Genomic DNA, 57,671 nt, shown 5'->3' on the forward strand with positions numbered 1-57,671 from the left:
TGTGACCGTCAAGTAGAAATGAACACTTTTCGCTGATTTATTTTGAACATTTCATCCCTTAAAAATGGAAGTTCGGTGTTTCATTCGATAACTATCATCGGTGAACTGGATTATTTCGGCACGATGAATAATTCTATCCAATATTGCAGTTGTAATTGCCGGATCACCGAGAAGTTCTCCCCATTCACTTGGGCCCTTATTTGAAGTCAAAATGATAGAGGAGGAATTATATAAATCGTTAATTAAATGAAAGAATAAATTTGCTTCTCGTTGATCCATTGCCATAAACATTAAGTCATCAATTATCACTAAATTTGAGGTTCGTAATCTCTTTAGTCGCACCTGAGATTTCCTAGATATCTCTTCGGTTTTCAACGTATGAATAAGTTCTCCCATAGTGATAAATGTGACCTTATAACCTCTTTGAATTGCTTCAATACCTAGACCTATTGATAAAAAAGTCTTTCCAGTACCTGTCGGTCCCAATAGTAAAATGTTATAAAGTTGATCAATCCAAGTTAGTTCTCTTAGTTGGTTGAATTGCCGTTGACTTAATGAATTTTGTTCATTTAAGTTAAACTCATCTAAACCTTTAACATAAGGGAAAGCTGCCCATTTCAAGCGTTTTTCAAACATTTTTTCTTCTCTGCGCTTTTGTTCGTACCCCATAACTTCAAATAAAAACTTTTGATAAGATAACTCTTTGGTTTCAGCCTTTTTGATTAGTTCGGGAAGGCATGCTGCGGTTTCTGCTAATCTTAAGGTTCGAAATAAATCTTGCAATCCTTTTAATTCAGTCATCTTTAGTTCCCCTCCATAATTGAGATGTAGTCGTCAATATTCCGGAGAACTGGCTTAACATGAATAGTAGCACTTCCTTGTACATGTAATGGTTGAACAACCTTATCATTGGCGGTTGATACTGTATTGTTTACTTGTCGTTGGCGTTTGACGTGTTCTAGCATATCAGCGAATTCAGAACCGCTTAACAATTTCAAGTTCATACACTTATGTAAAGCTTCATTTTTCTCTTCTGCCGATGCCTGATCAATATATTTAGAGATTAACTGAAGTTGATCACGAATATACCTAGGATTTTTTTTTCGAACTCTACCAATATACTTAGCGGCTAGTTTTTTATCCTCAAATTGATTAGCTACTAAATCAATGAATTCAGCTATTCCTTTATTTCGATCCCGGGTATGCTTTCGGTCTTGTATAAGCTTCCCAACCTCCAGGGAGATTTCATGTTCCCCGATCATTTCGCCTGTTTCTTGATCTATAATTTTTAGCGTCTGTTCTTCTACTAATAATGTAACAACTGTTCCAAATGGAGAATATGTTCCGAGAGGAACACTATAGCGATTTGATTTAAATAGAATAGTATTGTCCTTACGAACAGTCCTTGTTATACTTGAATTAAGGTTTGTATATTTTTGCTTATTGTTGTTGGTCGCATCAATAAGCGGAAGGGCTGGTCGTAAATGTTTCTTTTCTTCTTGAAACACTTCGACTGGTCTTTTTTTCGTTATATTATGGACCTTACCATTCCCAGTTCTCTCTAACCAACGAAGGCACTGCTCGTTCCAACTATCACAATTAGTAAAAATGCGAAACTTTGCGAAGTTTTTCTTTACAAAACCTACTACATTTTCAATTCTACCTTTACTTTGAGGATCAAACGCCCTACACATATATATTTTCAGTTGATGCGAGTGACGAAAGACTTCAAACTCTTTTGTCATGATAAGATCACCATAGTTTTCACTAACAATAATAATTCGATCTTGATCGTACACGATTTCATAAGGTATTCCACCAAAGTATTGAAAAGCGTTTTCATGAGCCATAATTAAATCCTTTGTAGTAAAAGGACGATTTAACCACTCAACATATTTGTACCTAGAGTTAGATAAAACAAATGCTACAAAGTATAGTTTCACCATCTTTCCTTCCATAGTTTTTACCTTTATTTGTCCAAAATCTACTTGTGCCTGTTGCCCCATTGGCGTATCTTCAATCGCCTGAAATTGCCTTTCTTCCTTAGTTCTAGGGAGATCATACTCTTTCCTCAAATTGCGAACATAACTCCTAACGCTACTTTCCCCGACTTTAAACTCTGGGAAGCGATCTTGAATCCAATCAAAAATCTGTGCAGCACTGACATCCGGAAACTCTCTAAGCCAATTAAGGATCATCCCTTTAAACACATCTAACTTTTTTCTCCTCGTCTTACAAGAAGCTAACCAAATGCTCATTTCATCAGGAGACATGTTTAAGTACTTATACAATGTTCCTCTTGAAATATTAAACTTTTCTGCAACCTTTGCTTTTGAGTACCCTTGTTCTAACATTCGTTTAATTTCCACATACTTCAACCACTTTTCCACCTTTCAAAGCCCCCCGACAGTTAAATAATATAAAACTATCATACTGTTAGAGGATATTTTGGTAAATAAGTGTTCAAATTTATTTGTCGGAAACTGTCTATTTTAGTTTAGCAGTTACACATCAGGAGACATGTTTAAGTACTTATACAATGTTCCTCTTGAAATATTAAACTTTTCTGCAACCTTTGCTTTTGAGTACCCTTGTTCTAACATTCGTTTAATTTCCACATACTTCAACCACTTTTCCACCTTTCAAAGCCCCCCGACAGTTAAATAATATAAAACTATCATACTGTTAGAGGATATTTTGGTAAATAAGTGTTCAAATTTATTTGTCGGAAACTGTCTATTTTAGTTTAGCAGTTACACTTAGTCGATCTTGAACTTTATTTCGTAAATGAAGGTTTAGAAAACGACTTGTTTTTACATACCCTCTGAAGTAGCAGTGAAATTCTGTAAAGGTACCATCATTGTTACCGAATTCAATTTTAATATTCCTTTTATGCAGTTGTTGCTTAATTTCAAATAATTCTTTACTGATAGAGCCAATAGAAGAATGGATAAGTTGAATGTAAGGTTCTTTTAGTTTTAAAAAAGATTTTTCAACAATGAGTAGGTCATTTTGCAAAACTTTACGAGCAAATGACAGGATAATATAGGCTTCAAAAAGAATTTCTTCTTGTTGAGATAAGCAATTCACTATTCATTCCCCTTTCGATAGAACTTACGTTCGTATATATTTTAATTGATTAAACATTTTTTTGCAACATAAAGAAATGAAAAAATGAACGAATGTTTGTTTTGACGCGTATCATAAATTGTGCAAGGGAATGAGGCTTTTATCTTTGTTCATAACTCCTTGTTATGATCGACTTCCACCGCAGCCAAAATTGATTTTATATGACTTTAATACTTTGTTTGATTGTGGTATTTTAATAACAATGTCACTTATTTTTGTTGAAAGATTCTCCATTTGTATGAACCTAAGATCTAGCGGTTGACAACATTGGAGGTGTAAAACATGTCGGTGATTAAAGTCATCGGTGTCTTTTAAGAAAATAATAAAATGATAAAGGAGTAGTTATATCATGCGTTTTGTTAATTATTTATTATTAGGGATTTTCATGCTTGTTCTTATTTCTGGATGTGGACAAGCAGCTCCGGACGTACAGCAGGAAGAAGTAATTGCAGATGAATATCCTCAACTTATTACGGAAGTTCAATCGGATGAGAAGCTTGTTAAAATGGTAACGAGTAAAGGTAATATTACAATTAAATTATTTCCGAAATATGCCCCATTAGCTGTTGAAAATTTCTTAACTCATAGTGAGAATGGCTATTATGACGGTGTTATTTTTCACCGTGTCATAGAAGGGTTTATGGTGCAAACAGGTGATCCAGAGGGTACCGGTGCAGGTGGAGAGAGTATTTATGGTGAGCGATTTGAAGATGAATTTTCGCCGGCACTAGCTCATTTTAGGGGTGCCTTATCAATGGCTAATGCTGGTCCTAATACGAATGGAAGTCAGTTTTTTATTGTCCAAAGCAAATCCTTTCAAGGAAGTTCAGCAATAGACTTTTCTGAAGAAGCGCTAGAGCATTATAAACAATATGGAGGCACACCACATTTAGATTATCGCCATACCGTCTTTGGTCATGTCATTGAAGGTATCGATGTGGTAGATGCTATTGCAGAAGTAGAAGTTGGACAAAATGATCGCCCTAAAGAAGATATAACGATAGAGACAATTGAATTATTAAACTAAGAAAACTTGTTGTACTTGAGTGAATTTCATAATACCAAAATGGAGCCACATAAATCTATATCTAGTTACGAACAGGTTCAACGTAACTAGATATATTTTCTTAGGGGCGAGAATAATGAATTGTGAATTTATTAACTTAAAAATTATAAAAAGAAGGCTTGTGCTAATTTATTTGGCAAAGCCTTCTTTTTTACATAATCAGAATTTATAAATTTCTAACTTTGAAACTGTCTAGCTCCAGGCACCTTGCGCTTTTCTTATACGATCAAGACAAAAAAGACTTTTTTGGTTAATCAGTATAAGAGAAATTCACTATAAGTTTAAACTAGATTAAACGTTATTATAAAGAGTTACAAAATTATTAATTCGTTCACAATAAATTCACTAATATTTGGATATTATTATGTTTAGATTGACATTACTTCTTGTGTCGGTGTATTATTTAATTAATACAGTAGGTCACGGGTACGGTGTGATTGTACTTATGGAGGGGATATTACTTGTTAACACCTGTTGTTTCAATAAAAAATGTTACGAAGAAAATAAAAGGCAAGAAAATTATTGATGATCTAAGCTTTGATATTTATCCTGGTGAGGTTTTTGGTTTTTTAGGACCAAATGGTGCTGGAAAAACAACGACAATTCGAATGTTAGTTGGCTTAATCTCAATAACTGAAGGTGAAGTGCTTATTAAGGGGAAAAATGTGGTTAAAGATTTTGAAGGTGCCATTTCAGAAATTGGGGCAATTGTAGAAAATCCAGAGATGTATAAGTTTTTATCTGGATATCAAAATTTAGTTCATTATGCACGTATGGTCGATGGCGTAAGTAAAGAAAGAATTAATGAAGTAGTAAATCTAGTTGGACTCAGTAGTCGAATTCATGAAAAGGTAAAAACATACTCATTGGGGATGAGACAGCGCTTAGGTTTAGCGCAAGCCCTGTTACATTCACCATCAGTATTAATTTTAGATGAACCAACGAACGGTTTAGACCCTGCAGGGATAAGGGAAATTCGTGACTATTTAAGAAAATTAGCTAGAGTTGAAGGACTAAGCGTCATCGTATCTAGCCACTTGTTATCAGAAATGGAATTAATGTGCGATAGAATCGGAATTATTCAAAATGGAAAATTAATTGGTGTTCAAACAGTTAATGAGTTTATTAATGGTGAGAAAGAGCTTGTCGTACGTTTTGAAGTCCATAACACAAAAGTAGCATCACAAGTAATAAAGGAAAACTTTCCAAACTATTTAGTTAAAGATACTGGGGAGTTCATTGAAATTACGTTAGAGAAGGAAAGTATACCACAAGTCAATCAAGTGTTCGTTACTAATAATGTGAAAGTTTACAGCATTTCAAATACAGTAAAATCTTTAGAGGAGAAATTTTTAGAAGTGACAGGTGGTGAATTAAATGTCTAACTTACTGCGACTTGTGCAAAATGAAAATATGAAAATTTACTATCGTTCCGGAACTTGGGTAATGTTTGGCATTTTGATTTCAATTTTGCTCATTATTGGGCTATTCACAAAGTTTATTTTAGAAGCCCCTGCATACGATTCATGGCAAGAAGCAGTAATGCTTGAGAATATGAACATGCAGACAGTTATTAATGATACTACGATGCCAAAACCAGTATTAGAAAGGTATGAAAAAGATATTGCTTTAAATGAATATCGACTCGCCCACGATATTCCCCCGATTGAGACTAAAAGCTTTTGGGGATATATGACCTCAACTGTAAATTTAATTAGTGTTATTACGATGTTTACGATTATAGTTGCAGCGGGGATCGTTGCAGGTGAATTTTCTTGGGGAACGATTAAATTATTGTTAATCCGTCCTGTATCAAGAACAAAAATCCTGCTATCTAAATATGTAGCAACATTTTTGTTCTCATTATTAATGCTGCTAGGATTATTTTTATTTTCATTTATAATTGGTGGAATTTTATTTGGGATTTCAACAATCACTCAACCATACTTGTACATTGCACAAGGAGAAGTTCTTGAACGTAACATGTTTAGTCAATTATTAATGTTATATAGTTTAACAAGTGTTGAATTATTAATGATGGTGACGTTCGCCTTCATGATCTCAACAGTATTTCGAAGCAGCTCTCTAGCCATAGGATTAGCTTTATTTTTAATGTTTACAGGAACCCAACTTGTTCACGTACTTAGTCAATATGAATGGGTAAAATATATATTATTTGCTAACACATATCTTGTTCAATATATTGAAGGTACACCGATTGTAGAAGGAATGACTTTTCAATTTTCAGTCATGGTGTTAGTTTTTTATTTTATTCTCTTTAATACATTATCTTTGTTAATTTTTAAAAAACGAGATGTTGCTGCGTAACAATATGGTAAAATAAAGCAGATTGCTAAAAGGATTATGGATACTTATCAAACAGTCACTCTTTGAAAATAGGTGGTAAACAGGAGTGTGATAAGTATTTTTTACCTTTTTTCACCAAAGTTAGTTCCCTTTAAAAGGAGGTATTGTGCATTGTATGAATGTATCCTTTGACAATTCAAAGCCAATATATTTACAGTTAATGGACTACTTTTTCCAACAAATATGTAACGGTTCTATAGAACCAGGTGAAAAATTACCATCAGTTAGAGAAACTGCAGTAGAAGTTGGAGTGAACCCAAATACTGTTCAAAGGACATATGCTGAAATGGAAAGATTACAAGTAGTTGTGGCGAAAAGAGGCCAAGGATCTTTTGTGACAGAGGATAAGACAATAATTAAACGACTGCGTTCAGAGATCTCGGAACAATATGTCGGTAAGTTTGTTACTTATATGAAAAATAATGGTTTTACTGAGGAAGAAATCATTGAACAAGTGAGTGTAGCCCTTAAAAAGTCGTTGTGATAGAGGTGAAAACATGGAAAAAATTATTACATTCTCGGATGTTTTTAAAAAGTATGGGTTAACAATAGCATTAAACAATGTCAGTCTTCAAATACCAAAAGGTGGAATTATAGGTTTAGTTGGATCAAACGGAAGTGGAAAATCAACGTTATTAAAGCTTACAGCGGGATTATTAAAAAAGACTTCAGGTGAAATTACTGTATGTGGAGAGAAAGTTACGAGATTGATAGCGAAAAAAGTAGCATTTCTTGCAGAGGTAGATTCACTCTATGAATTTTTTACAGTAAGTGAGACAATTGCTTTATCAAGCGATGTTTTTGATGACTTCGATCAAAAAAAAGCAATAGAAATTATTGAAACTCTTAATGTAGATCAACAAAAAAAGGTTGGGAGCCTCTCAAAGGGTAACCGAGCTAGAGTGAAAATTGCCATTACTTTAGCAAGAAAAGCTCCATTACTTATCATGGATGAACCTTTATCAGGATTAGACCCACTTGTTAGGGAAGACATAATAAAGATGATTGCTAGGTATGTGGAAATGGAAGAACAGACGTTACTAATTTCAACGCATGAAGTAACAGAAATAGAACCCCTATTAGATTATGTAGTATTAGTACGAGATGGAGAAATAATGTTATCTGAAAAGGTAGAAGATTTGAGAGAGAAAAAAGGGCAGAGCGTGTTAGACGCAATGAAAGAGGTGTTACGATGAGTTGGTTGACCTTGTATAAAAAGGAAATCCGATTAACCAAAACAAAGTTCCTTTTGAACATTATTTTCTTACTTATGGTAGCTGTGTTGTTTTATGTTCTTATTGAAAGATACAGCCCAATGTTTATAATGTTAACAATACCTTTAATTATCGTACATTTATTTTACTTGTTTTTTGCGATGATAGATTCTCTGAGGTTAGAGTGGAAACAGAAAACATCGTTTTTTTGGTTGAATATCCCAAGAAATGGTTGGGAATTATTGTCTGCAAAATTTTTAGCTGCTACCACCCAGCTTTTCGTTTCATTGCTGACAACATTTATGATTATATATTTTTTGCTAAAGCAAAGTTCAGGAAAGTTCTCAGATCCAACAATTCCACAATTTTTATTTGAACAATATCAGTCTTTTTGGTGGATCCTTTTCTTTGGTATTTTTGTAGGTTCACTTCAATTCGGTGCAGTTTCAACATTCATTTTTATGATGTCGAAATCAATTCGAAAGTGGGGCTGGTTAATAGGTGTTGCTATTACATTAGGAGCAGGGTGGCTTTGGTCTCGTTTTCAAGAAACGGTAATATATAAAGGGATTACAGAATGGGGCGTCATTTTAAATACTGATACGATAATGAATTCATTCATCATCCATATTGATGAAATCGGTGGAGATCCGACTTTGGACATGGAAGCAGCTACAGAAGCAGTGCTCTATATTGGTACGACAGTTGTTGATATAGTTGTTGTAGTGGCTGTTTTATTCATTTCTTCTTGGCTTTTGGATAATAAAGTTGAAGCCTAAATAAAAAGAAAAAACAAAAGGTATGACGAAATAGCTAATCGTATTGTAAAATGATAATGCTTAAAAACCATCAGTTGCATTGATTAATGCTGCTAATGGTTTTTATTTTATATATTATTTCAATAGCATTGCATAAATGTTATTTGAACTCTTAAGAGCCAAAAAAGTAAAACGTGAATAAAAGGTGGCTCTGTCCGTTTGGTGATATCATACATTTAGTCCTAGGCCGACGAACGATATGGTAACTTTTATGGTATTGTACGTCCTTCTAATCTTCTGATCCATTTGTAGGAAGGCTTCCATAACAGTCGTTTTAGCCAGCGGCTGATCTGAAGTACTTTTCTTAAGACGCAACCTCATAACTTAAAGAATTGGTAAAGAAGGGTAGATGAGCGTACACAGTTTTAAATTAAGCTTTATTGTGAATATATTTTTACGAATTGCTAATTGAATGATAAAATTAATAATTGATATTAGATATAACGACTTTAATCGATAAAAAACATGCTATAATGAATAAATCAATGAAAAATAACAATTTTTTGTATAATGAAATTAGGAAGGATTTAAAATGGATACCAAAGTAATGATACAAGACATAGTCATAGCACATCATAGTCTAAAGGATGTAGTTGTTCATACTCCTTTACAGTATAACGCAGTATTATCTGAACGATATGGATGTAATGTATTTTTGAAAAGAGAGGACTTGCAAGTAGTCCGATCATTTAAAATTCGTGGTGCTTTTCATCTTATTCAAAGCTTAACAAAAGAAGAACTTGAAAATGGTGTAGTTTGTGCAAGTGCAGGTAATCACGCTCAAGGTGTTGCCTATTCATGTAAACATTTAGGTACTTTCGGTAAGATATTTATGCCTAAAACGACACCAAGGCAAAAAGTTACGCAAGTAAAGCGTTTTGGTGGTGAATTTGTCGAAGTTGTTTTATGTGGTGACACGTTCGATGATGCATTTGCCGAAGCAATGGAATATTGCGTTGCAAATAATAAAACATTTATTCATCCTTTTGACGATAAGAGAATTATTGCAGGGCAAGGGACAATTGGAATGGAAATAATGGATGACATGGACGAGCCTATCGATTATTTACTTATGTCGATTGGTGGAGGTGGCTTATCATCCGGAGTTGGGACCTATATCAAGGGGGTTAGTCCATCGACGAAAATTATCGGAGTAGAGCCTGAAGGGGCTCCAGCGATGAAAAAATCACTTGAAAAAGGTGAAGTCGTTCCACTAAAAAAAATTGATAAATTTGTAGATGGAGCTGCTGTAAAAAAAGTTGGGGAGCTTCCGTTCTCGATATGTCATTCACTATTAGATGATGTGATTATTGTTCCTGAAGGAAAGATTTGTACAACCATTTTAGAGCTCTATAATGAAAATGCAATTGTTGCAGAGCCAGCTGGAGCACTGCCGATATCAGCTCTACAATTTTATAAAGAAGAGATAAAAGGAAAAAATGTTGTTTGTGTGATAAGTGGTGGTAATAATGATATAGGACGGATGCAGGAGATTAAAGAACGTTCCCTTATTTATGAAGGTTTACAGCACCACTTTGTTATTAATTTTCCACAACGCGCTGGGGCTTTACGAGAATTTTTAGATAAAGTGTTAGGTCCGGATGATGATATTATTCGCTTTGAATATGCGAAAAAAAATAACAAAGATGATGGACCAGCTCTTGTCGGTATCGAATTAAAAAGAAGTGAAGACTACAAAGGTTTACTTCTTCGAATGAAAGACCATGAAATCGAGTTTATCGAAGTAAACAGAGATGAGAATTTATTTAATCTTTTGATCTGAGTGAATGAAGCTATTAATGGTTTAACTGTACAAACTTAGCTATATCTAGTAGAGGCTTGATTTACCTTGATATAGCTAGTTTGTTACAACTAATATTATATATGTAAGTGAATGTTTATAATAAACGAGCACTAAGAATCTATTCAATCTTTGAATTAGTGTTGCTTTAGAATGAGGAGGAAATGAGATCATGTCTAACGATCCTAAAGGAATTTTATTAGAGAGTGGAACGAATGAATTAGAGGTCATTGTTTTTTCTATTGGTCAAGGTGTTTTTGGAATAAATGTAATGAAAGTACGAGAAATTATTAATCCTCTACCTGTAACAAAAATGCCCAATGGTCATCCTAATGTTGAGGGAATTATTAGACTTCGAGACGAAGTGCTACCAGTTGTTAATTTAGCTAAAGTCATCGGCTTTCCTCCATCAGAGTCTCCTGAGCAGGATAAACTTATCGTTGCAGAATTGAATAAAATGAAGGTTGCTTTTCATGTACATAATGTATCAAGAATTCATCGAATTTCATGGGAACAAATTGAGAAGCCTACTAAACTTTCACAAGGATTAGAAGGGTCAACAATTGGTGTTATAAAAATGGAAGATAATATGATCTTACTATTAGATTATGAAAAAATTCTAGTTGATATTAGTCCTAGTTCAGGTATAAATAAGGAAGAAATTAAAACAATGGGGCCACGTGAACGCTCATATAAAAAAGTAATGATCGTTGAAGATTCGCCAATCTTACGAAGATTACTTGAAGATACGTTAGTGACTGCTGGGTACGAGAATTTACAATTTTTTGAAGATGGGAAACTTGCTTGGGATCATTTAGAGAAGCTAGGGAAAGAAAAATTGTTCACTCAATTGCCAGATGTGATTATTTCCGATATTGAAATGCCGAAAATGGATGGACACCATTTAACGAAACGCATTAAAGAGGATAAATTACTGAAGGATATACCGGTCGTTATTTTTAGTTCATTGATTACTGGAGATTTATATCATAAAGGTGAACAAGTAGGTGCTAATGCACAAGTGAGTAAACCTGAAATTGTAAATTTAGTCGAAAACATCGACAAGTTATTAACGTAAGAGGAGGAATTTTGAAATTTTCTACTTACGAGTTCTAAAATAATATTGGAAAAGGAGTATGATTACCAAATTCATACTCCTTTTCCAATGTTATTATTAATTATACCTAATAATAGTTAAAAACCCATCTGGGAAAAGTTCGAAATAGTCAGAAAAAATATTTTGTTATGCAATGGAGAAAACATCTATGATCAGAATAAATGGTCATATCGTAGTTCTCTTGTAACTATAATCCCCCTCTTAAGGGGCAGTAAGACCCCCACCTCTAAGCGTAGCGTAGGTGGGATTTTCCAATGTTTCAGCTTGATGAAACGAGTTCACCAGTTTTTAATATGAGATAAGCGAGAATAAAAATGCTAAAAGTATCGAAACCTAACTAAACGATTATGTAGTTTTTTAGGGGGAGTTTTTTGTGAAAGGTGTTATTGCATCGTTAATGGCTATTGTACTAGCACAGTTTTTGAAAGTACCTATTATAGGCCTCAAAACGGGCGCGTGGGATTGGAAGCGAATGTTCGGTTCTGGCGGTATGCCCAGTTCTCATTCAGCCGGTGTAACTTCTTTAGCTACGTATATAGGACTGAAACTGGGTATCAGGTCTCTTGACTTTGCGATATCAATAATATTAGGTTTAATAGTCATGTATGACGCGCAAGGAGTTAGAAGGCAAGCGGGACAGACGGCGATTAAAGTAAATGAACTAGAAAAAAGAATCAATCAGTTAAACGGAGATTCAAAAGGTCCGATGTATGATCAGAAAGACACCCAAATAAAAGAAAGTTTAGGACATCAACCAGAAGAAGTGTTTGGTGGAGCGGTATTAGGGTTCTTAGTCGGCTTGTTCACATATTTTGCAAACCTAAATAAGAATTAGAAAAACTTGAGCTAATGCCAAGTTTTTCTTGATTCTTACAAAGTACATTTACATAGCTTCAGAAGTAAATTTCTTTAAAACGCTCGCAATTGATGAGTGTTTGTTTATTCTTTAATTCCAAATATACAGTTTCTATAAAAGTAGCTTCTAATCTCTAATTTAAAGTCCCTATTACTTGGAAGATAAATCAAACTTCAACAATTATTTCTAAAATAGCCATCAATAGAGAAAAATTTTATATAATAGATAATAGAAAAGCAAGAAGGAGGGGGAGAGATGGTTGTAACTGAAAGAGAACATGAGGTGTTATTATTTGAGCAACATGAGCATGCGAAAGTTTGTGGAGAGTTAGCAGAGGCTTGGCGTGAGGAATATTTTATTGGTAAAAGTAAGAGGAGATCTGTTATTTATGCAATCTATGAACATGATAATGGTTGGATACAATTGGATAAAACTCCGTTAATAAATAGAGATAGAAAAATTCCATTTTCATTTATTGATTATCCATTAACCTCAAAAATTAAAGCATACAAAAAAGGGATAGATATTATAGAAAAAAAAGACGGGTATGCAGCTTTAATTTGTAGTCTTCATTATGCTTCTTTTTTTGAAAGATATACAAATGGTAGAGGTGAAGATTTTCTAAGTTTGGAAAGAGAGCGACAAAACAAGTTAAAAGAGAAATTATATATACATAAGTCAGAAGAGGAAGATCTGTTATTTCATTATGATTTATTACAATTTTGTGATAATTTGTCGTTATATTTATGTATGAATGAACCAGGAGTAGATAAAAAGAATGAAGTGATTTGGTTTCGAAAAGGTTTCTCTCAAAGATTCGCATATAACAATAAAAAAAGAATAGTAGCTCATTGGTTAGACAAAAATACAGTTTCTCTAACAGATTTTCCGTTTAATAAAGAGTTAACGGTATCGCTGAAATATAAATGTATTCAGAAATCTCAAATGAGTAACCTTCAGGTTGAGTATAAACATCAAAAATCAAAACAGAGAATAATAACAATAGTGGGCTGTAACTAATCAAAAAGAGTAGCCAATGCTACTCTTTTTGATTAGTTTATTTCAGACTATATTCTTAAAGAAATGGTGTTTCATGTTTTGCTTTTAGAATTTTCCATCTACGTTGAACTTCGTCTTCAAATTCTTTTAGCATTGGTGCGTTACTTTCTTTTAACAAATGCTTTGTTTTACCCATCATTTTTAACCATTCAGCTAATTCAACACGCTTATTTTTTGCTTCAGGGTCATACGTAAGTGTTGTTTCACCTTGTTCAACTTCATAAAGAGGGAAGAAGCATGAATCGACTGCAGATTTCATAATTTTCTCACCAAGACGATCTTCAGACTTCCAGTTAAGTGGACAAGTGATTAAAAGTTTTCCGTATGCTAAACCTATATTTTGAGCGTACCATTGAGCTTTTGCGGCTTTTTTAATAAGGTCTTGTGGAAAAGCTTCAGTTCCTGTGAAAACATAAGGAATGTGAGTTGAAGCCATTATTTGAGCTGTATCTTTATGGTGAAACGGTTTCCCTTGTTTTGTCTTACCGATTGTAGTCGTACTAGTCATATGTCCTAGTGGTGTAGAGTAAGACATTTGTGAACCCGTGTTCATGTAACCTTCATTATCATACTCAAGGATAATCATTTTATGGTTACGTAACGCTGTACCGATAGCAGAACCCATACCGATATCCATACCGCCATCACCGGTAATCATAACGAAAGTGAAATCGTCAGAAATATCAACTTCACCACGACGCTTCATCTCGAAAAATGCTTCAACAGTACCTGAAAGTGTTGCAGCACCGCTTTGGAATAAGTTATGAATAAACGTTTGTTTGTGAGAACTGTAAGGATAGCCAGTTGTAACAACATACGCACAGCCTGTTTGTAATAAGATGACTGCGTCCCCTTCAATCCCTTTAAAGAATAGTTCTAAACCAGGGAAGATACCGCAACCAGGACAAGCGCCGTGACCAGATGCAAAGCGTTTTGGTTTTCCAGTTAAATTACGTAGCGGCGGAATTTTTACATTTAGTTTTTTTGTTTCCTCATCTTGAGTTACTTTAATTAATCCAGAATTAAATGTATTACCGTGCATTGGTTCGATGACAGGCTTTAGTTTGTTTTCAGGATTTCCAGGAACATGCCCATAATAGTCAAATGTTTTTTCAGCATATCCTTTTTCCATAGCATCAATCGTCATTTCGAAAAACTTTTCAGCATCATCTGAATAGAAGTCTTTACCGCCAACACCGAATACGCGACTAAGAACAATTGTTTGATTTTCTTTATCTTCTTGAAGTGCAGACTTTACTTCGTGAGTTAAATTCGGACCGTTACCACCGTATGAATCCGCTCTTTCGCCGACAAGTAAAGCTTTTACGTTTTTCAATGCTTCACGGATTTCTTTAGCTGGGAATGGGCGAATAATATTAGGACTGATAACACCTGCTTTAATCCCTTTTGCACGAAGCTTATCAACCACATCTTTGGCAGATTCAGCGGCTGAGTTAAGAAGGAAGAGAGCAACTTCAGCGTCTTCCATGCCATATAAATCTAACGTTTTATATTCACGCCCAGAAATTTCAGCGTATTCTTTTTGTAATTCCTCAAAAACTTGACCAGCACGATAAATAGCTTCTGATTGTTGGAAGTTGTTGTTAATTAAGTCATCACCATTCATATGAGCACCAATAGTAACTGGGTTGTTTTTGTCACCTGCTACAGGGTACCCTTTTGGAACTTCACCAACATAATCTTGCACGACTTTACGATCTTTAAAGTATTCTACTTTACGCTTTTGGTGAGACGTAAAGAAACCATCGTAAGCAACAATAACTGGAAGACGAACATCTTTATGTTCAGCTAGTTTTAAAGCAATAATGTTCATGTCATATACTGCTTGAGGTGTGCGAGCTGTTAAAATAACCCAACCAGTGTTTAGAGCATAGTACAAATCTGAGTGATCACCACGAATATCTAATGGACCACTAACTGCGCGAGTTACGAGATTCATAACCATTGGAAGGCGAACACCAGATTGAGCAGGAAGTTGCTCAAGCATATATAGGAAACCATTTGCACTTGTTGCATTAAATACTCGAGCACCTGTAGCTGCAGCGCCGAAACAAATACCAGCGGAACCATGCTCACCATCGGCGGCAATTAGTTCAATATCATGTAGACCTTGTGACTTCATTAAATCCAAATATTGTGCAACCTCTGTTGATGGAGTAATAGGGAAGTACCCCATTACATGGTAATTTATTTGTGCAGCAGCCATAGCGGCCATTTCATTTCCTGATTCGAAAGTAGTAGCTTGTTCAAACTTCTTATTATTCACATTATTTAATCTATCTTCTAAAGTAGCCATTTATATGCGCCCCCCTGCAACATATGGAAATTTTTGCGCGACACGATGAGCTTCAGCATAGCCAACTTTTTCTGTCATATCGGATAAAGCTGCTACTGGACATGCGTCAACGCATTTTAAACAGCCTTTACAATATTGATAATCTATACCAGTAAGAAACATTTGTTTTCTTCCTCGTTTGTCTTCCCCTTCTTCCCAAACAAAGCAGTAATCTGGGCAAACTGTATCACATGCAGCACAGTTAATACACTTTTCTTGTTCGAAAGAAGGTAAAAAACCTTGTCTAGAGCCACTTAAATCTTTTAAAACGCTATTTGCTTGGGCAGTAATAACTCCACCTATCTCCTGTGTTAAATAACCTAATAAAGGTTGTGGCCTAGAAAACTCTTTTCCTTTAGCATTTTCAGGAAGTTCGTATGTTTTAAAAGTTACTTCATTATAACCGCGATCAAAAGTGTGGATATTTGGTTCAACTAGGTGAGGATATTTTTTTTCAAATGTTTTTCGAATAACATTTCTCATTTCTTCTGGGTCTAAAAACTCTAATGTGCGGTATAGTGCACCAAGCATCGCTGTATTTACTTTTGTTTTTTCTTCAACTGCTATTTTAAGTGCATCTACAATTGCTAGAGTACCATAATCAAGATTGAGATCTTCTCTTACACTATCAAAATCTCTTGTACTGTTAACTAAGACAATGCCATCTGCAGGTAATCCGCTTACAACATTTACTGTTTTATAAAGAGCTTCGTGAAAAACTCCTACAATATGTGGTTGTTCGATTGGGCTGTGATCACGAATTTCTACATCGGCATCACAAAATCGAACAAAGGATTTAACTGGAGAACCCTTTTTTTCAGATCCGTAAGAAGAAAAGTTAGATCCGTTTAAGCCTAACCCCAAGACTCCAGCTTCAGCTAACATTTTTCCTGCTAGGTTTGCACCTAATCCCCCAATTGACTCTAAGCGTATCTCAAAAAAGCCAAGTTCATTCTTTTTTGGTAAAATAGACATGTTAAATTAATCCCCCTTTAAAAATTTGACATTACGTCTCCCTAGTTACAGTATAAACTATAAAGTATACTTTTGTCGTGTAGAAAGTCATACTTTGTTTAAAGTATTCAAAAATTTCACTGGTACAAAAAATCTGACAAGGTTAAAGCGGTTGGTAATAAAGAGTTTTAAGAATTTGTGTCTATAATACAGGAAGAAATTTGCTTTAGTACAATATGAATTCTATTTTTGAAGTAATTTATAAAAGAGGTAAGATTGTGAATAAAAATACAAATGAGGCGATCATATGAATAAACAAGTTATAGTAGAAGAAGCAGAAAAATTTGTACATTCTATTTTAAAAGGTGATAGTAGTGGACATGATTGGTGGCATATTTATCGAGTGCGAAACCTCTCGAAAAAAATCGGTGAAAATGAAGGTGCTGATATATTTATATGTGAAGTTGCAGCACTTCTTCATGATATTGCAGATGAAAAGCTTTTTGGAGATGAAGAGAAAGGATTAGAAAAAATAATCAGTTGGTTAAAGGACCATAAAGTTTCTGAGGGCGATAGAAATCACATTGTTTCTATTATAAAAACAATGTCATTTAAAGGTGGTCATAATTTGAAGGTTGAGACATTAGAAGGACAGGTCGTCCAAGACGCAGATCGTTTAGATGCTATTGGTGCTATTGGAATTGGTCGTACCTTTGCATATGCTGGGGCGAAGGGTCAGTTAATGTATGACCCAGACATTCCTGTTCGTAATGAGATGACAAAAGAGGAATACCGACACGGAAAAAGTACAGCTATCAATCATTTTTACGAAAAGCTAATAAAACTAAATAACTTGATGAATACACCTTCCGGGGAAAAAAATAGCTAAAGAGAGGCACCAATTTTTAGAAGAGTTTTTAGAGCGGTTTATGAGTGAGTGGCAGGAGTAAATCTTTTATGAATTGAGTGAATTTCATTATTACAATAACTAATTCATTCCAGCGTGAGATGGTCCTTTTTTATATGTTTCAAAGAAAATAAGATCACCTGTTTGTAACGTCTGAATATTTTGCCCGTAACTCCAAATCTCAGCTACTGTTCTCGGAAGGTTTATTCCATGCTTTTTGTAGACATACTTAAGAAATCCACTACAATCAAAGGCATTTGGAGTTGTACCACCCCAGAGATAACGAGTACCAATAAATGTTTTTGCAATGTTAATGATGCTATTACTTGAAGAAACAGACTGTTCTAACGGTTGCTCTATTGTTGACGTGTTATTACTGTTATTGTTACTATTATTTTCTGTTTTTCTTGGTCCGACACTTGATCTAGAGGGTATTTGACTTATCGGAACATTTGTTAAATGCGTAATGGTAGATGGGCCTGCAATACCATCTACCAATAATTGAGTGTGCATTTGATACTCACGTACAGCAGCTTCTGTAATAGGTCCAAAAGCACCGTCAATATTCGAATGATAAAAACCTTTATTTTTAAGTAACCGCTGTAAATCTTTCACAGCTTGCCCTTTATCTCCGTTTTGTAAAAAATCGACTTTATTAATATCGTTTTTTTCTGCTTTTTCAATCGTAGTAACAATCGTGGGAGTAGGTACTTCATTTGTATCCTCAAGTGCACTGTAAACAGTAGTATTAATATAATTGACAGACGGTTCAATATTAATATTTAGTGTAACACCTTTTAAATGTTTGTAGGTTTCTTTGCCTATAATGCCATCTATTACTAGCCCATTTTCTTTTTGATAATTCTTCACTGCACTTTTGTGCGACCTCCAAAAATACCATCGTTTTCAAAATGGTAATACCCAACACTTTTTAACATTTTCAGAATTTCTAGAACAACATCGCCTTTATCACCTTGGGAAAAGAGTTGCCCCTCTTTGATTTCTATTAAGATGTGGTCTTCTACTTCAATTTCATCAATATTTTTATTAATAAATAGAGCTGCTAAAGTCTTTGGTCCAGCTATACCGTCGACATGAAGCTTTTTTATTTTTTGAAACTGACGAATAGCAGCATGAGTTTTCACTCCAAATGAACCCTTTTCTTCAATAACATTATCTAAATCATAGTCAAGCAGCTTGTATTGAAGAGAATGAATTTTTAAATTTTTTTCACCAAACTTAAATTTCTCATTCGGACTGATAGAGAGGTTATCAATGTTCATGTCTTTGTGATTGTCTTGATGGTTGTCATTGGTGGCGATAAAGCGATACTAGCGACAATCGAAGTTAAAATCACTTTTTCACTTACTAAATCTACTTTCACCTAAAGTACCTCCTTCTAGTTAGTAAATTTACCGTGTGAATAAGAGGCAAGAAAATTCGTCAAAGCTTTAAACATTTTATGAAAATAAGGTAAAATAGAACACATAGAAGCAAGTAAAGTAGGAGGTGTAATATGAAATTCTACGACTCTACCATTAAACACCCTTTTGGACATAACTATATTTCTTTTTATGGAATTGACAAACAGTTGTTGAACGACTATAAAGTTGAAAAAATAAAAGAAGGAAATGAAGAAACGGCTGTACACGTTTTTGAGCCTGTAAGTGTTAAAGGAACGGTTCTTCTCATTCATGGGTATTTTGATCATACAGGGTCATTAAAAAATATGATAAATTTTTTCCTGAAAAAACAATGGCGTGTAATTAGTTATGACCTACAAGGGCATGGGTTGTCATCAGGGAATAGGGGGGAGATTAGTGATTTTATTCAATATGTTGAAACATTAAAAAAAGTTTTAACGTACTGTCAGCAAAGTCAGTATAAAATTAATTCAGTAATTGCTCATAGTACAGGAGCTGCAATCATTAGTTACTTTTTATTACAATCTAAGGCTAGTTTTGAAAAAGTTATCTTTTTGGCTCCTCTTGTTAGGCCAACGAAATGGCGTTTTATTTTAGCTGCATCTAAAATAGTTCCGTACTTCAAATCTAAGTTAAATCGGAAGTTCAAGATAAATTCAGGAGATAACAATTATTTGGATTTTGTGAAGAAAGACCCACTTCAATCAAAGTATATATCAATAAAGTGGGTTAAAGCTTTAATAAAATGGAATCAAAAAGTAGAAGAGTTATCCCCTTCTACACAAGACCTATATGTTATCCAAGGTACATTAGATCAAACGGTTGATTGGAAATATAATGTTTCTTATTTGAAGAAGAAATTTCCAAAATGTCAAGTAGCGATAGTTGAAGGTTGCAGACATCAAATAATAAATGATCATCAAACGATAAAAAATAAAGTTTTCAAAATTATTGAAAAGCAGATCTTTTCTTAAACAAGGTTTTCTTTAAACGTAATCTAATCACAACAGTAAGTACAAGCATAATAATAGCACCTAATAAAAGTCCTTGACTTGGCGCGACGTTTAGAGCACCAATGACAAATGAGCCGGTAACAACCCCTAATGAAAAAAAAGCATAAAATAATCCGAACGCACGTCCTCGTTCATTCTGATGTGAATGGTCAATCACAAGCGCTGTTACGGATGGGAATATACAAGCAAAACCAATACCATAAAAAATCATTGCTATAAATAATAATGTTATGTGCTGAATTAATCCAAGCATAAGCAACGCAAAGGTGACAAAACCCATCCCGATAAGTACCATGTTTTCACGCTTAACTTGATCAAAAAGGCGGTTTGTCGGTAAAAGAAAAATTAGAATAGCAGTGATTCCAAATGTACTTAATAACATGCCTGAAACTGCTATGCTATAAGGGGTCGTCTCAATTTTTAGAGGAAGCATAAAAGCTAATATTCCTAAAGTCAACATGAGAGAAAATGCCCCAATGTAAGCATTAATAAGAGGCGGTAGGCGTAAAAGCTTCCCAATGTTCTCAAGTTTTAATGTGTGTGTGTTTGAACGTTTAGGTAAATAGGTTTCTTTAAGTGTTACAATTACTATAAATGCAGTGAGTACAAATAGCACACTTATTATGTAAAAAACCCAATCAATACCTAGTGTTTGAGTGGTAATTGCCCCAAATGCAGGACCAATGATAGCTGAAATACCTACACATGCTCCTGAAAATGCCATTGTTTTTCCACGTGAGGTAGACCGTGCTTGATCACCTAAAAATGCAAATGCTGCTGGTACGAGCAAACCACCACCGATACCATGGATTAATCTTACTAAGAGTAATTGTTTTGCAGTTACTACTATGGTGTAACCTAGTAGACAAACACTGACAAATAACATTCCTATTACTAGGATTTTTTTTCTGCCAAATTTGTCAATCCACTGGCCGGCTATAATATTTCCCACCATATTTGCTAATGAGTATGTGCCAATGATTAAGCCAATTAATAGACTAGAAGCCCCAAGTTCTTGTGCGAAGGGTGCGATAATTGGTAATTGTGAAAAAGTATCTAAAAAAGCAATGATGATGATGATATAAACAAAGTACACCATTAAGTATGTTCCTCCGAATGAAAAAATAAAATTTAAGATGTGCCAGTGAATTTTATAATTACTAAAATCGAGCCACAAAATCTATATAGTTACGAATGGATCGTCGTAACTGTATAATACTTTAGTGGGAAAAATAATAAATATAAAATTCATTTATTCATTAATGTATTATACATCATTTAAACAAAAACATTAATTACCTATAATACCACCTTATAGGTAAAGTAAGGTGGTATTTACTTATTTTTACACAATTTAGTGTGTTTATTATTAAGGCATAATACAAGAGTATACCAGTTATACTCTTTCTGTTTTGACTTTACATCTAGTACCATATCTAGTAGAATTGCATACCGTAGTGATTTTCATGAGTGATATAGATTTTTTTTGTTTTTAAGGGTTATTTGGCAAAAAATCAAAAGTGGGAGGATGAGTTTCAATGATTAAAAGAACTCTTTTATTAATCGTATTAGGTATACTAACTTTTGTAGTTATCGGTTGTGGTAATGTAACTGATGAAGGTGACGCAGCTGCCGTTGTAAATGAAGAGGTTATCACTTTTACAGACTTTAACCTTCAGGTTGAAAATACAAAGCAGATGTACGAGCAACAAGGAATTGATATAGCTGAGCAGGGTGAAGAGTTTCTTGAAATGATTAAAGATAATGTTTTGAATAATATGATTGATGAAAAGCTACTTACACAAGCATCAGCAGATTATGTGGTATTAGAAGAAGAGGTTGAAGAGCGGTTTCTATCAGTGAAGTCTGATTTTGAGTCGGAAGAACAGTTTCAAGAAGCGCTAGAATTAAATAACCTCACTAATGAAACGTTTAAAGAAAGAATTCAAGAACAATTAAAAATTGATCAATTTTTATCTGAAACGATGAATGAAGTAGTAGTTACAGAAGAAGATCTTGAAGAAGCTTATGCTCAAGTTAAAGAGATGGGTGAAGAAGATTTAGACTTTGAAGAAATCAAGCCGGTTTTAGAACAATCAGTAATACAACTAAAGAGGGAAGAAGAGTTTATGAGAGTCCTTTCTCAATTAAAGGATCAAGCTGATATTGAGATCTTTATTTGATAAAAAATGGTTTCCTAATTTTAGGAAGCCATTTTTTATTCAAAAGGAAAGTATAAAATTTTGAATTTGAAACGCTTTCTAGCGCAAGTGGCTTACGAGCTCGGTCACTTCAGTCAAGCTACTGACTTCAATTACCTCTTGAAAGCCTTCGTTGATTAGCTTCATGCAGCTTTGCTTCTACGGTTACTCGTCGAACGGAAAACAATTGCTATTGAGCAAACGGAGTGGCACAGGAGCAGTTGCTCGTGACCAAGGCGCTTGCGCTTTTCTTGCAGTATCAGAATTTATAAATTTCTAACTTGGAAACTGTCTAGCTCCAGGCTCCATCGGCTCGATCACTTCAGACCTTCTCTTTCGGTCAAAAACCCGACCGCTACGAGCAGGTCTTCCAGTGTTTGTCGCCGATAGGCGGGCGCCTTGCGCTTTTCTTGGGTATGTTTTCCTTGTTATGGATTAAACTAAATAAAAATAAATAGAGGAAGGGTAATTTTATGAACATGTCAATCCAGAAAGCAATGTTAGCTATACAACAAGGGAAATTGGCAATACAGCAAGGACAAAAATATGTAGATCTAGAACAGTTTAGGCAGGTTGAGGAACAACTAATCCAAGCAAAAAAAGCGATGAATGAAGCTAAATTAAAAGGAAGTGTAAGTGAGGTGCAGTTTCTAGAAGAAGCTATCATCAGTATTGAAGATACTCTTCATCGTCTTCATCGACTTAACCATCCGCCAAACTTACAACAAGGATAAACGCCTTTTACCATAAGAGTGTGATGAAGAATAACTAAGGTGTACGACAATTAGTAAGGTGGACAATATAGACAAAATGAAAAAAACGAAGATGCTCATATCTTCGTTTTCTTTAAGCTGTTAATCGTTTCAAAGGTAATGGCATATGTTCATGTAAAATAACGATTTTACATCCATTAGAAAAGTGCTCTTTGTAGCTAATTAACAATTCATTATAAAATTCAACTAACAATCTTACATATAAAAGTATTTCCTCATCAAAAATACGTGACCTATTTATTTGAATATTTTCATATTTTTTTACTAATTTCATGGTCCTTTTAACAAGTTTCCTTGTAGTACGAATATTTGTTATGATGGGAACTTCAGTCATTAACCGGTGAATATCGGTTAATACATAACGTTTTAATTCTGTATTTATATTTGTTAAGGGGTTAATCTCTTGATCATTGAAGATAAATTGCTTTAACATAATTAGGTCAGATTTATGGACATCTTTACTAAAAGCAAGGTAAATTCGAAGTGTATTATAAGCGTCATACATAGGGTTATGTTTTTCGCCTTCAAAACGAAGATTATATAAAGCTAACGCATTTTCAACCGATGGGTTTACTTTTGCAACCCTTTTTGAAAATAGAGCTTGAAAATCAACATATCGAGATTTAATAGTAGTAATCGTTTGTTGTGGAATGTGATGACTTAATGCATCAAGTTCAAGGCGTCTTAAGTCATTATTAGACCATGAGAAAAAGCGACTTTCTTCTAAGTTCCCCACCCAGTTTAGAAATTCCTGAAAAACAATAGGAAATCGGCTAGCTTTTACTAAGTCTTCATCTTTAATTTTTGTTAAATTTATACAAAATGAACTTAAAGGTTGTAGTTGTTTTGGTTGCATATAGCGGTCAAAATAAGTAATGTCTTCTTTATTTAAGTCGTATTTTACAGCACCCAATCTGATTCCTTCCATATTAGAAAAAGGCATTCCTTCTTCACGGCAGAGCATTTCAAAGTCAAAAAAGATAAATTGTTTCACTTCAGTCAACAAACTGCCTCCTCTCTATCCAATTGCTAATTATATATGGCTACTATGATATAGACAATTATAAATTTTTCCCAAAAAATTTAACATGAAGAATAGTTGTCTATTATTACAGCCAAGAGGAGTCCTTCCTCAAAATTTCATAAGAATTTTAGGTGGGAGGTGAATTGGCGGTTTTGTTATATAATCAGAATTTATAAATTTCTAACTTGAAAGCTGTCTAGCTTGAGTGCCTATATAAATTCAATCTATAATTTAGCTGCCTCATTAAGTATAATTGCTTCTTCTTTAATTTCAACCTCCTTAATTGGCGAGACTTTATATCGACCAATAATAAACGATGCAATCACAATGCAAGCAATGGAATAAAAAGCACTATTCCATCCGACATATAATACAGCAAATAAAATTATTAATGAATCACAAACAAAAATCGTAAGACCTCGATTTAGGTTGAACTTTTTGTCTAAGTATAAAGCTAAAATATGAATTCCACCTAAAGAAGAGCCATTATTCAATACCAATGTTACCCCAATACCGATGAAACCTCCTGCTAATACTGTAGCGGTAATATCACTGATTTGAAAAGCTGGAACAATAAAGTCAAAAGCATCTCGAATAAACGAAATACCAATAATTGACAATGAACTAGATAACGTAAACCATTTACCTAATTGCTGTATAGAAATAATAAAGAAAGGTAAATTAACGAATAAGAATAATAAACCCCAAGAGAAACTTGTGAAATAAGTAAATATTGTTGCGACCCCAGCAGTTCCTCCGAAAGTTAGTAGATTTTGAGCTAAGATTTTTATACCAAAAGCTGTCAAAAATAATCCGAATAATACAATCCATAGTTTTTTGAGGAACACAGATATTACCACCCTATCATTGTATTTAATTTACTTATAGTAGTATATTGACTCACATTGGTCAATAAAAAAAGTATTTCATAATAATATTTTAGCGGAAAATAAACGATTGGTAGTATATAAATGTAAGATAAATTGCTAAGGAATTTTGGGAGTGGATCAAAAATATGGTATATGAATAGAATTTTTTGCGAACTTTAACATTGAATGACTTTATTCATAATAAATGGGGGATTTTTCACGATGAATAAGGAGGAGTTGAAAAAAGGGGGACAGTTGGAGAGAGATATTCACTCAAAGGTAGATGCTGATCACCCTAGAGATCGACTGAATGAAAATGATCGACCTTCATTAGAGAAAGTAAAAACACTGTTTGATCAATGTGAGGATTTCGAGCATAAACATTTCGCTAATAACGGAGTAGTTATTGTTTATCTAAGTAGCATTATCGATGACCAGAAACTAGAAAGTGAAATAGTCAAACCAATTTCATCCATAAACTCTACAAAAGTTTCAGACTGGTTACAGAAAAAAGATATAAATGAAGGTACTGTATTAAAAGAAATAAAGGAAAAGATTTTATCAGGGTGTGTAGCAATCTTTTTTGATGAAAAAGCTTATTTTTACAATGTTTTTGGTGCTGAATTGCGGGGCATAGAAAAAAGTGAGACAGAAACTGTTATTGTTGGTGCTCATGATGCCTTTGTAGAAAATGCTATTATTAACCTTTCTTTAATACGTACAAGAATAATGAGTTCTAATCTAAAAGTTATAAAACTTCGAGTTGGTGAAGTAACAAAAAGCGACGTGTATGTTTTATATATAGATGGACTAGCGGATATGGATATGGTTGAGGATCTGAAGAAACGGATAAGTGATATTGAAATCGATTCTGTTTATGATACAAATATGCTTTCTCAAATCATTGATGAATCTCCAGATTCGTTATTTCCTCAATACTATAATACAGAATTACCAGATGTCATCCGCTCAAAGTTAGTTGGCGGGAAAATCGCAGTTATTTTAGACGGAAGCCCTGTAGCAATTAGTGCTCCTACGAACTTTTTTGAGTTCATACAGTCTCCAGACGATTATAATCAACGTTGGTTAATTGGTACGAGTTTACGCCTTTTACGTCTAGTTGCAATATTAATTACCCTAACTTTTACAGCTGCTTATGTCGCTGTAATCACATTTCATTATGAAGTATTACCTGAGGATATATTACTTACTTTAACAGAATCTAGAGCAAAAGTTCCTTTTCCACCTTTAATTGAAGCATTATTAATGGAACTAACTATAGAGTTATTGCGGGAAGCGGGAGCAAGGTTACCTACAAAAGTTGGACAAACAATTGGGATAGTAGGTGGTATTGTAATTGGACAGGCTGCAGTTGAAGCGGGGTTTACTAGCAATATTTTAATCATTGCTGTAGCAAGTTCAGCGATTGCATCCTTTGTACTTCCAAGCTACAACATGAGTAATGCAATTCGAATAGTGAGATTTATATTAATCCTACTCTCAGGTTTCTTTGGTTTTTTTGGAATTATGTTAGGGTTTACATTTTTTGTCATTCATGTAACTAGCTTAACAAGTCTTAAAGCTCCGTATTTTATTCCAGTTTCACCTATCTATGTGAGTGATTGGAAAGATATATTTATTCGTGGTCCGTATCGGTTATTAAGGAAACGACCTGTTCAATCAAAAACTGTAAATCCAGTTCGTAATAAAATGAAGAATTAAAGGAACGATTTGTTATGCATGAAAAGATACACTATTCACAATTGGCAATTATGGTTTACATGGTCCAATCAGGAATTATCATATTTGCTTTGCCTAGAATTGTAGCTGAAGCATTCGGAATGAATGGTTGGTTAGGGATTATGGGGTTGTCAGTTTTAGTAAATCTATATTTTATTATATTAGTTTATAAAAAAGGAGAAGGGAGATCCGTTTTTACCATCGTAGAAGCGTCTTTACCAAAGTTCCTATATTATCCACTCTATATATTTATGATTACTACTTTTGGTTTACTTGCCGTTTTAGTAGCAAAGAACTATGTGATGCGTATTCAATTAACGATGTTTCCTGATGTGAAGCCAAATTATTTTTTAGTTTATTTTTTATTACTTATTTTATTTTTCTTAAGTAAAGGAATTTATAATATGAGTAAGATCACAGTCGTTTTCTTCTTTTCCACGGTTTGGTTAATATTTTTATTATTCATACTCATTCCGGAATTCAGCTTTACTAGGTTAACGACATTTTTTTTTCAAGGAGCAACGGACCCCATCGGCAAAGGGATAGAAGCTTATACAAGTTTTTTAGGGTATGAATTAACGTTATTTTTAATCCCATATGTGCAGAAGGATGGCAACTTTGGCAAAGCTATTGTATTCGGACATTTATTTACCACTTTTATTTATACTGTAATATGTTTTATGACAATGGGATTTTTTAGTTTTAATCAACTAAAAAATATTCTATATCCGACACATACAATATTAAAATTTATGCAAACGCCATTAATTGAACGAATTGAGAACTTTGTTTTTGCGTTTTTTCTATTAAAAGTTATTGTAACGGTTGCCTTTTATTATTGGGCTGCACTGGAAGTCTCTCAAAGTATGTTAAAGTCTGTGAACAAAAAATGGTTAATAGCTCTTATATTTTTAGGAAGTTTCTTAGTAGGTGCAGTCCTAGATGTACAAAGAGAAATTAACGAATTGTTTACCATTATCACAATTCCTCAAATAATTTTTGCATTTAGTTTTCCTTTGCTTCTACTTTGTTTACTTTGGTTGAATAAAAGGAAAGAAAGGATGAATACAGAGATTGCGTAGATTGATTTTGTTACAATATTTGCTTGTAGTTCTAGTGACAACTGGATGTGCTCAGGATAGAATTGTCGAAGAATTAGGCTTTATACATAGTATTGGTTATGACCTTAATGAAGCGGAAAATGCGAAAAAAGAAGGTGTCTTAATAATAACAGCAGCATTTCCTCAAGTTGCACCTACGGCTAAAAGTGATCGAGAAATGCTAACAACAGTAGCACATACAAGTAAAGAAGGTAAGGCAATAATGGCTCGAAAAACAGAGCGTATATTAGTAAGTGGGCAATTAAGAACCGCTTTATTTAGTAATCAATTAGCTGAAATAGGTATATTGGATACAATTGATACTCTTAAGCGAGATCATACGATTGGATTAAACGTAAAAATTATTACAGTGAATGGAAGTACTAAGGAGCTTTTGTTTGACGAATATCCAAATCATCCCCGTACAGATCGATATATATATGAATTAATTGAAAAAGATGCTCAAACTCATGTAACTGTTGATACATCATTATATCACTTTTTACGAGACTATCATGATGATGGTATAGACCCTATTACTCCGTACATAAAACAAGGTAGTGACGAAATAATTATTGATGGAATAGCACTATATAAGGGTGATCGTTTTGTTTACAACTTAGACCCAAAAGCTAGTAGGGTATTTAAGATGTTACATGGAGAATATTTAGGTGGAGATATCACTACTGAAATCGATCTACAAAATGAGGAGAAAAAAGATTATTTATATATTACTTTCAGTACATTGGAATCATCAAGGAAGGTAAACGTACAATCTCCATCTCAGATTACGATTAACATAGAGGTGAAAGGGGACATCGAGGAATATACTGGTCAACTTGAATTATCTGATGATGAAGTACAAAAAGAAATTGAACGTAAGTTAGCAAAATTTATTGAAAAAAGTAGTGAAAAAATTATTGAAATCATGCAAGAGCATCATATAGACAACCTTGGAATAGGCCAATATGTAAGAAATAGTTGTAATTATAAAGAATGGAAAGAAATGAATTGGAGTGAAGAGGTATATCCGGAGGCTGAAATAAATGTTAATGTTATAGCTAAACTAAAAGGATTTGGCAGCGTAAAATAAATTTTAAGATTTAATTATTCGAACAAGCGTTACAGTTGATCAAGAAGGTAAAATGCTTGACAATGTTGAAGAGGCAGTCAAATATCAAGCAAAACGTACTGTGCAAGTTGCTGAGTGGGTAAAAAAAGGTAATCAATAACAAGCAAAAGGTTCATAATTTAGATTGAAGTAGGAGTTACTCTAAAAGCTAATTTTAGTTTTTAGGGTAACTCTTTTTTTACAGTATCAGAATTTATAAATTTCTAATTTGGAAACTGTCTAGCGCAAGCAGCCTACGAGCTCGGTCACTTCAGTCAAGTCACTGACTTCAATGTCTTCTTGGATTACTTCGAAGCTGCTTTGCTCTTGAGAAAACGGAGTGGCACAGGAGCAGCTGCTCGTGACCAAGGCGCTTGCGCTTTTCTAACTATTAAAAATTCTAGAAAGCTAAACTTGTAGACATAGTATTTTATTCATTACGTGATTGAGCAAGACCGCTTCCGCTTTTATTCCAAGGTAAGGAGATAATAAATTTGAAGTTATAAAGCTTTCTAGCTTCAGCTTCTACGAGTTTATCACTTCACCCCCTTTCGGAAGGGAAAAACGACTTCTGTCTAAGGTCTTTATTGCATTTGGCCCGTGACCCAAGGAGCTCACATTTTCTACGTAAGAAGAATTTTGTCGGACAAATATTTTGCCTTAAAGAAGGATCTGTAAATAAAAATGGAAAATATATTTTAGGTGAACATGTATTACATAGAAGTGAACTTATATTAATAGGATGAAATATAACTATGAGTTTCTTTTCGAGAAAGAAATAAGAGTTGAGAAGTTCATCATCACAATTATGTATAAACGCTCTGATAATTATTGTGATGAAAGCGCATCCATGAATGAGGGAAATAAGTTATGATTAAAACAAGAAAGGAAGGGAACAAGATGTTCTTAGATGAGCGTAGCTTTCAACTCCTAAAAGAAATTACTCTAACCCATGGAATGAAAATAAAAGACTTGGAAAAAAAGTTTCAGCTTACACGAAGTCAAATAAACTACAGCTTGAAAAAAATAAATGATTGGCTTGCTGTAAATCATCTTCCGAAAATTAACAATAGCAAACAAACGGGGATAGAGGTCGAACCTTCAGTCAAAGAAATGTTTCCTGATTTAGTTGAAAAGACTCCATTAAATGAATACGTTCCATCTGAAAACGAAAGAATTAACCTAATTTTAGTAATGCTCGTTAGTCGTTCTCAAGAACTATCGCTTTTCCATTTTTCAAATTCTATAAACGTAAGTAGAAATACCGTTTTATCAGATTTAAAAAAAGCAGAGACTCTACTCAACCGGTACGATTTAAAGCTCGTTTATACGAGGCGTCATGGTTACTATTTAGAAGGGGGGGAAATACAGAAACGGTTACTTCTTCTAAATCTTGTACCCAAAATATTGAAAATGAAAAGTGGTGAAAAATGGCTAGTCAGACTAACAGAGATATGTAAAAAGGATATTAAGAGTCTAGCTAGTCGTTTTGAAATCATTGAGAAAAAAGTAAAAATAAAATTTACTGATGAGAAATTGAAGGAACTACCATATTTACTTTTATTACTACTAAGAAGAATGCAAAGAGGAAAACAGCTGAACGTGTATGATATTCATTTTTCGGACATTTCTAATACTAAAGAGTATCATTTAGTAGAAGATTTGCTTTGGAATATTGCTAAAGTTCATGAACAAGATCGATTATTTCTTACTTTACAACTGCTATCTTCTAGTGTTTTATCGGTAGAACTAAACAAAGAGAATGATCAACAGTTAGTTTCTGCCATTAAAGACATGTTACTATCTTTTGAAAAACAAGCATGTGTGACGGTTCAAAACCAAGATGGATTAATAGAGAAGCTTTTTCAACATATGAAACCTGCCGTTTATCGAATTGCATATGGCTTAACAACTGAGAATCCGTTGTTAAAAGATATTCAAGTTCATCATGGGGATGTTCATCATCTCGTTAGAAAGAGTATAGATCCATTAGAAACATTTTTAGGGAAAACAATTCCAGAAGATGAACTTGCATACCTAACAATTTTAATAAAGAGTTGGTTGCAACAACAAGGGGAGAAACTAACAACCAAATTAAAAGCAGTTGTTGTTTGTCCAAATGGAATATCGGTTTCGAAACTCTTATTAGAAACATTGAGGAAAATGTTTTCGGATATAATTTTTTTAGATTGTATTTCGGTTAGAGAATTTAATCATTATGCCTTGGATTTTGATCTCGTTTTTTCGAGTGTAACACTTAAAACTAATAAGAAATTATTTCTTGTAAAACCATTTATTACTGAAGAAGAAGAAAAGAATTTAAAGTTACGAGTATACCAGGAACTACATGGATATAGCCCGTCTAAAATTGACTATGAAATGCTAATGGAAGTCATTCAAGAACATGCAAACATAACAAATGTTGAATCTTTAAAGAAATCATTACATTCATTCTTTCAAAATAGCAATGTGAATTATGGTAGAGAAAACCAGCTGGTTGATCCTAACCTAGCAGATTTATTAAAGGAAGACGTAATAGTGATGAGAGAAAGAGTGACTTCTTGGGAAGAGGCAATTCAAGTTGCGGCTCATCCATTATTTAAAAATAAGTCAATAGAAGCAAGTTATATAGAACAAATGATTAGTCAATACAATCCTGAAGAACCTTATATCATTATTGCTCCTAAAGTAGCTATTCCTCATGCATCTCCAGAGGATGGTGTTAATAATATTGCGATGAGTATGCTTTGTTTACAAGAAGGTGTTGAATTTGCCTCACAACTAACAGTAAATGTCGTCATTGTTATAGCTGCTATAGATCGGAAAAAGCATTTGCAAGCTTTATTTCAACTAAATGAATTAGTTGAAAATGAAGAAAATATTAGCCAAATGATAAATGCGAAAAGTAAAAAAGAAATTACTGAACTCGTTAATTATTATGCAAATGTAAAAGTAACGATATAAGAGTCTTTTCTTACAGTTTACTTTAAAGGAGGTGATGCTTAGAGGAAGTCAAATGTTACAAGTCATATAGATTTAATTTTTTAGAAAAGGAAGTTGAGTGCAGATGGAGCTATTTAGTCAATTGTTTAAAAATGAATTAGTATTTCCAAATTTTGATTGTACGGACAGAGATGATTTTTTCGAAAAAATATCTACAGTGCTAGTTGAAAAAGGATATGTAAAGGAAACTTTTAAACAGGCAATTAAACAAAGAGAAGATGAATATCCTACTGGACTAAGAACGGTTCCGTATCATGTTGCTATACCTCATACAGATCCAGTAAATATTTGTAAACCGTTTATTGCAGTAATTCGACCAACAAAAAGGATTGAGTTTCTTGAGATGGGGTCAGATGACAAAAGGGTAGATGCACAGCTTTTGTTTATATTAGGCTTGAAAAGAGGAGAAGGTCAAACAGCCTTGCTACAAAAATTAATAGAAATGTTTATGCAACGAGAAGTAATGGACCAATTATTAAAAGAATCTAACCACGCAGATATTATTAAGTTATTAAAAAAAACTGTAGCTTAACGATTAAATAATATGATGGAGGCGTTCAATATGAAAAAAGTTATTGTTGCATGTGGTTCAGGTGTTGCTACATCTCAAACGGTTGCATCTAAAGTGAAAAAATTATTGGATAGCAAAGGGGTGAAAGCAAATGTAGAAGCAGTAGATATTAAGTCGATTGATACGTATATCAAGGATTGCGCCGTCTATATAGCTATTACAAAACCTAGAAAAGAATATCCAGTACCAGTGTGTAATGGAATTGCCTTTTTAACAGGTATGGGTATGGATGCTGAACTAGAAAAAGTTATTAAAGCTTTAAAATAATAAGCCTCATTATTCAAATGACAAAACTACCTAAATTTGAAAAGGAGGAATTTTAGTGGAAGCTTTACAGTCAATTTTTGATTACATTTTAGGATTTGGAGCAGCGGTGTTTGTACCACTAATATTGATTATTGTTGGTTTGATTGCCCGTATGAAATTTAAGGACGCTTTTTCATCTGGTTTAACGCTTGGTCTTGCATTTGTCGGAATGGGGTTAGTGATTGGGTTTATGATGGATGCAATGGGTCCTGCTGCCAGGCAATTTGTAGATAATACTGGAATTGAACTTACTGCCATTGATGGTGGCTGGACATCTTTAGCAACACTTGCATGGGCTTGGCCATTAGCATTCTTTATGTTTCCGATCCAAATTGGGATTAATGCAATTATGCTATTAATTAACAAAACGAATACTTTAAACGTTGATTTATGGAATGTATGGGGAAAAATTTTAACCGCAGTTTTAGTTATTGGAGTTTCTGGAAGTGTTACGCTTGCATTTATCGTAGCGTCGTTACAAATTATTATTGAATTGAAGGTTGCCGATGTTAACCAAAAACAAATTGGTGAATTAACTCAAATCCCAGGTGTAACTAGTACTCATAGTATGACATTATTTGGTGTATTCTTATATCCGTTAAATAGACTACTAGATTTTGTACGGGGTCTTGATCGTAAAATTGATGCAGATTGGTTAAAGGAAAAAATTGGTATTTTTGCTGAAAATCATGTGATGGGCTTTATTATTGGGATTTTACTAGGTGTAACTGCAAAATATAACATTCAAGAAATACTAATTTTGGGTGTTCAGGCTGCAGCCGCATTAACACTTTTCCCGATGGTAGCAAAATTATTCATGCAAGCATTAGCTCCGCTATCTGATGCAATTTCAGAATTCATGAGAAAGCGTTTTGAAGGAAAAGAACTACACATTGGACTTGACTGGCCAATCATGGCAGGTTGTAACGAAGTTTGGGTAACGTGTATTGTACTAGTACCTTTCACATTAATGTTTGCAGCGTTTTTACCAGGGAATAATGTATTACCGTTCGCAGGTATCATCAATCTTTCTTTTGCAGTAGCTGCGTTAATTGTAACAGGTGGAAATTTACTAAGAATGATTATTTTAGGTATTGTAACAACTCCAGTATTCCTGTATGTTGCAACATATTTTGCACCAACGATTACAAAACTAGCTAATGACACTGGCGCAATAACAGTACCAGCTGGTCAATTATTATCATGGAGTACACTTGAATATCCTGTATTTAGATATGTCTTTGCAAATGCAGCGAATGTAGTAAACGGACAATTCTGGGGATTAGTAGTTGCGATTATTTGGATGGGACTATTCGTTTGGTACTATCAAGGAATGAAGAAAAGATCAGAAATGATTGAAAAAAATGCCGACAAAATTGCATAGCAGGCAACTTTATCAGCAAACAAGAAATATATATGTCAAATTAACATTATTAAAAAAAAATCAATAGGTCAATAGTTTTTATATTACAGTTAAGTGACAATTGCATCGGGGGCTTTGGCCCCCGCGTGTAAGTGACTGTTTTTGATTAAAGTATTCGTTTTACTAGGTTACTTAATGGTTAGGATGTGATAGTGTCCATGATTTATACAGTTACCTTAAACACGGCTATTGATAAAATAATAAAGATTAATGGTGTTCTCACACGAAAAATGAACAATAAAATTAGCGATGTTTCATTTGATATAGGAGGAAAAGCAACACATGTATCGGTTGTGTTATCTAAATTAAATATTAACAACATCGCAACCGGGTTTGTAGGTGCAGAAAATGCCCTAACGCTTACCTCCCTTCTTAAAAATAAGGGAGTGACTTGTGATTTTATATTACAAGAAAACTGTTCTACAAGAGAAAGTCTTGTAATATTGGATGATTCAGGATATGGGAGTTTTATGATTACGGAGCCAGGATTTAAGATTTTAGAAGAATCTCAATGTAAGTTGATTGAAAAACTTTCCAATCAAGTTACGAAAAATGATTATGTAGTATTTGCAGGAAGTCCACCTAGAGGATTTAATGTCGATCAGTATATCAACATTGTCAAAACGGTTACAGATAAAGGTGGAAAACTTATCATTGACGCAAGTGGGGATTACTTACGGGAAGCCATTAAACTCAAGCCCTACTTAATTAAACCAAATGAATTTGAATTTCAAGAGTTAGTAGGAAAGCCATTAAATACAATTGATGAGTTTATTCCAGAAATGAAAAAGTTGTTAAACGATGGTATAGAGTTTGTTGTTGTTTCCTTAGGAAAAAAAGGTAGTTTAGTAGGAACGAAGCGATCATTTTACCGAGTAATCCCACCTGTTATTAAGGAGATTAATGATACAGGTTGTGGTGATGTTTTCGTAGGTGGATTAGTAGCGTCGCTTTATAAACAAACTTCAATTGAAGATATGTTAGAGTTTTCTACTGCGTTAAGTGCATCAAAAGCTTCGCAAAATGAGAGTTCATCATTTTGCTTAGAGCAAACAAAGCAATTAGAAGCGGAAGTGAAAATTGAGAAATTGGAGGCTTATTCGATATGATGTATTTGGATGAAAGAAAAGACTTATGTGAAGTGACTCAAATGATGTTTGATCGTTTTAATACAAATGCTGCTGGTGGGAACATTAGTGTTCGAGTCAGTGATGAACATTTTATCATGACTCCAACGTTAATGTCGCAAGCAAAGTTTTGTCGATTAAATCCTGAAGATATTTTGGTCATCGATAAAGATGCAAATATTTTGGAAGGTAATGGGAAGGTTACACGAGAGGTAAATATGCACTTAGCTGCTTTTGAGACGATGCCTGATGCGGGTGCTGTTGTTCATGCTCACCCTAAGGAATCGATGGTCTTTGCATCATTAGGACTTCCACTTCCTAATTTATGTGAAGCAACTCAAAAATTAGGGGAAGTTAAAACATTAGATTTTGCTCCTGCAACAAGTCCGGAACTAGCTTATATTGTTCGAACCTATCTAGAAACGAGAGTTGGCGACATGCCAGTAGCGACTCTACTAAATCAACATGGTATTGTAGTTATTGATAAAACGTTAAGAAAAGCCTATGATATGCTTGAGAGAATTGAATATAATGCTTACGTCAACATCCATGCAAAAATATTTGAAGTACTAGGTATATGTAAAGTGAATAAAAATAATAATTATTCTTATAATTTAGATGAATAGAAATTTACTAAAAGAAAACTTGGTTTAAGTGCCGAGTTTTCTTTTAGTAATAGTAGAAAAAACCTCGCGTTACACATGTTTTCCGTTAATGTAGAGAGGTAATGAAAAAAACCAATTCATTAGCAACCTAATTTCAGATAGTGTTTTAAATCCTTGTCCTAACCACAATTAATCTTGATTGTAAAATGTGATGTCCAGAAAATAAAAAATAATGCTCTTTCAAAAAGCGGACCTCAGTCCTTTATCCCACTTCTACTGCCCCTAGAGCTTCGATAAGTTGTACTATCAATGAGTGGGGGATGAAGCCCCCCACTCATTGAAGTTCACCTTCAAATACCTAAAACACATGAGCAAGAAAAGCGCCTGGAGCTAGACAGTTTCCAAGTTAGAAAGTTATAAATTCTGATTATATTAAAAAACCGCACTAATCTCAGTACGGTTTTTTAACTCATGTATTTACCTGTATTTAAAACTATTAAGATTCATGTGTGTTATTTTTAGTTCGAGTACGAGTAAGCTTACTATATCTTTTTGGAAAAGGTATATTATGATAGTCCTTTTTTAATAGAAGAGCTAAAGAAAGAGCGACTATTGCCATTATAGCGTTTCTATTTATAAAGCTCAGTGTTAAAATAATTGCGCAAATGATTACCATTCCGTACCAAATCCACTTATTTTTAATCACTTTTATTGTCCTCCTCTAATCCTTAATAGTTTAATGAATTTCATAATTTAATGTTCCCGTTATTAAAATGATTATCTAGTTACGCTGGAACTATCGTGACTAGATTGTGAATTATGAGTCTCAGTTTTGGTAATTATGAAATTCACTCATTTATCTGAATTTTTTTATGGTAAAAGACCCCCACCTCTAAGCGTAGCGTAGGTGGGATTTTCCGATGTTTCAGCTTGCTGTCACGAGTTCACTTTTATTTTATCGTATTCTATGGTTGAGAGAATTATGATTTATCACAATTTTTATTAATTGATTTATACATGAATTGGTTAAATCGGTACGAACTGCGGTCTTAGCTGGGAAATTTGATAGTAAAAAAACACTTGACCTTTTAAGTTTAAAAATCATTCAATTTTAATTGAATTGATAATTAAAATATGCTTAAATTAATCCAATTTTACTAGAGGTGCACCAATGAATTTACATACAAAAGTGCTTGTTACGTTACATTTCATAATGGTATTATTAGCGTTTATTTTTAATAATACTGAATATCAAATCTTAGCCAATGTATTTATTCTATTGAAAGTAATACCAGGTTGGAGCTATTATAAAGAATTACGAAAACGTAAAACTAGAGAACTAGTTTTACAAACTCAGATAGATCATTAAATGAAAATAATTATAAGTATAATAAAGAGGTTACTGTACTAAAAAATATGTATGATCATTTGCATGGGATTTGTTTTTCATATGATATTGAAAAGGACAAATTATACATATCAAAAGGGGTAAATGAAATAAGTATCTTTACAGATACAGGTTAATGGAAAAGCCGAAATTATTGAAGCACTTTATTAGAAATATTGATCAAGAAAAGGAAAAAGATATTGTAAATTTACTATTCACGGGAAAAAAAGGTAAAGTTGAAATAATTAATGGGATGATTGTGGATATAACAGATCAAAAGTTATTTGAAATGAAGTTAAAACAAATGGCTTATTATGATGAGCTAACAGATTTACCAAATCGTAAAATGATACAAAAACACTTAACAAAAATACTAGCAAGGTCGAAGCGGCACGATCATAGTTTTGTTGTCATGTTTATTGATTTAGATGGTTTTAAAAAAGTAAATGATACACTTGGACATGAATATGGTGATTTATTACTAGTTGAAGTCGCTAAACGACTAAACAATACTGTAAGAGAATAAGATTTAACAGGTAGACTTGGTGGAGATGAATTTATTATTGTTTTTGAGGAGACAAGCACCGAAGAGGTGGAAAAATAGCAGAGCCAATTTTAATTTCTATTTCAGAGCCTTTTTGTTTCCAAGAAAATGAGTCAAAAGTATCACCAAGCATAGGGATTAGTATATTCCCAAATGATGGTGAGAACATTGAACATTAATAAAAAATGCTGATAAAGCAATGTATCATGCGAAAAACAAAGGAAAAAATAATTTTCAATTTTATTCAATAGATTTAGAAGCGAGTAATGTAAGTAAGTTTCCGTTGTTCGATAAAATTATGAGTTCGGTTACACAATCTGAAATATTTAAAAATGTTAAAAATAAGTTTTAATTGCTTAATATCTCAGTATTGGATAACGAAAAATTTGCAATACCATGATCTATCTGTTACACTTAGAGTAAATTATTATTGTTCGGTGCTAAGTAAAATAGAAGCATTTGATTTTTTCGCCTTTGGTATCTATTTATATTTAATTGGGCATTAATAGTAATAAAAAGTGGTTTAAACCACACAGGAGGATACAAACATGCAACAAGGTACAGTAAAATGGTTTAATGCAGAAAAAGGTTTTGGTTTTATCGAAGTAGAAGGTGGAGATGATGTATTCGTACATTTCTCAGCTATCCAAGGCGAAGGATTTAAATCTTTAGACGAAGGTCAAAAAGTAACTTTCGACACAGAGCAAGGTCAACGTGGTCTTCAAGCAGTAAATGTAAACAAAGCTTAATGATGAAAAAGGACTCTATCATAGAGTCCTTTTTTCACGTTTATAAATGTGAATAAAAGCAACTTTTAGGGAAGAAGAATTTATTGAAAACGAATTATACTAAGTAAATGAGGTTAGAACATGAGTGAAAGAAAATTTGATGATTATAATTTAAGTGATGAAATTAAAAGAGCACTTGTTGTATTAAAATATAACACACCGACTGAGGTCCAAAGTGTAGTAATACCAAAAGCATTGGAAAATCAAGACCTCGTAGTAAAATCGCATACAGGTAGCGGAAAGACTGCATCCTTCGGTATTCCTATTTGTGAAATGATTGAATGGGAAGAAAAAAAACCACAAGCATTAATTCTAACACCTACTCGTGAACTTGCCGCTCAAGTTCGAGAGGATATAACGAATATTGGTAGATTAAAACGAATTAAGGCTATGGCGATTTATGGGAAAGAACCGTTTACTAAACAAAAAGAGGAATTAAAACAAAAAACGCATGTTGTCGTTGGAACACCTGGCCGTGTCATTGACCACATTGATAGAGGTACACTTAATTTAGAAAAAATCAAGTATCTTATTATCGATGAAGCAGATGAAATGTTGAATATGGGCTTTATTGATGCAGTAGAATTGATTTTAAAGGAACTTCCAGCAAAAAGAGTAACGATGGTGTTTTCTGCAACTCTTCCTAAAGATGTGGAGAGCCTTTGTCATAAATATATGATAGATCCTATCCATATAGAAATTGCTTCTGCGAGAATTACGACAGATACAATCGACCATCATTTAATTGAAGTCAATGAAGACGAAAAGATTTCACTTCTTAAAGGCGTTACAGTCGTGGAAAACCCTGATAGCTGTATCGTTTTTTGTAATACAAAAGAACATGTTGATACTGTATTTACCGAATTAGAAAAAGCGAATTATTCATGTGAAAGACTTCATGGAGGGTTAGAACAAGAAGATAGGTTTGAAGTGATGAATGGATTCAAACTCGGCAATTTTCGTTATCTAATAGCAACGGATGTAGCTGCGAGAGGTATTGATATTGATAATGTGACCGTTGTAATAAACTATGATGTTCCAATGGAAAAAGAGAGCTATGTTCACCGAACTGGAAGAACGGGTCGGGCAGGTAAAAAAGGAAAAGCCATTACATTTATGACATCCTATGAAAGTAAATACGTGAAAGCGATTGAAAGATACATCGGCTTTACGATCCCGTCAATGGAAGCTCCGACGTATGAAGACGTGAAAAATGGAAAAGCTGCATTTGAAGAAAAAATCAGTGGTCGCCGAATTGTTAAAAATAATAAAACAGCACGAATCAACAAAGATATTATCAAACTCCATTTTAGTGGTGGGAAGAAGAAGAAACTCCGAGCTGTCGATTTTGTTGGAACGATCGCAAAAATACCTGGTGTAACAGCAGAGGATATTGGAATTATTACGATCCAAGATACTTTAACTTATGTTGATATATTAAATGGGAAAGGTTCATTAGTCTTAGAAGCAATGGAAAATACAACAGTTAAAGGTAAGAAGTTAAAAGTAAGTAAGGCCCATAAGTAAAGAAACGCAAAGCTAACTGTAATTAGCAAGTGGAAAAATAAGGACGACTATGCTGTCAGCATAGTCGTCCTTATTAACTTAATCAGAATTTATAAATTTCTACCTTGGAAACTGTCTAGCTCCAGGCGCCATCGGCTCGACCACTTCAGACCTTCTCTTTCGGTCAAAAACCCGACCGCTACGAGCAGGTCTTCCAGTGTTTGTCGCCGATAGGCGGGCGCCTTGCGCTTTCTTATTAAATACGTGAAAAGCCCTCTTCACCTAAATAGTGAGCAGCTTCTTTATATGTCGTAAATGTACCATCTAAAGTATCTTCTGCATACACATTCCACATAGCCCCTTCTTTGAGTAAGGTAAGTGTAACAGTGTTGTCATTGATCCAAACCTCTTCTTCGGGTTCATTACTTGTTTCTGTTTCTTTAGGTATTAAAGATAGAATAGATTTTCTAATTGTAGAACGGAGAGCCTTTTCTGTAAAATCACGGATGTTTACCATTCCTTTATCGTTCGTTTGATAGCCTGTCATTTTGCCTGCATAAACAAAGCCGTTTCCATTAGGATGAAGATGAAAAACAACATTTTTTTGATCGTACGAACTGTTAGCGTAGTGGAAATTTACTCTTCCTAATGATACATTTTTTCTTTCCAATTCAGGAAATGATTCAATAATCTTTAATTTTTCTTCAAAAGTTAACATATTACCTCCAGTATAACGTCATCATTTGATTTTATATCTTTAAAGTATAGTAATCAAGCATATGGTTATAATATTTTTCTACTATATGATTAGGATTATACGAAATGAATCATTTGTATCGTTAGGAGGTTTTGTATAGGTGAGGTTAGTATTGGAAATTTTATACCACTGTTTAGAAGCGGTAAGACCCTCACGTCATACTAAAAAAATTATTTATAGCTAAGTTTATCGTTTACAATAATAACATTGTGTAAGCAACAACCGCAAAACCCTTTGCAAAGCAAACGTATATTCTCTATAATTTGAGTATAATCCATGTAGAGGTGAATTGATGATACGAAAATTGTCACTACAACAACATATTGAACAATTACGAGAGGATGAAAATGTCGTTCACTGGCACGAGATTGAAGGACAAAAAGCACGTACGGTCCCTTTTCCTTCAACAATCGATACACAAATTCGAATAGCTTTAAGAGAACGTGGGATAGATGCTTTATATACCCATCAAGGAACAGCGTTTGAGCTTGCTTCAAAAGGCAAGAGCTTTACTGCAATAACTCCAACCGCATCTGGAAAAACCCTTTGTTATAATTTACCAGTGTTACAACAAATCTGTGATGACCCTTCAAGTCGTGCTTTATATATTTTTCCAACCAAAGCACTTGCGCAAGATCAAAGGAGTGAACTTAATGAATTGATAGATGCGATTGGTGTAGATATAAAAGGGTATACATATGATGGGGATACCGCACCGAACATTCGTCAGGCAGTAAGAAAAGCTGGACATATCGTTATTACTAATCCTGACATGCTTCATTCGGCTATATTACCTCATCATACGAAGTGGGTTTCTTTATTTGAAAATTTAAAGTACGTCGTTATTGATGAGTTACATACGTATCGAGGTGTATTCGGCAGTCATGTAGCGAATGTTATTAGGCGACTTAAGCGAATATGTGCCTATTACGGTAGTCAACCGGTCTTTATTTGTACTTCAGCGACAATTGCTAATCCACTAGAGTTAAGTGAGAGATTAACAGGTGTAAAAATGGCAGTAATTGAGAATAACGGTGCACCGCGCGGGAAAAAGCATTTTGTTTTTTATAATCCACCGATTGTTAATCAGCCATTACAAATAAGGAAAAGTACGACTGTTGAAGTTAAAAGGTTAGCTAGTAAATTATTAAGAAATCAAATTAAAACGATCGTTTTTGCTAGAAGTAGAGTGAGAGTGGAAATTATATTAAGCCATTTACAAGAACTTGTCTCCAAAGAGTTAGGAACCAAAACGATTCGTGGGTATCGTGGTGGCTACTTACCAAAGCAACGACGTGAAATTGAACAAGGTTTAAGGAAAGGCGAAATTAAAGGGGTGGTTAGCACGAATGCCCTTGAGTTAGGGGTTGATATCGGTCAGCTACAAGCCTGTGTGATGACAGGATATCCAGGTTCGATTGCAAGTGTTTGGCAGCAAGCAGGAAGAGCCGGTCGCCGTCATGATGAAGCTTTAATCATTATGGTTGCCGACTCAACTCCGATTGACCAATTTCTCGTTCAACAACCAGATTATTTTTTTGGTGCGACACCTGAGCATGCTAGGATAAACCCAGATAATTTAATTATTTTAGTAGACCATATGAAGTGTGCAGCATATGAGTTACCTTTTAAGCAAGGAGAAACGTTTGATGGCGTTGAAGTTGAAGAAATTTTAGAATTCCTTCAAGAAGAACAAGTGCTGCATTTCCAACAAGATAAATATTATTGGATGAACGATTCGTTTCCTGCTCATAACATAAGTTTACGTTCTGCTTCACAAGAAAATGTAATTATCATTGACCAATCAGATATTGCCCATGCTAAAGTAATAGGTGAAATGGATACATTTAGTGCCATGACATTGTTACATGATGAAGCGATTTATTTACATGAAGGAATTCAATTTCAAGTTGAAAAGTTAGATTGGGAAGAGAAAAAAGCGTTTGTAAGAGAAGTAGATGTTGATTATTTTACAGACGCCAATTTAGCCGTTCAGTTAAAAGTCCTTGAAGTAGATAACCAAAAGAAGCATATTAGCTGCTCAGTTGAATATGGTGATGTCACGGTCAACGCAATGGCCACTATTTTTAAGAAAATAAAGTTAGAAACGTTTGAAACAATAGGTTCAGGTCCTATTCATTTGCCAGAACAAGAGCTTCATACCAATGCAATATGGATCTCCTTTGAGGAAGCTGTCCAAGCAGAAATTGGAAAAGAAGCGTTAGAAAATTCATTAATTGGTCTTTCTCATGTAATGCAAGCGGTGGCAACGGTTTATGTTATGTGTGATCGTCAGGACTTGCGTGTCGTTGCACAAATGAAAGCCATTCATTCCGGTAAGCCAACCATCTTCTTATATGATCGTTATCCAGGAGGGGTGGGGCTAAGTAATGATGTTTTTAAGTATATCTATATAATATTAGATAAAACGAAACATTACATTCAAAGATGTACTTGTGAAGAGGGGTGTCCATCTTGTGTTGGTGTTGCTTCCTCATCTAACTCCAAAACTCTTTCGTTAACGTTATTGAATAAGCTTTTAGAAGTGAGGGATGTTCATGTCACTGAAAAATAAGCTAGCTAGAATGAAGGGACATATGCAGTTAGAAGAAATGCCTTCAGTAAAAGAAACAAATGATAAACAGGTCGATACAGATTGGTCTAATTTTAAAGGGAAGCCTTTATTTTTACATGATCAACACACGATTTTTCGTGAAATGGAGTATCCCCTTGATTATCGACTTGGAAAACATTCATTTAGAGAACTAAAGGAAGTAGTGAAACAATGGAATGATGATGATACAAATCATCCTTTATCTGCCAACGGCCTGAACGAAGAACAACTTATTTTCTTTGATACAGAAACAACAGGTCTTGGAGGTGGAACAGGAAATACTATATTTTTATTAGGGTATTGTCATCTGGCAGGGGATGTGGTAAAAGTGAAACAATTTTTTTTACCTGGACCAGCAGATGAAGCTGCTTTTTACTTTCACTTTTTACAGGATGTAAGTGATTTATCGAATTTAGTTACGTATAACGGAAAGGCCTTTGATTGGCCGCAAGTTCGTACAAGACACACATTAGTAAGAGATAAAGTCCCGTTGCTCCCAAAGTTTGGTCATTTTGATTTACTTCACGCCGCTCGTAGACTTTGGAAGGATACACTACCTTCTTGTCGATTATCAATTGTGGAAAAAGAAATACTAGAAATTGAGAGAGTGGATGATACTCCTGGTAGTTTAGCTCCACTATTATATTTTGATTTTTTGAAGGAAAAAAATCCAGAGGTTATTTCAGGAGTATTAAAACATAACGAAGTAGACGTCCTTTCCCTAATTATTTTATATATTAATCTTTCAAAAAAAATACTAAATGCAAGTAGTAATAGCACGACTATGAAAGAAACGTTTGAAATAGCGCGTTGGTATGAGAACCTTAAACAATTGAACAAGGCGTGTAAGCTATATGAACAAGTAGCTATGAGCGATTCTCGTTATCGCGATGCTGCTAGACTTTCATTAGGGTTACTATTGAAAAAGGATAAACGTATAGACGATGCTGTTAATTACTTTCAAATGCTTTCTACAAAAGAATCGGGTTCATCAATTAAGGCGTGTATAGAGCTAGCAAAAATCCATGAGCATCAATTTAAAGATATAGAAAAAGCATTTTATTATTCCGAATTAGCGTACGAAAGGCAAAAACGTATGGCAAGACTATTAAAAGAAAAAAAGGTGCTATCAGACATAAAGGTAAGAATAGAGAGACTAGAAAAAAAAATCGATAGAACTTAAATTTGTGGGAGGCACTTTACCCTCCCCTAAATTTCCTTCGGCTTTCTAAGTTTTTATAGTTCGGTTCTTACTACCTCTTAAGAGTTGGATAACGAATAATAATAATCAGAGAGGGTGATGGTATTGCGAAAAAAAGAAGAGCTCGAAAAGCTTCGAAACACTTACCCATTTACTTTATTAACTGGAAAAGAATTTAATGAGATTACTGATGAATCTGAACTACGTAGGTTTAAAAAGAATGAATTTTTATTTCATGAAGATGAAGATGAAATAGAATTATTTTTTCTCCTTGAAGGTTTAGCAAAAAATATTCTTCATAGAACAAATGGTGAACAATTCTCAGTTCGGTACTATTATCAAGGTGATTTAATTGGGCTCATGATTATGTTAGCTGGTGGTCAAATGAAATTTTCTGTACAGGCAAAGCAAGACTGTGAAGTGATCCTGTTGAAAAAAAGGGCTTTTTTACAAGTAATGACGAATAACAAAGCTTTTTCTGAGATCGTCTTAGAAGGTATTGGTGTAAGAATGAAAACACTATATAACGAAATTACACGAAAAAGAAATGAAGAAGACTCTGAGAATATTCCACTTTTTCGTACGAGAGTCGAAGCGATTATGAATCCACCGATATTCATTTCGCAAGAAGCGACTATTGTTAAAGCTGCAAAGCGTCTTAGAGAAGTACTTACTACGGGATTAGTTGTTGTAGATGAACAACAAAATCTAGTAGGAACATTAACACAGAGGGATTTGTTGCATTCAATCGTTTCCGGTGAAACAGATCAGTTAATAAAAAGTGTGATGAATAAACAACCATACAAAGCACAATATGATTCATTCGGTTATGATATATTATCGTATTTTAAAGATGACCATGTTGATTTTATCCCTGTCATTAAACACGAAAAGGTTGTCGGTGTATTAACCGCTGAATCGTTTTTGCAACTTCAAGATTCGAATTACATAAACCTATCCCAGAGTATTCATCACACCTATTCAATTAACGATTTAACAAAATTGGCAGCAGTCAATAATCAACTATTTATTGATTTTGTAGAAGTGTTATTATCTAATAACACGTATGCATATGATGTCGCAGAATTAATCTCCAATTATAATGATAAAATACACCGTCAAGTTATTAGGATTGTTTTAAAAGAAATGAAACAAGAAGGCTATGGCACACCGCCAGTTAATTATTGCTTTATTGTAATGGGGAGCCAAGGTAGAAGAGAACAAGCATTTAGTACCGATCAAGACAACGGACTTATTTTAGACAATTATGAGCACCTGACAAACAAACAAGAAATTGAAAATTACTTCAAAATATTTGCAGAAAAAGTCAATATTGGACTAATAGAATGTGGTTTTCCTCTTTGTTCAGGAGGGGTTATGGCTAAAGAACTAAAATGGCGTCGCTCATTAAAAGAATGGATCATTGAGGTTAAACGCTGGGTAAAAGAAACTGATGCTGAAGAAATAAGGAATTTTACGATTTTTTGTGATTTCAGACCAATTTTTGGTGATTTTTTATTAGCTCTACGTTTAAGAGATGAGACAACAGATACTGTTCAAAAAGGGAAAATTCTTCAACTACTTTTAATGAAGGACACGCTACGTTTTAGAGTGCCTTTGAATCCATTTGGGTTGATCACAACGAGTGGGAAAACGAAGTCGGTCAATTTAAAAAAAGGTGCAATTATGCAAATTGTTAACGGGGTTCGTATTTTTGCAATAAAAAATGGAATAAAAAACGAAAATACTGTTAAACGTTTAACAGAGTTAAAGGAAAAAGAAGTACTTCACCCACGTGATGTGAATAATGCTAAAACCGCATTGCATATATTAATGACTTTTCGTATTAAAAACAATATAAAGCAATTAAGAAGTAATAGTTTGTTATCAAATGAATTACTTGTAGAAACGTTAACTAAAGATGAAAAGAAAACATTAAAAGAGGCATTAAGTATTGCGAAACGTCTTCAGCAAATGAGTGAGATTAGTGTCGGAAGGAAGCGGGGAATATAGTATGGAGCCGATTCCATCATTAAAAATTTTAAAATATATTTTTTACGATCAATTTAATTTAAAGATTAAACAGAAAAAATGTACGAATCCGGAAATTCAAGTGAAGCTTACTGAACATTTATCAAATTACCAGGTAACACTAAAACCTAATCAAAGCCTACTAGAAACAACTTACACAGTATTTGATCTAGAAACAACTGGTTTTTTTCCGAGAATAGGTGATGAAATTGTCTCTATTGGAGCAATCAAAATGAATGGTAATGAGATTATTAATCAATTTTATAAAGTCATTAATCCGATAAATGAAGTTCCTGAATATATTTATTCTTTAACAGGGTTAACAAAGGAACAAATAAATAAGGGCATTACGTTTCAGGAGGCATTTTTTAAACTTCTTAAATTTAGTGAAAATACAGTTCTTGTTGCGCATCCTGCTTCTTTTGATGTTCACTTCTTACAAGAGATGGCTAAAAGATGGGGGATATTAAACTACACACCCACGTTTATCGACTCTTATTTCATTGCGAACTATTTACAACCTAAAAGTAACAATAAACTCGACAATCTAGTTTCACAGTTTCAAATTGAACAAAAACGTAGGCATCATGCATTAAATGATGCCAAAATGACATCTGAAGTCTTTGCTGAGTTATTATTTTTATTAAGTAAAGAAGGTGTTCATTCAATTCGTGATTACTCGCAGATAAAAAGTAAGAAAAAAGGTAGACTATTTATTTCTTCTTAACCTTAAAATTTAAATTCGTAGGCGCCTTTTACATATATAGAAGAAGTGGATCTGAGCGATGTTCAGATCCACATTTTAAAGCATAAATTTCTGGAGTTGGTAAGCTTTCTAACTTCAGAGCCCATTGACTAAAAAGTTAACCTCACCTCCATAACGATAAGTGGAGAACGAAAGTCTAACGTCTATATCCTTATCTCGTCCATCACTCAACTCAGTCAAACAACTGACTTCAGGAAGCTACGCTAGAAGAAGCAAAACAACAAATATTTTTACATCTAGAGCTGTGGCGCCTTGCGCTTTTCTTGTTATTCCTCTGGTCTTGGACCGGGCTCCAAATGTGAGTTTGATTTCGTCATGATAGGATTAATAGTTGCGTCGCCGTTAACTCTAATTTGACATGATAAACGAACATTTTTTTGTGTGAGTCCTTTTTTCGCTAATGATTGTTTTTCAATATCTGAAATGTCTCCAAAAGCCCCTTCGAAAACTTCTACTCGACAGGTCGTGCACCTTCCCTTACCACCACAGCGGTGTAAAATATCAACCTTATTATCAACTAGTTGATTGGAAAGTTTTTTTCCATCTTCACCGTCAAAAGTATGGTAGTCAATAACAGTAATTTTAGCCATGAAAATTCCACCCTTCAATAAAAATTATACAACTGAATATTTTATTAATATTCTTCTAAGGAATGGGAAATGAGGTAAATTTATATTTCCTGGGTAAGCGCAAAAACAGCGTGATTTCAAGCTTTTTCGTCATTTTATTAAACTGTAGTCAGATTATCTACTGTAGATTTTTGAAAAAGATTAAAGAAATGACAAAGTAGGAAAAAACAATTAAAATTTCCTGTTGTAAAAAGAGGTCTTTGTAAATAAAATAAATGATGGATAAAAAATATTTATTTGGAGAGATTGCTATGGTTTTATATATATTAATTATGTTTTTCGTCATGATCGGAGTTACTTTCTTTGTTATGAGTGGAATTTAACTAATTCATTGCATAAAATAGGTGATTATACTAGTACATGTTTGCGTGGTGTTACATAGGTTGATATTGAACCTATAAAAAAAGGAGGAATAATATATGTTCTATCCAAGACCACCAGTAGGACATCAACAAATGTTACCACCTCGTATTCATCCGACACAACACTATGTACAACACAAATGCTGCGAATATATAGTACCTGAGGTGCACCCAAGTCATACAACAGTAGTAAATAAACACCTTTATAAGCACTATCATAACTTCCCACACACTGTATCAGCTGTTGATCAAGTGGCTAACCAGCATTTCGTTTGCCCTCCAGGCCCGCCAGTAGCACCAGGAACACCAGTTCCAGGACCAATTGGAGCGCCAGGAGTAGCACCTGCACCTCGTCGTCGTTTCTTTTAATTCAAATTAGATAGTAATTTCTGTGAAGGGTAAGGCTTAATTTTTTTGCCTACCCTTTTATTTACACTAAAATGCATCACTTTGTTAATGGACTTAAGTAATTGATAAATAGTTTTTACACTCTTTAGGAATAGTGAAATTCCCGCATGAATTTATCTCTTAAGAGGTAGAAAGTAAACTAACAATCAGTGGGGATGAAAAAAACCTCACTGTGTAGTGAGTTTTTAAATATATAAAAATTAATTAAACGTTTGATTAATTTTTTTAGAGGTGCTTACAATGGTTAAAGTATTAGCGGTTACAGGATATAAGGCTCACGAATTAGGAGTATTTGATGAGAAACATAAAGGAATTACTTACATAAAAAAGGTATTAGAAAAACGTTTGATTTCGTTTATTGAAGATGGATTAGAATGGGTCATTATTTCTGGACAACTAGGGGTCGAGTTATGGTGTGGAGAAGTTGTTATTAATCTGAAAAAACAATACCCAAATATTAAACTAGCGGTGTTAACCCCTTTCTATAATCAAGAGGAAAAGTGGAATGATGCTAGGAAAGAACAGTATCAAAATGTTTTACAAAGAGCTGATTATGTCGATAGTATTACAAAGAGGAATTATGAGAACCCAAGTCAATTAAAATTAAAAAATCAATTTATTGTCGAAAAAAGTGATGCACTTTTAGTCATATTTGATGATGACAAACCAGGTTCGCCAAGTTATTATATTACTTATGCAAAAGCTCGTAGTGAAAAGTCAAATTATGAAATTTTCTATATCTACCCAGATGAAATAGAATTGGCGTACCAAGATGATATAGAACAATGGTAAAAAACATAATTGACAATTTAAGAATGTTTTGAAAAAATATAGAATAGTATGTTTCGAATTGAATTCACTTTTAAGGTAGAGGTGACTAAACATGGTTGGAAAGACTATTGCACAACTAAGTCCTAAAGAAATTTTAGAAAAAGAATTTAAAACTAGCCTAAAGGGCTATAATCAAGATGAAGTTGATAAATTTTTAGACACAGTAATTAAAGATTATGAGCAATTTCAAAAAAGAATCGAATTACTTGAAAATGAAAATGCTAAATTAAAAAAAGAAGCTGAAAAAAATACTGAACAGCAAACACGTCAAGGTGTAACTCAAGGAAATACAAATTATGATATTTTAAAAAGATTATCTAATTTAGAGAAACACGTGTTTGGAAATAAGCTCTTTGATTAAGGGGTTTTAGAAATTGATTGAAGTTTATATTGACGGTGCTAGTACTGGCAATCCTGGTGATGCAGGAGCAGGAGTTTTTATTAAAGTAAATGGCAATGTAGAACAATATTCTTTTCCCTTAGGAAAAATGTCAAGCCATGAAGCTGAATTTTGGGCATTACTCAAAGCACTAGAAATATGTACTCGGAAAAACTATAAAGTTGTCTCTTTTCGCACTGACTCAAAGATTGTTGAAGATTCTGTGGAAAAGCGCTTTGCAAAACGTGAACCTCATGCAACCTTAATAAAAAAAGCGTTACATTACATAGATTCCTTTGATTTATTTTTTATTAAATGGATTCCAAGTAAGAACAATGCTGTTGCAGACCAATTAGCGAAAAAAGCGATACAAAAAAACAGGGAATAACTACCTGTTGTAATATCTTGTTTAACAAGGTATAATTAATTTTGTCGTCAAGACGACAGCCATTAGGCGTTCAGGTAATTGCTGCATCATTTGATGTTGAGGAAAGTCCATGCTCGCACGGTCTGCGATGACCGTAGTGTTCGTGCCTAGCGAAGTCATAAGCTAGGGTAGTCTGGTTACGACTGGACTAACGGCAGGGAACGCACCTAAGTCTTATAGATATGGTGTTACTACCTTGAAAGTGCCACAGTGACGGAGTCTGCTCGGAAACGAGGAGAGTGGAACGCGGTAAACCCCACGAGCGAGAAACCCAAATTTGGTAGGGGAACCTTCTCGAAAAGGAATTGAACGATCGAGAAGGACAAAAAGTAAAAGCTTTTTGTAGATAGATGATTACCACCGGAGTACGAGGTTAATAGCCGTTTGCAGTACAAAGGAACAGAACATGGCTTATCGAACGCTTATAGCTAAATAATTGATTTAAATGTAAACTCTACACTGATTGTGTAGGGTTTTTTTCTTTTCTTTTCTTTAACTTTGAATATTAAAGGAATTAAATAGCAAAATAAAACCAACTGCAAATTAGGAGTGTTTTATATGTTTCAATGGTTGAAAAAGAAAGTGAAATTAATGTTACATAATCAGTATTCACATGGACAAACTCAGCAAAACGATAATTCTACCTCCAAAAACGAATCTGTTTCTCAAAATCAAACAAAGCCAGTTTATAAAAATGTTTATAAAAATGCTGAAGAGATGAAAAGAATTTTAGGAGAAAACGAAGGGGTCTTTAATCGCACATTTACAATTGGTAAGAAGAATGGAAAGTTTGCCTACATATTTGCAGTATCCGGAATGGTAGATACTAAAGTTATCAATGAGAATATTTTATCGCCATTAATGAATCTGGAATTACCGAATAATCCATCAGAAACAGTTCAGTTTTTAAAATATTTGAAAGAATCTGTATTGACTATTTCGGAAGTAGAGTTTGAAGAAAATCTTTTGTTAATTCCACAGATTATTTTTACTGGTAAAGTAATATTGTTTATAGATGCTGAGGAAAAAGCATTAGTTATTGATGCGCAAGCAATGGATGTGCGAGGCATTGAGCAATCGGTAAATGAATCCGTTTTAAGAGGCGCACGTGATGCTTTTAATGAGGACATTGGTACAAATTTATCCTTGGTTAGAAGGAGAATACGAGACCCTAAACTTCATTGTGAACCGATGATTATTGGAAAACAAACGCATACGAAGGTAGTCATAACGTATATTGACGGAATCGTAAATAAAGATATTTTGAATGAAGTAAAAAAAAGAATAAATAATATCCAAATCGATTCGGTACTAGAATCTGGAGTAATAGAACAATTGATAGAGGATGCTCCTTACTCACTCTTTCCTACGATAGGTAATGTAGAAAAGCCAGATACTGTTGCCGCGGAATTATTAGAAGGTAGAGTAGCTATATTTGTTGACGGAACTCCCTTTGTATTAACTGTACCTCACCTGTTAATTAATCACTTTCAAGTTGCTGAAGATTATTATTCCCGGCCCATTTATTCAAATTTCGTTCGGTTACTTAGAATTTTAAGCTTTTTTATCTCAGTTATGTTACCTGGTGTTTTTGTTGCATTTCAGTATTATCACTCAATCTTAATACCGTTCGATTTATTAATAACACTTGCAAAGGAAAGGGCAGAAGTACCGTTTCAGTTGATTGTTGAAACGATTGGTATGCTAATTGTTTTTGAAATTATTAAAGAATCGGGTTTGAGAATGCCTAAGCCGATTGGTCAAGCGGTAAGTATTGTTGGTGCACTTATTCTGGGGGAAGCTGCTGTACAAGCTGGCTTAGTTGGAATCCCGGTAGTAGTTACTATTGCAATTGTAGGGATCGCATCATTTCCAGTAAGTACACTAGGTGAAGCCATTAGTATTTTACGAATTTTATTTGTATTTGCTGGAGCGGCTTTGGGGTTATTTGGAATATTAATTCTTGGTATGGTTGTTGTCAGTCATTTAGCATCACTACGTTCCTTTGGTGTTCCATATAGTGCGCCGTTATTCCCTATTAATTTAGGTGATTTGAAGGATTCGATTATTCGTTTTCCTCTTTCTTTATTAGTACGTCGTCCATTGACATTTAAAACAGAAAATCAAACGAATCAATCGTTAGGAGGGGCTTCAGGTGAAGGGGAACGCGGAAAAAAATAATAGTAACTATAAAAATACATTTCTTTACTTAACACTCCTTTTAATACTCCCATTCATAAATGGTTGTTATGGTATTACAGAATTAGATGACCGCGTAATTGTCTCGTTAGTTGGACTAGATCAACTAGAGAATGGAAATGTAGAAGTAACAATGGGGTTAATTGATACGCGATTAATCGAACTTCAGGAGGCGGAAAGTCTACACGTCTATACGTTTGAAGGTGAGACAATTTTTGATGCTGTAAGAATGGCAATCCTAGAGATAGGGAAACAACCAATGTGGCCATATATTAAAGCTGTAGTATTTGGCCCTTCTTTTAAAGAAAACGATGTGAAACCATATTTAGATTTTTTTAATCGAAATAATGAAGTTCAACCGAACCACTTTATTGTTTTCTCAGATAAACCAGCACGAGAAATTGTTGAAATTCGTTCTGATTTAGCTAATATCCCTGCCGTTACTGTCGAGCAACAAATAGAGCATCAAGCATTAGTTTCTTACTCACCTGAAGTAAGGCTACACCATTTTACGGAAATGATGTTTTCGCAAGGTCAAGTAGGTTATGCATCAATTATAAAACGTGAGGAGGATGAGAATGTCCATAAAATTGAAGGGACTGCTCTCATTAAAGAGGGCAAGTGGATTGGTACCTTAAATCGAATGGAAACTAGGGGTGCGCTATGGGTTCAAGGTGCTGTAAAAGGTGGAATTACGGTCGTTCCATTCAAAAATGGGAAACTTTCACTTGAAATAGTCGAAGAAACCGGTGCTGCAATTACACCAATTTTAAAAGACAATAAGTTAACTGTTAAGGTTGATATACAGGCATTCGCTTCGTTAGGTGAAATGATGACAGTAATAGAAAGTGATTGTGGAGAAATAATTGCGGAAATAAACCGATCTGCTGAACAAGAAATTGTAAAGGAAATTGAAGCATCGCTAAAAAAAACGCAAGGGCTTGGAACTGATATTTATGGGATTGGTAGGATTGTTCATAGGGAGTTTCCAAAATATTGGAAGAAAAACAAAGAAAATTGGTCTGAAATTTTTTCGGATCTCCCTATTGAAATTAACGTAACTGTCGAAATGATAAAAATGGGGTTATTTAATAATTTTTAATGATACAAATTCAGCTATTTTTTCGAGCGTTTAATAAACTAACGATTCACTAATACTTGAACTATAAAATCATTTTTTCTAAGGAGAAACTATGAAGAAGACAGAAAATACTCCAATTGCCACAAGGCAAGTGTTTTTTATTACAACCTCTTTACTTGTTATCATTGGGCATTTTTTTTTAATTAAATTATTTTTAGAATGGTCAGGTAGAGATGCATGGCTCGGAATGACTATTGGATTTTTGCTAGGTTTCATTATATTTCTAGCGATGGCAAAGTTAAATGAAAAGCTTTATGGGTATACAATTGTTGAACATTTTTTTAGTTGGTGTGGTCCTTGGTTTGGTCGACTTTTGACAATACCAATCATTTTGTATTATTTTATATTATCATTAATTACCCTTTATGGTCTTAGTATTTTTATTAATTCGGTTTTTTTACGTGATCACCCTCTATGGTTAATATCAATTGTCTTTTCAGTGTCTGTTTTCTATATGGTTCATCAAGGAATCGAAGTTATTGCAAGAGTTGCGGAATGGATTATCATTATAAATATTCTTTCAGGTTTATCGATATCATTTTTATTAAGAGATAAAAAAGATTATTCTCAATTACTACCAATTTTAGAGAATGGTTTTAACCCTATCATTCCAGTAATTATATTTACAATAGCCGTTTTTGGTGAAATGCTCGTTTTGCTAATGCTAAATGTACGTAAAGAAAGTGAGAAATCTATTTCTTATATAAAAGTGTATATCATTTTGTTTATTGCAAACTTAATCATATTTCCGTCGACTGCCTCGGGACCAGTCGCTATATTTGGTGAAGAACAAGCAAAACAACTTACTTATCCAGTTGAGAGTATGGTTCGTTTAATCAGCTTCGGGTTTATTGAACGATTTGATATATACGGTTTATCGATTATGTCGGTTTCTGCCTTTTTACGAATCGCTTTGCTTCACTACGGAACAAGTCTTGCCATTTCTCAGTGGTTCAACCTGAAGGATTATCGATATGTAAACTGGTTATTAGGTGGATTGCTTTTCTATGCATCGATACGCACGTTTGATCATATCGTTGATTTCTATAATTTCCTAAGAGATTATTATTTTTACGGCATTATTTCCGTCATCTTTATCCTTTTACTATCTGTAGCAGTTATGATCTTTCCAAAGCTTACAAGTTCACAAGATATCAATGGGGAGTTCATCAATTCATCAGAAGTAAAGAAGTAAAGGTAAGAAGGTTATCCTTGAGGGGTAAACTAACTTTAGGGATAACTTTGTTACGTATTTGGATAATATAAATTCACGTATGATTGTGTAAGACAAACTGAGGCTTTTGTGATTAAGGATTTGTCGATAAGTTAAATTTTCCTTTGTTGTCACCGATAGTCACTAAAAAGGAACCAATTTCTCCAAAAAGTTATTTGAAATAATTATTAAAAGAAAACGTGTATAATTTTCACAAAATTGTCATGTTCTCCTCTACTATTTCACCATTTTCCCTATTACAATGGTATTAATGTGATGTACATCACTGAAATGATAAGAAACAGTTTCATAAAAAACAAAGAGTTATGAAACTAAGCCATTAATATGGTGTGGAGGGGGAAATTCAAATGTTTGAAATGTTAGATGTATTATTACTTTCAAGATTGCAGTTTATGTTTACTGTTATCGTTCATTATTTTTTTGTTCCATTAACAATAGGGCTCGCTTTCTTAATAGCCTGTATGGAATTTAAGTTTTGGAAGACGAAAAATCCATTATACGATAAAATGGCTCGTTTTTGGACGAAACTTTTCCTTGTTAATTTCGGAGTAGGTTTAGCAACTGGGATTACGATGGAGTTTCAATTTGGAATGAATTGGGCTGGGTATTCTCGCTTTGTCGGTGATATATTTGGAGCCCCACTTGCTGCTGAAGGGGTTTTTGCATTTTTCTTAGAGTCTACGTTTATTGGACTACTCGTTTTCGGTCGAGATAAAATTTCAAGAGGTATGCGTTTATTTGCAGCAATTATGGTATCTTTAGGAACAACTCTTTCATCATTTTGGATTATTGCTGCTAATTCATGGCAGCATACACCAGCTGGATTTATCATTAACGAAGAAATGAATCGTGCGGAGATGGTGAGTTTTGTAGAGGCTGTTTTTAATCCATCTACAATGGTCAGGTTTTTCCATGTGATTTTTGGGGCATACATATTAACAGGTTTCTTTGTTATTGCGATTAGCGCTTATTATCTGTTAAAAAAGAGAAATATCCCACTTGCAAAAAAATCAATGAAATATGGAGTCGTATTCGGATTAATATTCTCAATTTTACAAGCGTACTCTGGACACTCTCACTCAGTTTTAGTCTCACAGACTCAACCTGAGAAACTTGCAGCGTATGAAGCTCACTGGGAAACTGAGGAGAATGCATCATTACTTCTTTTTGCAATACCAGACTATGAAAATGAAACAAATAAGTTCGAGATCGGAATTCCAGGACTATTAAGTTATTTAACTTATGGCGATCGTACTACACCTGTTTTAGGTTTGAAAGAATTTCCAGAGGATGAGCGTCCGTCTGTTTTAGGAAACTTTATTTCTTTTCGTGTGATGATTGGTTTAGGCCTTGTCTTTATTTTCTGGACCGTGTACTTAGCATTCCAGATGAGAAGAGGGAAGCTTTATGAAAATCATTTTGCACTAAAAACATCACTGTTATTACTACCTACTCCTTATATTGCAAATACAGCTGGTTGGATCGTTGCTGAATGGGGTAGACAGCCTTGGATTGTCTATGGTGTTCTTAGGACAGCTGATGGTGTTTCACAGTTATCAGCATTAGAATTAGTAATCTCATTAGTATTTTTCATTGGTATTTATTCATTTTTGATGTATTTAATGGTATATCTAATGGTTAAAGAAGTGAAGAAGTTTAACATGGATACAGCGTTTACTGATAAGAAAACGAGCACAGATAGGGAGGTTACAGCATAATGGATTTAAATATTATATGGTTTATCCTATTAGGGGTACTAATTGTAGGTTATGCAATATTAGACGGCTTTGATCTAGGGATAGGCACGTTGTTTTACACATTAGGTAAAACGAAAGAAGAGAAGAAAACGTTAATTAATTCCATTGGACCTGTTTGGGATGGCAATGAAGTTTGGTTATTAACAGCTGGTGGTGCACTTTTTGCAGCATTTCCTTTCGTTTATGCAACGGTATTTAGTGGCTTTTATTTAGCGATGTTACTCGTTTTGTTCGGCTTAATTTTTAGAGCAATAGCTGTAGAATATTATTTTAAGACAGAAGATGACCCAAAGATGCAAAGTTTAATGGGGAAATTGTTTTTCACGGGAAGCACTCTCCCAGCTCTTTTATTTGGAGTGGCAATGGGAAATATTGTTGTAGGAATTCCAATGGATAGTATGCAAAACTATTCAGGAAACTTTTTTCACCTACTTAACCCTTATTCCCTTCTATTAGGGATTGTTGGACTCGTTGGATTTTTGTTACAAGGTTCGAGCTATACGATTTTAAAAACAGAAGGCGTTATTCAACAACGAGCAATTCGTTTAACGAAATTATTTAGCATCCTGATTATTGTGCTTTGGATTGTTGGAACGTTAACTGCTCAAATTTATGCACCGCATATGTACACGAACTACTTTAATCAGCCGGTATTGTTTTTGATACCAGTGGCTACGGTTACATGTTTAATTGCGATCCCAATTTTACTAAAGTTAGGTCATTACGGTAAGTTATTTATTGCAACATCTTTGGTCATAGCAACAAAGATTGCGACG

General features: G+C 33.9%; 52 protein-coding genes, 1 other RNA gene and 2 pseudogenes (1 of these 55 running past the window's edge). 42 read left to right on the forward strand and 13 right to left on the reverse strand.

From position 1 onward, the window contains the following. Positions 1–51 precede the first annotated feature (51 nt). From istB to BKP37_RS15995, 4 genes are all read right to left on the reverse strand, one after another. Entirely contained in the window at positions 52–801 is a 750-nt protein-coding gene (gene istB, locus BKP37_RS15985; RefSeq protein ID WP_071310629.1) for an IS21-like element helper ATPase IstB, read from the reverse strand. 2 nt (positions 802–803) lie between these two features. Further along, on the reverse strand, positions 804–2,390 hold the full coding sequence (istA, locus tag BKP37_RS15990; RefSeq protein WP_071310630.1) for an IS21 family transposase: 1,587 nt from the start codon (positions 2,388–2,390) through the stop codon (positions 804–806). Between the two features lie 114 nt (positions 2,391–2,504). Beyond that, positions 2,505–2,639, reverse strand: a complete 135-nt coding sequence (locus BKP37_RS19425) for a helix-turn-helix domain-containing protein (protein ID WP_084034787.1) — start codon at positions 2,637–2,639, stop codon at positions 2,505–2,507. 97 nt (positions 2,640–2,736) lie between these two features. Further along, positions 2,737–3,090, reverse strand: a complete 354-nt coding sequence (locus BKP37_RS15995) for a YhjD family protein (protein WP_071310631.1) — start codon at positions 3,088–3,090, stop codon at positions 2,737–2,739. A 388-nt stretch (positions 3,091–3,478) separates the two neighbouring features. On the opposite strand from BKP37_RS15995, the gene BKP37_RS16000 reads away from it, so the two are divergent. The 10 genes from BKP37_RS16000 (at position 3,479) to BKP37_RS16045 (ending at position 13,388) form a co-directional block, all read left to right on the forward strand. Continuing rightward, the gene (locus BKP37_RS16000; protein WP_084034789.1) at positions 3,479–4,156 is read left to right on the forward strand and encodes a peptidylprolyl isomerase; all 678 of its coding nucleotides are present in this window, start codon (positions 3,479–3,481) and stop codon (positions 4,154–4,156) included. Between the two features lie 500 nt (positions 4,157–4,656). Then, positions 4,657–5,580: an ABC transporter ATP-binding protein gene (locus BKP37_RS16005; protein WP_071310632.1), complete on the forward strand. Its 924-nt coding sequence runs from the start codon at positions 4,657–4,659 to the stop codon at positions 5,578–5,580. Further along, positions 5,573–6,523, forward strand: a complete 951-nt coding sequence (locus BKP37_RS16010) for an ABC transporter permease (protein ID WP_071310633.1) — start codon at positions 5,573–5,575, stop codon at positions 6,521–6,523. Before BKP37_RS16005 ends, BKP37_RS16010 begins: the two co-directional genes overlap by 8 nt. A gap of 154 nt (positions 6,524–6,677) precedes the next feature. Beyond that, positions 6,678–7,046 (forward strand): GntR family transcriptional regulator, encoded by a 369-nt coding sequence (locus tag BKP37_RS16015; RefSeq protein ID WP_071310634.1) that lies wholly within the window; start codon positions 6,678–6,680, stop codon positions 7,044–7,046. Between the two features lie 13 nt (positions 7,047–7,059). Further along, positions 7,060–7,758: an ABC transporter ATP-binding protein gene (locus tag BKP37_RS16020; protein WP_071310635.1), complete on the forward strand. Its 699-nt coding sequence runs from the start codon at positions 7,060–7,062 to the stop codon at positions 7,756–7,758. Further along, positions 7,755–8,555 carry a hypothetical protein gene (locus BKP37_RS16025; protein WP_071310636.1) on the forward strand — a complete coding sequence of 267 codons (801 nt, stop codon included), beginning with the start codon at positions 7,755–7,757 and terminating at the stop codon, positions 8,553–8,555. Before BKP37_RS16020 ends, BKP37_RS16025 begins: the two co-directional genes overlap by 4 nt. A gap of 571 nt (positions 8,556–9,126) precedes the next feature. Further along, the gene (gene ilvA / locus BKP37_RS16030) at positions 9,127–10,377 is read left to right on the forward strand and encodes a threonine ammonia-lyase IlvA (RefSeq protein ID WP_071310637.1); all 1,251 of its coding nucleotides are present in this window, start codon (positions 9,127–9,129) and stop codon (positions 10,375–10,377) included. Between the two features lie 190 nt (positions 10,378–10,567). Beyond that, complete coding sequence (locus tag BKP37_RS16035; protein WP_071310638.1) at positions 10,568–11,473, forward strand: chemotaxis protein; 906 nt, start codon at positions 10,568–10,570, stop codon at positions 11,471–11,473. 412 nt (positions 11,474–11,885) lie between these two features. Continuing rightward, positions 11,886–12,347: a divergent PAP2 family protein gene (locus BKP37_RS16040; RefSeq protein ID WP_281243086.1), complete on the forward strand. Its 462-nt coding sequence runs from the start codon at positions 11,886–11,888 to the stop codon at positions 12,345–12,347. Between the two features lie 276 nt (positions 12,348–12,623). Next, a complete protein-coding gene (locus tag BKP37_RS16045) occupies positions 12,624–13,388 on the forward strand; it encodes a DUF3891 family protein (protein ID WP_071310639.1) in 765 nt (254 codons plus the stop codon). A gap of 55 nt (positions 13,389–13,443) precedes the next feature. On the opposite strand, the gene BKP37_RS16050 is transcribed toward BKP37_RS16045, so the two are convergent. Continuing rightward, positions 13,444–15,744, reverse strand: a complete 2,301-nt coding sequence (locus BKP37_RS16050; RefSeq protein ID WP_071310640.1) for a thiamine pyrophosphate-dependent enzyme — start codon at positions 15,742–15,744, stop codon at positions 13,444–13,446. Further along, entirely contained in the window at positions 15,745–16,758 is a 1,014-nt protein-coding gene (locus BKP37_RS16055; protein WP_071310641.1) for a 2-oxoacid:ferredoxin oxidoreductase subunit gamma family protein, read from the reverse strand. It abuts the gene before it with no gap. A gap of 286 nt (positions 16,759–17,044) precedes the next feature. Between BKP37_RS16055 and BKP37_RS16060 the strand changes: the two are divergent. Then, a pseudogene (locus BKP37_RS16060) lies at positions 17,045–17,687 on the forward strand (HD domain-containing protein). A 38-nt stretch (positions 17,688–17,725) separates the two neighbouring features. On the opposite strand, the gene BKP37_RS16065 reads toward BKP37_RS16060, so the two are convergent. Both BKP37_RS16065 and BKP37_RS16070 read right to left on the reverse strand, forming a co-directional pair. Further along, positions 17,726–18,514 carry a C40 family peptidase gene (locus BKP37_RS16065; protein ID WP_071310642.1) on the reverse strand — a complete coding sequence of 263 codons (789 nt, stop codon included), beginning with the start codon at positions 18,512–18,514 and terminating at the stop codon, positions 17,726–17,728. Continuing rightward, positions 18,511–18,927, reverse strand: a complete 417-nt coding sequence (locus tag BKP37_RS16070) for a peptidoglycan-binding domain-containing protein (protein WP_071310643.1) — start codon at positions 18,925–18,927, stop codon at positions 18,511–18,513. The genes BKP37_RS16065 and BKP37_RS16070 overlap by 4 nt, the downstream gene beginning before the upstream one ends. 233 nt (positions 18,928–19,160) lie before the next feature. Here BKP37_RS16070 and BKP37_RS16075 point away from each other — a divergent pair, with 233 nt between their 5' ends. Then, positions 19,161–20,042, forward strand: coding sequence for an alpha/beta hydrolase (locus BKP37_RS16075; RefSeq protein ID WP_071310644.1), 882 nt, complete (start codon positions 19,161–19,163; stop codon positions 20,040–20,042). Here BKP37_RS16075 and BKP37_RS16080 read toward each other — a convergent pair. Continuing rightward, entirely contained in the window at positions 20,017–21,207 is a 1,191-nt protein-coding gene (locus tag BKP37_RS16080) for an MFS transporter (RefSeq protein WP_342707802.1), read from the reverse strand. The two genes, BKP37_RS16075 and BKP37_RS16080, sit on opposite strands and share 26 nt — an antisense overlap. A 412-nt stretch (positions 21,208–21,619) precedes the next feature. Between BKP37_RS16080 and BKP37_RS16085 the strand changes: the two genes are divergently transcribed. Both BKP37_RS16085 and BKP37_RS16090 read left to right on the forward strand, forming a co-directional pair. After that, positions 21,620–22,264, forward strand: a complete 645-nt coding sequence (locus tag BKP37_RS16085; RefSeq protein WP_071310646.1) for a SurA N-terminal domain-containing protein — start codon at positions 21,620–21,622, stop codon at positions 22,262–22,264. 491 nt (positions 22,265–22,755) lie between these two features. Beyond that, entirely contained in the window at positions 22,756–23,016 is a 261-nt protein-coding gene (locus BKP37_RS16090) for a hypothetical protein (protein ID WP_071310647.1), read from the forward strand. 112 nt (positions 23,017–23,128) lie between these two features. On the opposite strand, the gene BKP37_RS16095 is transcribed toward BKP37_RS16090, so the two are convergent. Both BKP37_RS16095 and BKP37_RS16100 read right to left on the reverse strand, forming a co-directional pair. Continuing rightward, positions 23,129–24,049, reverse strand: coding sequence for a 3'-5' exonuclease (locus tag BKP37_RS16095; RefSeq protein ID WP_245712552.1), 921 nt, complete (start codon positions 24,047–24,049; stop codon positions 23,129–23,131). Positions 24,050–24,303: 254 nt separating this feature from the next. Then, positions 24,304–24,927, reverse strand: coding sequence for a YitT family protein (locus tag BKP37_RS16100; RefSeq protein ID WP_071310649.1), 624 nt, complete (start codon positions 24,925–24,927; stop codon positions 24,304–24,306). A gap of 243 nt (positions 24,928–25,170) precedes the next feature. On the opposite strand from BKP37_RS16100, the gene BKP37_RS16105 reads away from it, so the two are divergent. The 14 genes and pseudogenes from BKP37_RS16105 to BKP37_RS16170 all read left to right on the forward strand — a co-directional run bounded on the left by BKP37_RS16105 (position 25,171) and on the right by BKP37_RS16170 (position 40,180). After that, positions 25,171–26,670 (forward strand): spore germination protein, encoded by a 1,500-nt coding sequence (locus tag BKP37_RS16105; RefSeq protein ID WP_084034793.1) that lies wholly within the window; start codon positions 25,171–25,173, stop codon positions 26,668–26,670. 14 nt (positions 26,671–26,684) lie between these two features. Further along, positions 26,685–27,770, forward strand: a complete 1,086-nt coding sequence (locus BKP37_RS16110; protein ID WP_071310650.1) for a GerAB/ArcD/ProY family transporter — start codon at positions 26,685–26,687, stop codon at positions 27,768–27,770. Continuing rightward, on the forward strand, positions 27,763–28,881 hold the full coding sequence (locus tag BKP37_RS16115; RefSeq protein WP_071310651.1) for a Ger(x)C family spore germination protein: 1,119 nt from the start codon (positions 27,763–27,765) through the stop codon (positions 28,879–28,881). Before BKP37_RS16110 ends, BKP37_RS16115 begins: the two co-directional genes overlap by 8 nt. 22 nt (positions 28,882–28,903) lie before the next feature. Then, a pseudogene (locus tag BKP37_RS20580) lies at positions 28,904–29,020 on the forward strand (NAD(P)H:quinone oxidoreductase, type IV); the annotation flags it as partial. A gap of 749 nt (positions 29,021–29,769) precedes the next feature. Further along, entirely contained in the window at positions 29,770–31,863 is a 2,094-nt protein-coding gene (locus BKP37_RS16120) for a BglG family transcription antiterminator (RefSeq protein ID WP_084034797.1), read from the forward strand. A gap of 103 nt (positions 31,864–31,966) precedes the next feature. Further along, positions 31,967–32,434: a PTS sugar transporter subunit IIA gene (locus tag BKP37_RS16125; protein WP_084034799.1), complete on the forward strand. Its 468-nt coding sequence runs from the start codon at positions 31,967–31,969 to the stop codon at positions 32,432–32,434. A 30-nt stretch (positions 32,435–32,464) separates the two neighbouring features. Then, entirely contained in the window at positions 32,465–32,740 is a 276-nt protein-coding gene (locus BKP37_RS16130) for a PTS sugar transporter subunit IIB (protein WP_071310652.1), read from the forward strand. A gap of 55 nt (positions 32,741–32,795) precedes the next feature. Further along, positions 32,796–34,163: a PTS galactitol transporter subunit IIC gene (locus BKP37_RS16135; RefSeq protein ID WP_071310653.1), complete on the forward strand. Its 1,368-nt coding sequence runs from the start codon at positions 32,796–32,798 to the stop codon at positions 34,161–34,163. Positions 34,164–34,360: 197 nt separating this feature from the next. Then, positions 34,361–35,311: a 1-phosphofructokinase family hexose kinase gene (locus BKP37_RS16140; protein WP_071310654.1), complete on the forward strand. Its 951-nt coding sequence runs from the start codon at positions 34,361–34,363 to the stop codon at positions 35,309–35,311. Beyond that, complete coding sequence (locus BKP37_RS16145) at positions 35,308–35,955, forward strand: class II aldolase/adducin family protein (RefSeq protein WP_071310655.1); 648 nt, start codon at positions 35,308–35,310, stop codon at positions 35,953–35,955. The genes BKP37_RS16140 and BKP37_RS16145 overlap by 4 nt, the downstream gene beginning before the upstream one ends. 1,150 nt (positions 35,956–37,105) lie before the next feature. Continuing rightward, a complete protein-coding gene (locus tag BKP37_RS16155) occupies positions 37,106–37,303 on the forward strand; it encodes a hypothetical protein (RefSeq protein WP_071310657.1) in 198 nt (65 codons plus the stop codon). A 154-nt stretch (positions 37,304–37,457) separates the two neighbouring features. Next, the gene (locus tag BKP37_RS16160) at positions 37,458–37,847 is read left to right on the forward strand and encodes a diguanylate cyclase domain-containing protein (RefSeq protein ID WP_071310658.1); all 390 of its coding nucleotides are present in this window, start codon (positions 37,458–37,460) and stop codon (positions 37,845–37,847) included. Positions 37,848–38,413: 566 nt separating this feature from the next. After that, positions 38,414–38,614 carry a cold-shock protein gene (locus BKP37_RS16165; protein WP_071310659.1) on the forward strand — a complete coding sequence of 67 codons (201 nt, stop codon included), beginning with the start codon at positions 38,414–38,416 and terminating at the stop codon, positions 38,612–38,614. 120 nt (positions 38,615–38,734) lie between these two features. Beyond that, a complete protein-coding gene (locus BKP37_RS16170) occupies positions 38,735–40,180 on the forward strand; it encodes a DEAD/DEAH box helicase (protein ID WP_071310660.1) in 1,446 nt (481 codons plus the stop codon). Between the two features lie 235 nt (positions 40,181–40,415). Here BKP37_RS16170 and BKP37_RS16175 read toward each other — a convergent pair whose 3' ends face one another. Beyond that, positions 40,416–40,877, reverse strand: coding sequence for a hypothetical protein (locus BKP37_RS16175; RefSeq protein WP_071310661.1), 462 nt, complete (start codon positions 40,875–40,877; stop codon positions 40,416–40,418). Between the two features lie 331 nt (positions 40,878–41,208). Here BKP37_RS16175 and BKP37_RS16180 point away from each other — a divergent pair, with 331 nt between their 5' ends. The 4 genes from BKP37_RS16180 to BKP37_RS16195 all read left to right on the forward strand — a co-directional run bounded on the left by BKP37_RS16180 (position 41,209) and on the right by BKP37_RS16195 (position 47,489). After that, positions 41,209–43,491, forward strand: coding sequence for a DEAD/DEAH box helicase (locus tag BKP37_RS16180; protein ID WP_139193164.1), 2,283 nt, complete (start codon positions 41,209–41,211; stop codon positions 43,489–43,491). Continuing rightward, positions 43,475–44,713: a ribonuclease H-like domain-containing protein gene (locus tag BKP37_RS16185; RefSeq protein WP_071310662.1), complete on the forward strand. Its 1,239-nt coding sequence runs from the start codon at positions 43,475–43,477 to the stop codon at positions 44,711–44,713. The genes BKP37_RS16180 and BKP37_RS16185 overlap by 17 nt, the downstream gene beginning before the upstream one ends. Positions 44,714–44,836: 123 nt before the next feature. After that, positions 44,837–46,744, forward strand: a complete 1,908-nt coding sequence (locus BKP37_RS16190; protein ID WP_169823163.1) for a DUF294 nucleotidyltransferase-like domain-containing protein — start codon at positions 44,837–44,839, stop codon at positions 46,742–46,744. 1 nt (position 46,745) lies between these two features. Next, on the forward strand, positions 46,746–47,489 hold the full coding sequence (locus tag BKP37_RS16195) for a 3'-5' exonuclease (protein ID WP_071310664.1): 744 nt from the start codon (positions 46,746–46,748) through the stop codon (positions 47,487–47,489). A 305-nt stretch (positions 47,490–47,794) separates the two neighbouring features. Here the strand turns inward: BKP37_RS16195 and BKP37_RS16200 are convergent, their stop codons facing one another. Then, positions 47,795–48,118: a 2Fe-2S iron-sulfur cluster-binding protein gene (locus BKP37_RS16200; protein WP_071310665.1), complete on the reverse strand. Its 324-nt coding sequence runs from the start codon at positions 48,116–48,118 to the stop codon at positions 47,795–47,797. A 458-nt stretch (positions 48,119–48,576) separates the two neighbouring features. Here BKP37_RS16200 and BKP37_RS16205 point away from each other — a divergent pair, with 458 nt between their 5' ends. The 10 genes from BKP37_RS16205 to cydB all read left to right on the forward strand — a co-directional run. Further along, positions 48,577–48,888, forward strand: coding sequence for a spore coat protein (locus BKP37_RS16205; protein WP_245712548.1), 312 nt, complete (start codon positions 48,577–48,579; stop codon positions 48,886–48,888). A gap of 279 nt (positions 48,889–49,167) precedes the next feature. Further along, complete coding sequence (locus BKP37_RS16210; protein ID WP_071310666.1) at positions 49,168–49,719, forward strand: SLOG family protein; 552 nt, start codon at positions 49,168–49,170, stop codon at positions 49,717–49,719. A gap of 91 nt (positions 49,720–49,810) precedes the next feature. Next, positions 49,811–50,119 carry a cell division regulator GpsB gene (gpsB, locus tag BKP37_RS16215; RefSeq protein WP_071310667.1) on the forward strand — a complete coding sequence of 103 codons (309 nt, stop codon included), beginning with the start codon at positions 49,811–49,813 and terminating at the stop codon, positions 50,117–50,119. A 13-nt stretch (positions 50,120–50,132) separates the two neighbouring features. After that, positions 50,133–50,525: a reverse transcriptase-like protein gene (locus BKP37_RS16220; RefSeq protein WP_071310668.1), complete on the forward strand. Its 393-nt coding sequence runs from the start codon at positions 50,133–50,135 to the stop codon at positions 50,523–50,525. A gap of 66 nt (positions 50,526–50,591) precedes the next feature. Further along, positions 50,592–50,983, forward strand: an RNA gene (rnpB, locus tag BKP37_RS16225) — RNase P RNA component class B. 139 nt (positions 50,984–51,122) lie between these two features. Next, on the forward strand, positions 51,123–52,745 hold the full coding sequence (locus BKP37_RS16230; RefSeq protein WP_071310669.1) for a spore germination protein: 1,623 nt from the start codon (positions 51,123–51,125) through the stop codon (positions 52,743–52,745). Further along, positions 52,720–53,865 (forward strand): Ger(x)C family spore germination protein, encoded by a 1,146-nt coding sequence (locus BKP37_RS16235; RefSeq protein ID WP_071310670.1) that lies wholly within the window; start codon positions 52,720–52,722, stop codon positions 53,863–53,865. Before BKP37_RS16230 ends, BKP37_RS16235 begins: the two co-directional genes overlap by 26 nt. A 91-nt stretch (positions 53,866–53,956) precedes the next feature. Beyond that, positions 53,957–55,099 (forward strand): GerAB/ArcD/ProY family transporter, encoded by a 1,143-nt coding sequence (locus tag BKP37_RS16240; protein ID WP_071310671.1) that lies wholly within the window; start codon positions 53,957–53,959, stop codon positions 55,097–55,099. A 386-nt stretch (positions 55,100–55,485) separates the two neighbouring features. After that, positions 55,486–56,856 carry a cytochrome ubiquinol oxidase subunit I gene (locus tag BKP37_RS16245; protein WP_245712549.1) on the forward strand — a complete coding sequence of 457 codons (1,371 nt, stop codon included), beginning with the start codon at positions 55,486–55,488 and terminating at the stop codon, positions 56,854–56,856. Next, on the forward strand, positions 56,856–57,671 hold the 5' portion of the coding sequence (cydB, locus tag BKP37_RS16250) for a cytochrome d ubiquinol oxidase subunit II (protein ID WP_071310672.1). 204 nt of this gene lie beyond the right edge of the window; only the first 816 of its 1,020 coding nucleotides appear in the window; it begins with the start codon at positions 56,856–56,858; its stop codon lies off the right edge, out of view. The genes BKP37_RS16245 and cydB overlap by 1 nt, the downstream gene beginning before the upstream one ends.

The sequence above is a fragment of the Anaerobacillus alkalilacustris genome (assembly GCF_001866005.1).
GTDB classification, from domain to species: Bacteria; Bacillota; Bacilli; order Bacillales; family Anaerobacillaceae; genus Anaerobacillus; species Anaerobacillus alkalilacustris.

Coding starts and splice junctions, on each gene's coding strand:
- istB (WP_071310629.1), bottom strand. CDS start 801: ATGACTGAATTAAAAGGATTGCAAGATTTATTTCGAACCTTAAGATTA.
- BKP37_RS16000 (WP_084034789.1), top strand. CDS start 3,479: ATGCGTTTTGTTAATTATTTATTATTAGGGATTTTCATGCTTGTTCTT.
- BKP37_RS16010 (WP_071310633.1), top strand. CDS start 5,573: ATGTCTAACTTACTGCGACTTGTGCAAAATGAAAATATGAAAATTTAC.
- BKP37_RS16015 (WP_071310634.1), top strand. CDS start 6,678: ATGAATGTATCCTTTGACAATTCAAAGCCAATATATTTACAGTTAATG.
- BKP37_RS16020 (WP_071310635.1), top strand. CDS start 7,060: ATGGAAAAAATTATTACATTCTCGGATGTTTTTAAAAAGTATGGGTTA.
- BKP37_RS16025 (WP_071310636.1), top strand. CDS start 7,755: ATGAGTTGGTTGACCTTGTATAAAAAGGAAATCCGATTAACCAAAACA.
- ilvA (WP_071310637.1), top strand. CDS start 9,127: ATGGATACCAAAGTAATGATACAAGACATAGTCATAGCACATCATAGT.
- BKP37_RS16035 (WP_071310638.1), top strand. CDS start 10,568: ATGTCTAACGATCCTAAAGGAATTTTATTAGAGAGTGGAACGAATGAA.
- BKP37_RS16045 (WP_071310639.1), top strand. CDS start 12,624: ATGGTTGTAACTGAAAGAGAACATGAGGTGTTATTATTTGAGCAACAT.
- BKP37_RS16050 (WP_071310640.1), bottom strand. CDS start 15,744: ATGGCTACTTTAGAAGATAGATTAAATAATGTGAATAATAAGAAGTTT.
- BKP37_RS16055 (WP_071310641.1), bottom strand. CDS start 16,758: ATGTCTATTTTACCAAAAAAGAATGAACTTGGCTTTTTTGAGATACGC.
- BKP37_RS16070 (WP_071310643.1), bottom strand. CDS start 18,927: ATGAACATTGATAACCTCTCTATCAGTCCGAATGAGAAATTTAAGTTT.
- BKP37_RS16075 (WP_071310644.1), top strand. CDS start 19,161: ATGAAATTCTACGACTCTACCATTAAACACCCTTTTGGACATAACTAT.
- BKP37_RS16085 (WP_071310646.1), top strand. CDS start 21,620: ATGATTAAAAGAACTCTTTTATTAATCGTATTAGGTATACTAACTTTT.
- BKP37_RS16090 (WP_071310647.1), top strand. CDS start 22,756: ATGAACATGTCAATCCAGAAAGCAATGTTAGCTATACAACAAGGGAAA.
- BKP37_RS16105 (WP_084034793.1), top strand. CDS start 25,171: ATGAATAAGGAGGAGTTGAAAAAAGGGGGACAGTTGGAGAGAGATATT.
- BKP37_RS16110 (WP_071310650.1), top strand. CDS start 26,685: ATGCATGAAAAGATACACTATTCACAATTGGCAATTATGGTTTACATG.
- BKP37_RS16120 (WP_084034797.1), top strand. CDS start 29,770: ATGATTAAAACAAGAAAGGAAGGGAACAAGATGTTCTTAGATGAGCGT.
- BKP37_RS16125 (WP_084034799.1), top strand. CDS start 31,967: ATGGAGCTATTTAGTCAATTGTTTAAAAATGAATTAGTATTTCCAAAT.
- BKP37_RS16130 (WP_071310652.1), top strand. CDS start 32,465: ATGAAAAAAGTTATTGTTGCATGTGGTTCAGGTGTTGCTACATCTCAA.
- BKP37_RS16140 (WP_071310654.1), top strand. CDS start 34,361: ATGATTTATACAGTTACCTTAAACACGGCTATTGATAAAATAATAAAG.
- BKP37_RS16145 (WP_071310655.1), top strand. CDS start 35,308: ATGATGTATTTGGATGAAAGAAAAGACTTATGTGAAGTGACTCAAATG.
- BKP37_RS16155 (WP_071310657.1), top strand. CDS start 37,106: ATGAATTTACATACAAAAGTGCTTGTTACGTTACATTTCATAATGGTA.
- BKP37_RS16160 (WP_071310658.1), top strand. CDS start 37,458: ATGGAAAAGCCGAAATTATTGAAGCACTTTATTAGAAATATTGATCAA.
- BKP37_RS16165 (WP_071310659.1), top strand. CDS start 38,414: ATGCAACAAGGTACAGTAAAATGGTTTAATGCAGAAAAAGGTTTTGGT.
- BKP37_RS16170 (WP_071310660.1), top strand. CDS start 38,735: ATGAGTGAAAGAAAATTTGATGATTATAATTTAAGTGATGAAATTAAA.
- BKP37_RS16175 (WP_071310661.1), bottom strand. CDS start 40,877: ATGTTAACTTTTGAAGAAAAATTAAAGATTATTGAATCATTTCCTGAA.
- BKP37_RS16180 (WP_139193164.1), top strand. CDS start 41,209: ATGATACGAAAATTGTCACTACAACAACATATTGAACAATTACGAGAG.
- BKP37_RS16185 (WP_071310662.1), top strand. CDS start 43,475: ATGTCACTGAAAAATAAGCTAGCTAGAATGAAGGGACATATGCAGTTA.
- BKP37_RS16195 (WP_071310664.1), top strand. CDS start 46,746: ATGGAGCCGATTCCATCATTAAAAATTTTAAAATATATTTTTTACGAT.
- BKP37_RS16200 (WP_071310665.1), bottom strand. CDS start 48,118: ATGGCTAAAATTACTGTTATTGACTACCATACTTTTGACGGTGAAGAT.
- BKP37_RS16205 (WP_245712548.1), top strand. CDS start 48,577: ATGTTCTATCCAAGACCACCAGTAGGACATCAACAAATGTTACCACCT.
- BKP37_RS16210 (WP_071310666.1), top strand. CDS start 49,168: ATGGTTAAAGTATTAGCGGTTACAGGATATAAGGCTCACGAATTAGGA.
- gpsB (WP_071310667.1), top strand. CDS start 49,811: ATGGTTGGAAAGACTATTGCACAACTAAGTCCTAAAGAAATTTTAGAA.
- BKP37_RS16230 (WP_071310669.1), top strand. CDS start 51,123: ATGTTTCAATGGTTGAAAAAGAAAGTGAAATTAATGTTACATAATCAG.
- BKP37_RS16240 (WP_071310671.1), top strand. CDS start 53,957: ATGAAGAAGACAGAAAATACTCCAATTGCCACAAGGCAAGTGTTTTTT.
- BKP37_RS16245 (WP_245712549.1), top strand. CDS start 55,486: ATGTTTGAAATGTTAGATGTATTATTACTTTCAAGATTGCAGTTTATG.